A 57,671-nucleotide genomic window follows, 5' to 3' on the forward strand; every position below is an offset into this window, starting at 1 on the left:
CTTCGTCCGGCCCTGAGGCGCCCGCGAGGTCATCGGCCGCGCTCCGCCCGGTGAGGCCGCCTCACCGGGCGGAGCGCGGCGCGGACGCCGTCAGCACAGCCAGCTCAGGTCGGCCTGGAGATCGGCGGGCAGCTCGCGGATGCGGGTGGCGGGCTCCCAGGGCTCGGCCGACTCCGGCACGTCGTCGGGCAGCAGCCCGCACACCAGCCCGGTCGAGGTGCGCACGGCGGTGAACGCGCCGATCCGGGCGATCCCGCCGCCGGCCAGGTGGGCCAGCTCGGCCAGCAGTGCGGCCAGCGCCGACGGGTCGTGCGGGTCGCGCAGGTCGCGGACGTAGGTGAACAGCTCCTCCGCCAGCGCGTCCGCGCGCCGCCCCGACAGGTGGTACGACGTGCCCCAGAACGCGCCGCCCGGCGTCTGCACCGAGCGCTGGTCGCGGATGCGGACGCGCAGGCCGTACTCGCCGGAGCAGCGCTCGTACGCGTCGGCGAGCAGCGCCTCGGCCTCGCCCTCCTCGCTGAGCAGCAGCCCGGAGACCACGCCCTCCTCGCGGCCGAGGCGTTCCAGCATCTCCCGCCGCAGCTCCCCGACGACCTGCTCGGCCGCGTCCAGCGAGCGGGCCAGCGCGTGCCGGGCGGCGCGGTCGAGCTCGGCCCCGGCCAGCTCGGCCGAGACGGCGCCGAGCCGCTCCTCCAGCCGGTCGACCCGGCCGGCCAGCTCGGCGACCTCCGCCGGGGGCCGGTCGGCCGCGTACAGCGACCCGGGCGGCGGCTCCGCCGGCGGAGCCGGGGGCTCCTCGGCGCGCGCCGCCGGCTGCGGGATCGTGATCGCCGGGGTGTCGCGCAGCTCGGCCAGCTCGGCCTGCAGCGCGTCGTGGCGCTTGCCGAGCTCGTGGATCCGCGACCGGAGCTCGCGCAGTTCCGCCTGCGCGCGGGGGAGACGCTTGTCGGAGGCGAGGTAGAGCTCGCGCCCGGCGATCGCCAGGCACAGCAGGACCAGGACGACGGTGGTCATGAAGCTCCTCGGGGGGCGGCTGCCCTCCGACCCTAACCGGCTGGCCGCGTCCCGGCCGAGAGCGCGGCCGATCTCCGTCCAAATCCCCCGAAAATTCGGGGCTGTCAGCCGAAGAGGCCGCCCAGGAGGCCGCCGAGGATCTCGCCGACGGCGCCGGCCGCCTCCTCCGCCACCGCGCCGCCGGCCTCGCTCGCGACGGCGTTGGCGGCCTCGTTCACCGCGTACCCCGCGACGTGCCCGGCCGCGTCGGCGGCGACGTTCCCGGCGTAGCCCGCGACCGCGTCGCCGAACTGGCCCATCGGGACGCCGGCCGCGTAGCCCGCGACGTTGGCCGCGCCGCCGACGACGTTGCCGAACGCGTCGACGGCCGCGCCCGCGGCCATCCCGCCCGCGACACCGGCGGCGGCCACGCCGCCGACCGCGGCGGCCGCGCCCCAGCCGGCCCCGTGGTGGGGACGCCCGTGGTGGGAAGGCCCGTGGTAGCCGGGGGGCGGCGGGTACTGCGGCGCGCCGTGGCCGGGGGGCGGCGGGTACGACGGGGAGTGGGCCGGAGGCGGCGGGTACGGCTGCCCCGCGCCCGGCGGGGGAGCCTGCCCCGGGTACGGAGCCGGCGCGGGCCCGGGTGGGCCGGCGGGCGCCGGCGGCATCGGCGTCATGGGGCCGTGCGCGGGCCCGTGCGCGGGTCCCTGGCCCGGTCCGGGCGCGGGCGGCGGGAACTGCCCGTACTGGGCGGGACCGCCGTACGAGGCGGCCGCGGGCGCCGGAGCGCCGTGCGGGCCGGGCGGGGGCGGCGGGAACGTGGCCGGGCCGCCGGGTGGCGGCAGCGGCGCCCCGCCGGGCGGCGTGTGGTGGTGGCCCGCGCCCGGACCGGGAGCGGGCGGCGGTGCGCCGGGAGAGTGGAAGGAGCCCTGCGCGCGCGGCCGGGACGCGGCCTCACCGAGCCAGCGCTCGATCTTCGCGCCCCAGTCGGTCTCGGCGGCCTCGGGATGCTCGACCTGGAAGCGGCCGAACGACTCGTCGCCGCCGCCCCCGTCGCGCCGGTCGGCCTCCAGCACGAACGCCATGTGCCGGGGCGAGGCCACGAAGGTCAGCCCGATCTCGCCGAACCGCCCCTGGTACCGCGGCGGCGGCGCGAGCCGGATCTCCTGGAAGAACGGCAGCTGCTGCGGCACGCCGGCCAGCTTGGACTGCTCGAACGCCACGTTCTGGATCTTGAAGCCGAGCCGGGCGATGGCGGCAAGCACCCACTGCTGCGACTTCAGCGGCTCCACCGAGATCGGGTCGACGTCGCCGGGGTCGGCCGCGCCCTTGACGTCCACCTCGGTGCACAGCCCGATCGTGAAGCCGGGCAGCTCGCGGCCGAGCACCGTGGTGAACGGCAGCTCGTACGGCAGCGGGATCGAGAACGCCAGGTCGCGCCGCTGCCCCGGGTCGAGCCGGAACGAGCGGGTGAGCGCGCCCCGGTAGACCTCCGGGCCGGCGCTCTCGCCGCCGTAGCCGTTCTGCATGCGCGGCATCAGCGCGAGCGTCACATGCCGGATCTCCGCGGGCTGCGGGCCGGCGACGACGTGCACCTTCCCGGCCACGACGCCGCCGGGACGGCAGTTCGGCTCGGACAGGACCGTGTCGACCGTGACGCCGGGCGCCCCGCCCCCGTACCCGCCCGCCATCTGCCCGTAGGACACTGGCCGTTCCCCTCTCGCGACACCGGGGCCCGATCCCGTCGACGCGGGCCCGCTTGGTCAGACGGAATCCACCATGCCATCGGTTCACTCCGGCAGGCGACGCTTCGTCCCCAAAACATCACCGGAGCGCCTTATTTCGGATTCCCGGACGGGCTAGCCGTCCTCGGCCGGGGCCTCCGTCGCCGAGACGGTCACCGGCGCGTACCCGAGGTTCCGCAGCGGCTCCACGATCTGCCCCGCGTCCCCGACCGCGATGACGGTCAGCTTCTCCGGGTCGACGTGCTCGGCGTACGCCCGCGCCACCTCGTCCGGCGTCGCGGCGCGCACCGCCTCCAGGTAGCGGCGCGGGTAGTCCGCGCCCAGGTGGTTGGCGGCGGCGTCGGCGAGCTCGGCGGCGACCGAGCGGGCCGTCTCGTACTCGGCGGGCGCCCGGTCGGCCAGCGCCCGCACCGACGCGCCGCACTCCTCGTCGCCGATGCCGCGCGACACCACGCCGCGCAGCTCGGCGAGCGCGTCCGCGACGGCGTCGGCGGTGACCTCGGTGTGCACCGCGCCCTGCGTGATGAACAGGCCGCAGTGCCGCAGCCGCAGCAGCCCGGCGCGCACGCCGTAGGTGTAGCCCTTCTCCTCCCGCAGCACGCTGTTGAGCCGCGAGGTGAGGCCGCCGCCCAGCACGTGCGACACGACCGTCAGCAGCGGCCAGTCGGCATGCGCGCGGTTGGGAACGCCGTGCCCGATGCTCAGATACGTCTGCACGGAGCCGGGCCGGTCCACCACGACGATCCGCGGCCCGGACGTGGGCGGCACCGCGTCGGGCGTGCGGAGGACGTCGGCGGACACCGTCCAGCCCTCCAGCGCCGCGTTCAGCGCCGCCGTCGCGTCCACGCCGGACAGGTCTCCCGCGACGACCGCGGTCGCCTCGGCCGGGACCGCCGAGCCGTAGAAGTCGCGCACCGCGGCGCCGCCGAGCGCCTCGACGGACGCGGGCGTGCCGCCGGTCGGGCGGGCCGCCCGCGCCTCGGCGGGGAACATCACCGCGCGCAGCTCGCGCATCGCCCGCGAGCCCGGGTCGGCGTCCTCCTGCGCGATCTCCTCCAGCCGCTCGCGGACGAGCCGGCGCACGTCGGAGTCGGCCAGCGCCGGCTCGCGCACCACCGAGGAGAACAGCTCCAGCGCCGCGCCGAGCCGGGTCACCGGCACGTCCAGCGCGATCCGCAGCGCGGTCAGGTCGGCGGACGCGTACAGGCTGGCGCCCAGCCGCTCGAACGCGGCCGTCAGCGCGGTGCCGCCGCCGGGCTCGGTGCCCTCCAGCAGCGCCCGCGCGGCCAGCGTCGCGACGCCGTCCAGGCCCTCGGGCTCGCGGCCGGCGCCCGCGTTCAGCACCAGCCGCACGGCCGCCAGCCGGCGGCCCGGCAGGTCGCAGCGCAGCGTGGCGGGGCCGCCGCCGGGGACCGCGCCCTCCGTACCGGCCGGGAACGCCCACGCGGGAACGGGCCCGGGGGTCGGGCGCGGTGCCAGCGCCAGGCCGGACGAATCGGTGCTCACGACGCCGTACCTCCGTAGGTCAGGACGGAGCGGGCGCCGGGCTTGAGCCACTCGCCCGCCATCTCCTTGATCTGGCCCGCGGTGACCGCCGCCGCGCGGCCCGGCGCGGTGAACACCCGGGCCGGGTCGCCGAACTGCGTCGCGTTCTGCGACAGCGCGTTCGCCAGGCCGGTCACCGTCTCGGTCTGCTCCAGGAAGCCGCGCTCGGCCTGCGCGGTCGCGCGCGCGGTCTCGTCGGCGTCCGGGCCCTGCTCGGCGAAGCGCGCCAGCTCCTCGTCCAGCACCGCGGCGATCTTCTCCGGGTCGGGGCCGATCGCGTCCACGATGGCCAGCGAGGGGCCGCCGGCGAGCCGGGTCACGCCCGCCCACACCTCGGTCGCGATCTCGTCGCGGCGCACCATCCGGTCGTACAGGCGGGAGCCGGAGCCGCCGCCGAGGATCTCCACGGCCAGCTCGGCCGCCTCGACGTCGTCGCCGCCGTCCGACGGCAGCGGGAACATCGCGAAGTACGCGGGCGACGGCACCTCCTCGTCGACCGCCTCGCCGTTGATCCGGCCCAGCGGGCCGAGGTCGCCGGGCCGCGACGGCGGCGCCTGCGGGCCCGCCGGGATGCCGGCGAAGTAGCGCTCCACGGCGGCCAGCGTCTCGTCCGGGTCGACGTCGCCGACGATCGACAGCACCGCGTTGCCCGGCGCGTACCAGGTGCCGAAGAAGTCGGTGCAGTCCTCCAGCGTGGTCGCGTCGAGGTCCTCCATCGAGCCGATGGGGGTGTGGTGGTACGGGTGGCCCGCCGGGAACGTCAGCGCGCACAGCCGCTCGAACGCGGTGCCGTACGGCTGGTTGTCGTAGCGCTGGCGGCGCTCGTTCTTCACCACGTCGCGCTGGTTGTCGAGGTTGGCCTGGGTGAGCGCGGCGGGCAGCGTGCCCATCCGGTCGGCCTCCAGCCACAGCGCCAGCTCCAGATGGCTGACGGGCACCGTCTCGTAGTAGTTGGTGCGCTCGAACGACGTGCTGGCGTTGAACGTGGCGCCGGCGCTTTCCAGCAGCGCGGCGTGCTCGCCCTCGGCGACGTTGGCCGAGCCCTGGAACATGAGGTGCTCGAAGAGGTGGGCCAGCCCGGTACGGCCGGCCCGCTCGTGCCGCGAGCCCACCCCGTACCAGATGTTGACGGCGGCCAGCGGTACGACATGGTCCTCGCAGACCACCACGCGCAGGCCATTGCCGAGCGTGTGCTCGTGCAGCGGCTGTTCTGCCACGGAGCGCTCCCGTCCGATCGAGGTCGGTTCAGTGAAAGCACCGCACGCGCTTGGACAGGACGGCGCCACCCTGGCGGCGGGGCTTGATCTCTGTCTCACGGTACCGGTTCGCGGGCCCGCCGGGTGTCGTCCGGGGGCGGGGAGCACGCGGAAGCCGGGCGCGGAGGGGCGAGGCGGGGCGAGGCGGGGACGGGTGGGAGGGGAGGGATGGGAGGAAGGCCCGGGGAAGGGCTGGGAAGGGCCAAGGTGGGCCCGGGAGGGGTGAAGGATCAGCTCGCGGTGCGGGAGTTGCCGGTCGCTTCGCCGCTTTGCGCGGCCTCGTGGGCGGCGATCGCGTCCTCCAGGGAGTGGTGCAGCACGAATATCTTGGTGAGCTGGGTGACGTGGAAGACCCGGCGCACCCGGTCGTTCACTCCCATGAACGACATGGACCCGTCGCGGGCGCGTAGCCGGTGGTAGATGCCGACGAGCACGCCGAGCCCGGTGGAGTCCAGGAAGGTCACCTCACCGAGGTCCACCACCAGGTGCGCGGCGCCGGTGTCGATGATCTCCAGCAGCAGCTCGCGCAGGCGGGGGCTGGTGAAGACGTCGATCTCACCGCTGATCTTTACTACGGTGAGCCCTTGCTCTTCCCGGTGCGCGACGGCGAATTCCACCGAAACTCCCTCTCCGCTCGATTTGTGGATGGGCGTATACCCGCGTGGAGCTGCCGTTACCCTCTCCGGTGGTTGCGACCTCGGCCACAGGTGTGGCTAGGGTGCGCGGAACAGCGCCCAGACCACCTTCCCCTGCGGCAGCCCGCACCAGCCCCAGCGGATGCTGAACGACTCCACCAGGTGCAGCCCGCGGCCGGTCTCGGCGATGTAGTCGGGCTCCTTGCGGCGCGGCGCCTCGGGGCTGGCGTCCATGATCCCGCACAGCAGCCAGGGCGCCTCGTACAGCAGCCGCAGCCGGATGGCCGCGGGCGCCGAGCCCAGCGGATCGGCGGGGCCGTGGTTCGTGCAGCCGGAGCGGTCGGCGCGGTCGCCGAGGACGGCCTGGGGCCGGGCGAAGGCGGGGGCGCCGCTGTGCCGCAGCGCGTTGGTGACGAGTTCGGAGACCACGAGCCCGACGTCGTCGGCCAGCGCGGAGCCGCCCCAGCCGTCCAGCCGGGTGAGCGCGAAGTGCCGCGCCTCGGTGACCGATTCCGGTTCGGGGAGCACGGTGAACGAGACGGTCGGTCCGGTCAGCGCGACCAGGGCGCGCAGGGCGAGATCGAGGCGGTGCGGCAGGTCACGCGATTCGGGCACGGGGACCGAATGACCGGCACAGTCCTGTGTGCCCGCCGGCTCCGCGCTGGAGGCAGCCCCCCAGCGCGTGTCGTCGTGCGCGTGGCGTGACGTCATTCCCCAGGACCCCGCAGAGTGATCTCGTTGTGCAGCCGTGGCTCGGAAGTCTCGTGCGTTATCCTGCGCATCGTAGCGTGCGAATGCAAGGCCCAATGCACGTGCATCCGAACCCGTCAGTAAAGATCGGTAGGGTGCCCGCGCGGGTGATCGGAGGTATCCGCAGGACAGGGACCGCAGTGGCACACTTAGCTCTCCGGCTCCGCCGGGGAAGATCGCTGTCCGCCAACGAGCCGGGAGGTTGGGCGTGACTCCAGAGACGCCGGGAACTGGGTCGACGGTACGTCGGATCCTGCTCGGCTCGCAGCTCCGTCGCCTGCGTGAGGCGAAGGGCGTGAGCCGCCAGGACGCCGGCTACGTCATCCGCGCGTCGGAGTCCAAGATCAGCCGCCTGGAGCTGGGGCGGGTCAGCTTCAAAGAGCGAGACGTCGACGATCTGCTCACGCTGTACGGCGTCGTCGAGGCGACCGAACGCGAGGCGCTGCTCCAGCTGGCCCGGGAGGCCAACACCCCGGGCTGGTGGCACCGCTACAACGACGTCCTCCCCGGCTGGTTCCAGACCTACGTGGGCCTGGAGGAGTCGGCGGCGCTGATCCGGACCTACGAACTCCAGTTCGTCCCGGGCCTGCTCCAGTCGGAGGGCTACGCGCGTGCGGTCATCCGCCTGGGCAACGCGGGCGCGGCCGAGCAGGAGATCGACCAGCGCGTCGGGCTGCGGATGCAGCGGCAGGAACGGCTGACGGGCCCGGAGGCCCCGAGGCTGTGGGCGGTGCTGGACGAGGGGGCGCTGCGCCGCCCGATCGGCGGGCCGGAGGTGATGCGGGGCCAGTTCGAGCATCTCATCGAGATGTCGAAGCTGCCCAACGTCACCATCCAGGTCATGCCGTTCCGGTTCGGCGGCCACGCCGCCGAGGGCGGTGCGTTCTCCATCCTGCGCTTCCCCGAACAGGACCTGCCGGACGTGGTGTACGTCGAGAACCTCACCGGCGCGATGTACCTGGACAAGCGCGACGACGTCGACACCTACTTGCAGGCGATGGAACGCCTGTGCGTCGACAGTGCGACACCGGAGCGCACCGTCGAGCTTCTCGGTGATTACCTCAGAGAGACATGATGCTCGGAATCGACAAGGGACAGAACACCCCCCACCCCCCGCGGCGGAACAACGCCTACGACAACGGCATGCCGGCCACCGGACTCCAGGGAGCCCGCTGGCTGAAGTCGCGGCGCAGCAACTCCCAGGGGAACTGCGTGGAGATCGCGGAACTGCCCGGCGGGCGGATCGCGATGCGCAACTCCCGCCACCCGGAGGGCCCCGCCCTCATCTACACCCGGCCCGAGATCGAGGCGCTCATCCTGGGCGCCAAGGACGGCGACTTCGACCACCTGATCACGGCGCCGTCCAACTGACCGGACCGTCCGGCCCGGATCCACCTGGCCCGGACCTATTTCGATTTCCGGTCCGACCTGATTGATCCGGACCGCAGACCGACCTGACCGATCCGATCCGATCCGACCTTCGACCGCCGGGCGCCCCGCTCCCCGAAGCCGCGCCCGGCCTCCCATCCGGCCCCGCGACCCGCGGGACCCGGGCGGCCCGCACGCCGGGCCGCCGAGGCGCCTTCGGGTCGCCCGCTCAGCCGCAGTTGCCGTACGGCGCGGCGGTCGAGCCGGCGCCGAACCGGACGCACTTGCCGGGCGCGCTGACGAACACCGGCCCCGCGTACCAGGCGTACGACCCGCCATCGCCGATCCTGTTCCCGCCCCGCGCCTGGATCCACACCGACACCGCCGACGCCTTGCCGACGTTCCTGGTCTTCATGGTCACGGCGCAGTTGTTGCGCGACGAGTTGCTGTAGAGCAGGTACGCCCGGCCGCCCGCCACCGCGATGGAGCGCTGCACGTAGTAGCCGCTGCCCTTGCCGCCGGTGTTGCAGGCGCTCTGGGGCGTGTACTTGTTCGGCGGCTCCTTGGCGGGCGTACCGCCCCCGCCGGCCGGGGGAGCGGTCGTCCCGGGCCCGCCGCCGGGCCTGCCGGGGGTCTTCGACCCGCCCGGCTTCGCGCCGGGGCTCTTGGAGTTCTGCGGCTCGGCCCCGTGGCCCTTCGGGTCCTGGGCGCTCGCGCCGGGCCGGTTCTCCTGCGCCGCGGGCCCCTGGCCGCCCGGCCGGCCGGCGACCGTGCCGCCGCCCGATCCCGGGTCGTCGCCGCCGCGGGTGGCGGCCCACACCGCCCCGCCGCCCAGCACCGCCGCCACGGCGACCGCGGCGGCGAGCGGGACGGCCAGCCGCTTGCCGCCGCCCTTCGCCCCGCCACCGCCGGGCGGCGGCGTCGGGCCGGCGGGCGCGGGGTACGCGTGCGGCTGCGGCTGAGCGTGCGGCAGGGGGTGAGGCTGCGGGTGAGGGGCGCCCTGCGGCTGCGGCGTCGCGTACGGGGACGGCTGCGGCGACGTCACCCGGTCGATCCGCGGCGGCCCGGCGGCGGGCGGCGCCACGGCGGGCGGGGCGGCCTGCGGCCCGGCGGGCGGATCGGCCGGCGCGAACGGCGCCGGGGGCGGCGGCGCGGGCATCGCGGCCAGCGGCCCCGGCGCCTCGCCCGGGGCGGCGCCGACCAGCTGCTCCTGCGCCTCCCGCGCGGTGGGCCGCTGCTCGGGCTCCTTGGCCAGGCACGCCGCGACCACCTCGCGCAGCGGCGACGGCAGGTCGCCGAGGTCCGGGTCCTCGATCAGGATGCGGTGCATGACCGCGGCCATCTCGTCGTTGCCGAACGCGGGCCGCCCGGTCGCGGCGAACACCATCGTGGTGCCCCACGCGAACATGTCCGCGGCCGGCCCGACGCCCGCCCCGCTGAAGTGCTCGGGGGCCATGTACGCGGGCGTGCCGACGTTCTGCGTCTCGCCCGCCGCGCCCAGCGCCCGGGCCACCCCGAAGTCGATCACGCGCGGGCCGTCCGGGCCCATCATCACGTTGTGCGGCTTGAAGTCGCGGTGCACGATCCCGGCCTGGTGGATCGCGTACAGCGCGGTCAGCGTGCTGATCGCGAGGCGCTCCAGCGCGCCGCCCGTGCGCGGTCCCTCGGCCTGGACCAGGGCGTGCAGGGACTGGCCCGGCACGTACTCGCTGACGATGTACGGCTGGTCGCCCGCCAGGTCGGCGTCGATCACCTGCGCCGTGCAGAAGCGGGCGACGCGCTTGGCCACGTCCAGCTCCCGCACGAACCGCGCCCGCGCCGAGTCGTCGCCGGTGAGCCCGGAGTGCAGCAGCTTGATCGCGACATGGTCGGCCGGCCGGTTCGGGTCGCCGCCGGCCGGGCGGCCGAGGTAGACGGCGCCCTGGCCGCCCTCGCCCAGCCGGCCCAGGACCTGGTACGCCCCCAGCGTGGTCGGATCGCCCGACCGCAGCGGATGGGCGTCCGGCATCGTCGTGTCGGTCACACCACTCTCACTTCGTCGCACACGGCTCCTGGATCGCCCCAGACTATTGCGCCGCCGGGGTCGCCGTGTCCGGGTCGCACCGTTTCGAGATCGTCGCCGGAACGCGGAAGACCCCCGGCGCGCGGGCGCGGGGGTCTTCTGCGGTGCTGGTCAGGCCGGGTCGGGGGTGCCCCGGGTGGGGCGGTCGGCCGCCCGGCCGGGGTCGTGGCCCGGCGGGCCCTCCGGGGCGTGCTCGCGTTCCAGCCGGGCGGCGACCGCGAGGGCGCGGAGCGAGTGGGTCCGGACGTGCTTGTGCCCGCCGGTGCGGGCCTTGGGGATGCTGCTGCGCATGGCGTACCTCCGTGTCGAGGGGGGTGCGGGGGACCGCGGGGAACTCGGATACCCGATCCCTCGCGCGTCTCACATGGTGCAACCGCAAGATCGAATTCCCTATTCCGAGTATCCGCTCGTGTTTTTCGGGCTAGTCGTCGGCGCCCGCTAGTTTGCATTCCTACCTAGCTTGCTCTAGTTTCTAAATCGTTCCGCCGACCACCGAAGGGACGCCATGACCCCCGACCGCCGGGCCAGCTGGCTCAAGGGCGTGCTCGACCTGCTGGTCCTCGCCGACCTCACCGCCGGTGAGAGCTACGGCTACGAGATCGCGAAGCGGCTCGCCGCCTCCGGGATGGGCCAGATCAAGGGCGGCACGCTCTACCCCGTCCTCAACCGCCTGGAAGAGGCCGGGCTGGTCGCGGCCGAGTTCCGGGCCACCGAGCGCGGCCCCGGCCGCCGCTACTACAGCCTCACCGCCGCCGGCCGCGACGTCCTCGCCGAGCAGACCCGGCTCTGGCTGGACTTCGCCGAATCCGTCCGTACCAACCTCGCCAAGGGAGCCCCCCGATGACCGACTACTTCGACACGCTCGCCGAGCGGCTCCGCGCCCAGGGGATGCCGGACGAGCGGATCGCGGGCACCGTCGACGACCTCGCCGCCTACGCCGCCGACTCCGGCGCCGACCCCCGCGAGGAGTTCGGTGCCCCCGAGGAGTTCGCCGCCGTCCTCGCCGGCTCCGCCGCCGCCGAGCCCGTGCCCCCGGCCGTCGAGACCTGGCGGTGGACGGCCGACGCGTTCCACGAGGTGGACCGCCTCAACGAGTTCGGCGACCAGGGCTGGGAGGTCGAGCGCGTCGACGGCCGCGCCCACTTCGTCAGCCGCCGCGACCTGGCCGACCCGCAGCGCTGGGAGTACCGGCGCGAGACCGTGCGCCCGAGCACCGCGTCCCGGGCCGCGCTGGCCGAGCGCCTCGCGCCCGATGGCTGGGAGCCCTGCGGCACCTGGATCTGCTTCGAGTACTTCAAGCGCCCCAAGGCCGCCGACCTCGGCCCGGCCGCCGCGCTCGGCGCGGTCCCCGCGACCCCGTCCCGCGGCGTGTACTGGAGCAGGAGCTTCGGCGCCTTCTACCTGATCTGGGCCCTCTTCATGGCCGCCTACGTCGGCTGGCGGCTCGCCGACGGCGACAGTGTCTCCACGATCGCGGGGGTGGCGGCCGGCGGGATCGCGGTCGGTGCCGCCATGGTCGTCATCGGCTGGGTCCTGGGACGGCGCTCCTCCCCGTCCCGTCGGCGAAACCCATGACCCGCCGCCCGGACCGGTCGTACAGTCGTCCCGCAGAGCCCCCTACGGCGGGAGACGGCGGTGCGCGGACTCGGAGCGCTCATCTGCGGCGCCGTACTGGCGCTGCCGCAGATCCCCGCCCACGCCGCCGGGGCCACGGCCCCGGCCCCGCCCTGCCGGGTCGCCCGCGGCGTCCCGGGCCCGGTCGCCGCGTCGTGGGCTGAGGGCAGGCTGGACCTCCCGCGGGCCCGGACGCTGACCGCGGGCCGGGGCGCCACCGTCGCCGTGATCGACAGCGGCGCCGACGCGTCCCACCCGATGCTGGCCGGCCGGGTCGCGAAGGCCACCGACCTCACCGGCACCGGCACCCGCGACTGCGCCGGCCACGGCACCGGCGTCGCCGCCCTGATCGCCGGCCGCGACCTCGGCGGCGGAACCGGCGGCGTCGCCCCCGCCGCCCGCCTCCTGGTGATCAAGCAGCAGGACACCGACCGCGACGAGACCGGCGGCGCCCGCCTGCCGCGCGCCGTCCGCGCCGCCGCCGACGCCGGCGCCCGGGTCGTCAACGTCTCCATCAAGACCGGTCCCGGCCCCGAGCTCGCCGAGGCCGTCCGGTACGCCCAGAGCAGGGACGTCCTGATCGTCGCCGCCGCCGGCAACGTCGAGAAGGAGGGCGGCGACGCGGGCCCCGCCTACCCGGCGAGCTATCCGGGCGTCCTCTCCGTGGCCTCCCTGGGACCGGACGGCGCGCGCGCCGAGAGCTCTAGCGTCCGGTCAAGGGTCGATCTGGCGGCCCCGGGCAAGGGCGTCCCCACGGCATGGCCTGGAGGCGGCTACAACCCGCAAGCGGAAGGCACCAGCTATGCGGCCGCGTACGTGTCGGGAGCGGCCGCCCTCGTACGCTCGCGCCACCCGCACCTGAACCAGCGGCAGGTCGCGAACCGCATCGTGTCGACCGCCGACGGGAACGCCGGCGCGGGAACCGGCCGCGGCATGGTCAACCCCGTCCAGGCCGTCACGGCGGTCATCCCGGGCGAGACCGCCCCGCTCCCGCGGACCTCGCCCGCCCCCGCCGCGCTGACCGCTCCGGAACCGGCCGATCCCCGCACCCGCACCCTCAGCGCGGCCGTGACCGGCACCGCGCTCGCCGCCGCGGCCCTCGCCGCCCTCGCGGGCGTGATCCTCCCCATGGGCCGCCGCCGGCGCTGGCGCCCCGGCCGCGCCGCCCCACCCGCCCCCACCGTCCAGGACGCCCCGGAGATCGTGACCGGCGCCGTCCAAGGCACGATCGGCGCCCACCCCCGCCGCCCACCGCCTTGACTCGTGGCGTGTTCCCGCGCCCCGCGCCCGCCGGAAGGCCGACACGCCACGAGTCGACGTCGCGGACGGGCCGGCGGGCGCGCTACTCGTCCCGGAGGGCCGTCTGGACCAGGCGGGCGCCGGCGCGGCGGTCGGTGAGGGTGCCGCGGCCGCGCGGCAGGGGACCCGGGACGACCTCGCCGAACAGCGGGCCCTCCTCCTTGCTCCCGGACATGATCAGCGCCGGTGTCGCCATGTCCTTGAGCCGCTGGACGACCGGATCGTACAGCGCGCGGGCGGCGCCGCCCATCGCCCGCGACAGCACCAGGTGCAGCCCGATGTCGCGGGCCTGCGGGAGCAGCTCCAGCAGCGGGAGCAGCGGGTTGCCGGCGGTGGCGACCAGGTCGTAGTCGTCGGCGAAGAGGAAGATGTCCGCGCCCTGCCACCACGAGCGCCGCCGCAGCTGCTCGGGCGTGAGGTCCGCGGGCGGCAGCCGGTCGTTCAGCGCGTCCACCAGGTCGTCCACCAGCTGCGCGGCGGCCGCCGCCGACGCGGCGTACCCGACGCGGTGCGCGGTGTCGGCGGTGTCGAGCAGCGACCGCCGGTAATCGACGAACAGCAGCCGCGCCTCCTCGGGCGGGTGCCGCGCCACCACGCCCTCGGCGAGCAGCCGGAGCAGGTTGGTCTTGCCGCACTCGGTGTCGCCGACCACCACGAAGTGCGGGTCGGCGGCGAAGTCCAGCCGCACGGGGGACAGCGTGTCCTCGTCGATCCCGATCGGCACCCGCCACCGCTCGGGCGGCGTCCCGGCCAGCCGTGCGGCCGGCAGCACGTCCGGCAGCAGCCGCACCGGCGGCGCCGCCGGCCCCTGCCACGCCCCGGCGACCGCCTCGACCAGCTTGCCGGCGCCGTCGGCCAGGTCGCCGGCCGTGCCGCGGCCGTCCAGCCGCGGCAGCGCGGCCAGGAAGTGCATGCCGTCGGGGGTGAGGCCGCGGCCGGGACGGCCCGCCGGGACGTTCTCGGCCAGCCGCCGGTCGATCTCCGACTCGTACGCGTCGCCGAGCTTGAGCTCCAGCCGGGTGCCGAACACGTCCCGGATCCCCATCCGGAACTCCGACCACTTGCCCGCCGTGGCCACCACGTGGACGCCGAAGCCCAGCCCGCGCGCCGCCAGGTCGGTGACGACCTCCTCCAGGTGCTCGTACTCCTGGCGCAGCGTCATCCAGCCGTCCACCACCAGGAAGACGTCGCCGAACCCGTCGCCGGGCGCCGCGCCCGCCGCCCGCAGCCGCCGGTACGTGGCGATGGAGTCGACGCCGCGCTCGCCGAACTCGCGCTCGCGCCGTTCCAGCAGGGTGGACACCTCCGCGACGGTACGGCGCACGCGGTCGGCGTCCAGCCGGCTGGTCACGCCGCCGACGTGCGGGAGGCCGGCGAACGGGCCCAGCGTCCCGCCGCCGAAGTCCAGGCAGTAGAACTGCACCTCCTCGGGCGTGTGCAGCAGCGACAGCGACGCGATCAGCGCGCGCAGCATGGTCGACTTGCCGGTCTGCGGCGCCCCGACGATCCCGACATGGCCGGCCGCGGCCGACAGGTCCACCCAGAGCGGGTCGCGGCGCTGCTCGAACGGCCGGTCGACGATCCCCGCCACGGCGGCGAGCCGGCCCCGGCCCTCCCAGCCGGCGGCCGTCAGCCCGTGCCGCGCGGTCGCCGACAGGGGCGGCAGCAGCGCGTTCACCGGGGGCGGCGCGTCCAGCGGCGGCAGCCAGATGCGGTGCGCCTCCGGGCCCTGGCCGGCGAGCCGGCCGACGACCGTGCCGAACAGCGTCTCCGCCGGTTCGGGCGCGGCGGGCGGCCCGGACTCCCCTCGCTCGGGCGCGGCTTCGAAGCGCGGCCGCACGTACCCGGGCCCGTACGGGACGATCAGCCGCTGCCGGCGCGGGCCGCCGGCCGTCCCGTCCCCGGCGCCGCGCCGCTCGTCGCCGCCCGCGCCCGAGACGTACGCCGCCTTGAACCGGACCATGCCGGTGACGTCCACCTTGAGGTACCCGTTGCCCGGCTGGGACGGCAGCTCGTACGCGTCCGGGACGCCCAGCACCACGCGCGACTCCATCGCCGAGAACGTCCGCAGACCGATCCGGTACGACAGGTGCGAGTCGAGCCCGCGCAGCCTGCCCTCCTCAAGCCGCTGCGACGCCAGCAGCAGGTGCACGCCCAGCGAGCGCCCGAGCCGCCCGATCATCACGAACAGCTCGGCGAACTCGGGCTTGGCCGACAGCAGCTCGGAGAACTCGTCCAGGACGACGAAGAGGGTGGGGAGGGGCGCGAGCGGCGCGCCCTGCTCGCGGGCCTTCTCGTAGTCGCGTACCGAGGCGTGGTTGCCGGAGGCGCGCAGCAGCTCCTGCCTGCGGATCATCTCGCCGTGCAGCGCGTCGTACATGCGGTCGACGAGCGGCAGCTCCTCCTCCAGGTTGGTGATGATCGCCGATACGTGCCGGAGCCGGTCCAGGCCCAGGAACGTGGCGCCGCCCTTGAAGTCGACGAGGACGAAGTTCAGCGACTCCGACGAGTGCGTGACCGCGAGCGCGAGCACCAGCGTGCGCAGCAGCTCGGACTTGCCCGAACCGGTCGCGCCGATGAGCAGCCCATGCGGGCCCATGCCGCCCTGCGCCGACTCCTTGATGTCCAGCTCGACCGGGCGGCCGTCGGCGTCCACCCCGATCGGGACGCGCAGCCGGTTGCGCGGCGGCCGGGGCTGCCAGGTCGCGCGCACGTCGATGGCCGCGGCGTCGTCCAGGCCCAGGAGGGAGGTGAGGGTGAGGTCGCCCGCCAGGGCGTTCTGCTCCGGTTCGTCCGGTGCGCCCGCGCGCAGCGGGGCCAGCCGCAACGCCAGCCCCTCGGCCTGGACGGGCGTGAACGCGTCCGGCCGGCCCAGCGGGCTGGCGACGTCCTTGCCGGTGTGGTCGCGTTCGAGCATCTCCAGCCCGCCGGCGGTCACGTCGAGGCGCAGCATCGTCGAGTCCGGCGCGGCGCCGGCCGGCGTGCCGAGATCGACGACGCAGACGCCCTTGATGCCGTCCGAGCCGAGATGGGCGTCGGCGGTGACCGTCCCGCCGTCCACGATCACCACGTGGAACGGCAGGTCCTGCGTCCCGGCGCCGGGGCTGAACCGCGGCCGGTCCTTCAGGTCCTCCTCCAGCAGCCGCTCCAGCTCCGCGAGCGAATGCGTCATCAGCCGTACCGGCCCGGCCGCGTCGTGCTCGCTGGGGTGCAGGCAGTGGGGGAGCCACTTGGCCCACTGCCAGTCGGGCATGCGCTCGGGCGAGACGCAGATCCCGATCCGGACGTCGTCGGGCGCATGGAACGTGACGAGCTGCGCCACCAGCGCGCGCAGCATCGCCCGTACCGCCGCGGGGTCGCCGGTCGGCACGATGCGGGAGAACGCGGGCAGCGACACCGCGACCGGCAGGTCCGGGACGCTCGCGTGCGCCCGCAGGAAGCGCCGCAGCGCGCCCGCGCACATCGGCTCCAGATCCTCGATCGGCCGGGTCTCGGGATGGATCAGCTCGACCGCGAGCCGCTGCCGTCCCGTGCCGATCCGCACCTGCCCGAAGTCCGCGTCGGCGGGCCGCCGCTCCCAGAGCCGGTGGCTCAGCACCAGCGACCAGAGCGTCCGCGGGGCCGGGCCCGACCATTCCAGGGCCTCGCGCTGCTGCCGGGCCGCGTTCCTGACCCGTACGCGGACCTGGTCCAGGTAGCGGTAGTAGTCCCTGCGGGCGCTGTTGAGCTGCTGCTTGCGTTCGCCCGCGCCCTGGCCCATATGGCCGAACCCCATGCCGACCATCGACAGCACGAACAGCCCGCTCGCGATCCACATGATCGGGTTGCCGCCGCCGGCGCCGCCCGCCCCGCCCATGAACATCAGCCCCATGGCCCCGCCGCCGGCGGCCATCGGCAGGTACATCAGGGCGTTCGCGAACCCCTGGCCGGCCTTCTCGGGGACCTCGGGCGGCGGTTCGAGCACGATCTCGCCCTCGGGCACCCGCGGCGGCGTCCGCCGCTCCGGCCGCCGCACGACCTCGATTCCCACAACCGCCTCCCGGCCGTGATCGCCAAGAAACCGGACTTATTTCCGCAGTAAAGATCATTGGTCAGCCCGCGCCAGGTCGGGGCGCTGGACTGGACAACACGGAGAAATATTGGCATTTTGCCTAACTTCTCCCCGGGGGAATCTCGTCGCGCTATTCTCCCGGAACACGGGCCAAAGTATCACCTTGGGTTCGGTGTCCGGGTGGCTTGCCGAAGATCCGGTAATTGCATCGAACTCGCTGGTCAGCGCCCTGATCCAGAACGCGCTAATGATCCTTTTCGACTGCCCGGGCCATGCCGCCGATGACGGCCGATCGATCTTTCCGGATGGAGGTTGCGGGGCCGGTGAATACGTCGACCGGAGAAGAGCTGTGCCGGGTGGTCATGGTCGCGCCGAATCGGCGCCTCGACCTCTCGCTCCCCGCCGACGTGCCCCTCGCCCACATGCTCCCCACGCTCCTGCGGGCCGCCGGGCGCGCGCGTCCCGGCGCGGGCGAATGGCACGCCGGCTGGATCCTGCAGCGCCTGGACGAGCCGCCGCTGGACGAGTCCCGCACCCTCGGCGAGCTCGGCGTCCGCGACGGCGAACTCCTCTACTTCCGCCCCGAACTCGCCCAGCTGCCCGAAGTCGTCTTCGACGACGTCGCCGACGTGGTCGCCACCGGCATCAACGAGCGTCCCGACCGCTGGCGCCCCGGGACGACGCGCACGTTCGGCCTGCTCGCCGCCGCCACCGCCCTCCTCACCGGCGCCGCCGCCCTGGCCGCCGCCGGACCGCCGTGGCCGCTCCCCGCCGCCGGCGCCGGATGCGTCACCGCGATACTCCTCCTGGCCGGCGTCGTCCTCTCCCGCGCGGTCGGCGACGCGGGCGCCGGAGCGGTCCTGGGCTACAGCGCGCTGCCGTACGCGTTCCTCACCGGCCTGCTGATCCCCGCACGCCCCGTCCCGCTGGCCGACCTCGGAACCCCGCACCACCTCGCGGGCCTGAGCACCCTCACGCTGGCGGCGGTCGTCGCGGCCTTCGCCATCACCGAGGCCTGCCGGTCTTCCTGGGCATGGCCATCGCGTCCCTTCTGGGCGTCGTCGCGGCCGCCATCGTCGAAGCCTCCGGAACGTCTCCCGCAGGCGCCGCTGCATTCACCGCCGCCCTCTGTCTCGCCCTCACGGCGCTCATCCCGTCCCTCGCGTTCAGGCTCGCCCGCCTGCCCCTGCCGCCCGTACCGGAGAACGCGGAGGAACTGCGCAGCGCCCAGACGTTCGACGGCCCGACCCTGCTGCGCCGCACGCGCGAGGCGGACCGCTTCGCCACCGGACTGGTCGCCGCCGTCGCGGCCGTCTGCCTGGCGGCCCAGCTGTTCCTGGTGACAGCACGAGGCTGGCTCCCCCTAACGATGAGCCTCTGCGTGTCCCTCGTACTCCTCCTGCGCGCACGCGTCTTTCACGGCAGACCGCAACGCCTCTGGCTCCTGTGCGGCGGCCTGGCCGGGCTGGCCCTCCTCAGCCTGCGCACCGCCACGACCGCCGCGCCCGAAACGACACTGCTCGCCGTCGTCGTACCGCTCCTTCTGGCCACAACGGTGACGCTCTCGATGGCTCTGCGCCTACCGGCGCACAAGCCGTCCCCCTTCTGGGGCAGGGCAGGAGACATCGCCGACCTGATGCTAATCATTAGCCTCTTCCCCCTCGCCATGGGCCTCCTGAACTTCTACTCCTGGCTGCGCGGGCTGGCCGGCTGATGCAGACGCGCAAGGACCTCTACCAGGCGCACCGCCTGATGACCCAGCGCGTCGCCCTGGCACTCCTGCAAGGGCAGCCCAGCGCCGCCGAATCGCCCATGAGACGCACCGGCGTAGGCGCCATCTGCGGCGTCATGGTGGCCGTCCTGGTCGCCGCCGGCTTCGGCATCGCGGGCTTCCTGTTCAAGGGCGGCGCCCGCAACCTCGAACGTCCCGGCGTCCTGATCATCGAGAAGGAGACCGGCGCGACGTACGCCTACAGCGCCGAGAGCCGCACGATGATCCCGTTCCTCAACTACACCTCGGCCCGCCTGGCGATGCCGACCAGCACCGTCCAGTCCAGATCGGTGTCCGCCAAATCCCTCGCCAAGTACGCCAGAGGCCCCCTGACGGGCATCCCGGGAGCCCCCGAGACGCTCCCCGACCCCCGCAAACCGGCCAAACCGCCCTGGTCCCTATGCGTCCGCACCACCGGCGGCCGCTCCCTCGTGACCCTCGCCGGCGGCCGCGACGTCGGCGGCCGCCCCCTCACCGACGACCAGGCCGTCCTCGTGCAGGCGGCCGCCCAGCCCTGGCTGATCTGGCGCAGCACCCGCCTGCGGATCTCCCCCAGAGCCGCGCGCGTCCTCACCGCGGCGCCACCCGTACCGGTGGACGAACGCTGGCTGAACGGCCTGCCGCAGGGCGCCGACTTCGCCCCACCGCGCATCCCCGGACTGGGACTCCCCGCGAACCGATCCCAAATCGGCCAGCTGTTCCGAGTCGCCGCCGTGGCCGGGACGCCCGAACGCTGGTACGTCCAGCTCGCGGACGGCCTGTCGAGCATCTCCCAGACCCAGGCCCGCCTCCTGCTCGACGCCCCCGGCACCCCAGGCCCGCCCCGCGAGATCCCTCCAGGAGCCGCCGGCGAACGCCCGTCCCGCACGAACCTGCACAGCCGGGCGCTCCCAGAGAGGCCGCCGCGCATCGTCGCCTACACACCGGCCGATCCGCTCTGCGCCATTTACCACAACACCACGCGGTTTTCCACCGAGGCCCGCTTCACGGTCGGCGGCTCGCCGCCGGGCGCGCCGCCCCGGGCGACGGGCGGTCTCGACCAAGTCACCCTCCCCGGAGGCGGCGCGTTCACCGGAACGCTCGCCGTCCCGGGGCAGCGTCCCCAGGCGTACTCGATCCTCACTGACCAGGGAGTCCGCCATCCCGTCGCCACCCCCGAGGACGTCGCCAAACTCGGCTACGGACCCACCGCCGCGGCGCCCGTTCCGGCGAACCTGCTGAACCTGTTTCGGACGGGCCCCACCCTGGCGTCGGAGGCCGCTACTTGGCCGGTTCCGGCCACCTGAACCCTGAACCGAATCCGGGGGTGCCGGTGATTCGGCTGATCAGCGAGTGGGCGGTGAGAAAACGGACGGCGCCTCATGAAATTCGTTCCTTTTCTTCGCGTGGACCCTTAAACCGTCGCCTCCCTACTCTCGTACTTTCTCATTGTCACAGTGCGTGTATCAGATCCGGCAAAAGCGCCTGACCGGACCTAAAGATCAATTAACCAAGAAGGAGCATCATGGCCCCACAGTCATCGGTCAATCGCCAGCACATGCAGCAGGCCGCGGCCAAGGTCCAGGACGCCCACGGCCAGATGGGCCAGGTCAAGGGCCAGCTCACGAGCCACCACGGCGAACTCCAGGCCGCCTGGCAGGGCGAGTCGGCCGCCGCGTTCACCCAGGTCTTCCAGCTCTTCCAGACCGAGTTCACCAAGGTCATGAAGGACCTCGACCTGATCCACCAGAAGCTCGTCGACACCCGCGTCAAGTACGAGGCCGCCGAACAGGAGAAGACCGGCCGCATCAACCAACTCAAGGGCGTCGTGAACGGCTGATCCGCAAATCCGGCAAAGGAGAATAGATCATGTCCCATGACCGCACATACGTGAACTTCGGCGGAATGTCGCAGGGGCAGGCGAACTTCATGAACGTCCTCAAGCGCTACCAGCAGATCACCGAGACCCTCGACGCGCAGGTCCGCACCCACCTGGCCGAGTGGGACGGCGACGCCCGCACCGCGTACGAGATGAAGTCCCGCGAGTGGAAGGCCGCCTCCCAGCGCATGGCCACCGCCGTCGCCGGCATGAGCCGTTCCATCGGCGACGCCCACGACATCCATCTGGGCGCCGAGAAGACCAACACCGCCCTCTGGGCCTGACCGCCGACCACACGGGGAGGAGCAACGGTGGCACCGCAGGACCAGCAACCCGACCTGAACAAGCTCTTCCCAGGCATGTTCCAGGGCCCGCAGATCAACCCGCACGACCCCACCACCTGGCCGGGCACGACGACCACACCCAAGGGCCGCCCCGGCACGGTCGAGCACCAACGCGACCGCATGCGCCAGGTAGCCGCCGCAATGCGCCAAGACCTCTCAAAGCTCCAGTACATGCTCACGGCCCTGAACGGCGACTGCGGCACGATCGGCACCTGGGACGTGGCTCAGAGCATGGGCACCAAGGTGGCCACCGCCCACCGCAACATGCTCGCCACCGTCCAGGCGTACATCCAGTCCTACGAGGTCGTCATCCGCCGCGTAGAACAAAGCGCCGCCAACTACGGCAAGGCAGAACTAGCCGCCGACGACGCCGCCAGACGCCCCGGCCAGCAACTAGGCCAGCCCCCGACCACCGGCCCACCCTCAACCCTCCCCTGGCGCACCAGGTAGGGCCCGTACACGAAACAGGAGGAGAGGACATGGGCGGCGGTCCGCAGCAACAGAACATCCGAGCCGGAGCCTTGGGCAAGGGCAACCCGGAGCAGTACAACTACGACGCGGTCGCCGCACACCTCAGGGGCGCCCAGTCCACGCCTTTGGCGGCGGTGGCACGGGCCTACGCGCAAGCAGGAACCGCTCTCAAACAGGCCGAAAGCGACCTGGCCAAGCACGTGGGCCGCCTCCGCGAGGTGTGGCAAGGCGAAGCGCAGGAACTCGGCATGGGGGACTTCAAACGCCTGATCGAAAGCGCCGGCATCCTCGCGGAGGCCAGCGCCGCCTTCCAGTCCGCGATGACCCAAGCAAGCGGAGTCGTCCAGGCCGCGCCGAACACGCTCCCTCCCAAGACCACCCCAGACCTCCCCTGGCAGCAGCCCAAACCAGGCCGCCCCGACGGCTCCCTGGCCAACTTCGCAGACGACAAGGCCGCCCAAGCCCACCTCGCCAAGGTCAACACCGACCTCAACACCGCCTACGCCCAAATCCCAGAATCCCTCCCCCTCTACCTCCCGGGGGAGGACAAACTTGAACCCCCAGAGACAGGCGGCGGTGGCATCTCGGGCGGCACGGCCACCGCTAGCGGAAGTGGCGGGACGACAGGCGGTACAGGAGGGGTGGCAGGCGGCTCTGGCGCCGAAGCGCCCCGGCTGGAACGCCAACCGAACCTTGTCGACCCTCACGGCCTCGAACAAGGACCCCGTGTTGCCGGGAGCGGCCCGTCCGAGCTCGCGGCTGTCGATTCCCCGGTACTCGGAGGACTCCCAGGATCTGGTTCCGGAGGGGCCTTCCCCACTCCAGGTGGAAGTTCTCAACTCCCGGGCGTCGCGACAGGACTGGGCGTACCAGGCGTGCCGCCACCGGTCGCACCTCGCGGGTTGAACGGAATCTTCAACGGTACGGGTGCCGCCGTGCCCGGACGTTCGGGGCCGGCCGTGGGCTCGCCGCTACCAGGAGTTGGCCGTACGGGCCTCCCGGGAGTACCGCCGATGATGCCCGCCGGCGGCGTGCTGGGTGCACCGGGTGCCGGCGGCAAGAGCACGGGCCCCGCCCCAGGCTCCGGCCGATCCGTCAGCGGGAGTGCGCTAACGCGAAATGGTGTGATCGGCGCGATGGCACCCACCACGCCCGGAGCAACAGGGGGTGGAACGGTCGCTCGCCCGAACACAGGTCGGGGATCACCGGCCCCGCCGATCGGGCCGATGCCGGGCGGCAGTCCCGGTAGCAGGGAGTCCGAGCGGCAGACATGGCTGGTCGAGGACGACAGTGTCTGGGCAGAGGACCGCGACATCGCACCTCGCGTGATCGGGAAGCCGGAAGACCCGACATGAAAGGAAGAAGAGGCCACCTCAGGGCTAGGTGGGGAACGCCGACAGCGCTCAAAAGGCTGGCTGCCACCTGCGCCACGACAACCCTGATCCTGGGGTACGGACACCCCGTATCCGCGGCTCCCTCACCACGGCCAGACCAGTGGTGGTTCCCCGCCTGGGAGATAGAGGAAAAGGTCTGGCCCTTGAGCAAGGGCCGAGGAGTCACCGTCGCCGTGCTCGACAGCGGAGCAGAGGCGCGGCTACCCGAACTCAGAGGCGTCGTGTTGAAGGGAAAGCAACTCGCCGGCGCCCGGGGAGACGGCCGTCAAGACATCGACACAGAGAAAGGGGGGCACGGCACGGCGATGGCTGTCGCCATCGCCGGACAGGGGGGCGGCACCGGCCTTGTCGGTATCGCACCTGAGACCCGGATCCTCCCGGTCGTCGGTGGGACCTTCTTCTACGAGAAGCAGATTCACTACGCGGTCGACCGCGGTGCAAAGGTCATCAACCTCGCTCTAAGCACTCCGGGAACCGAATGTCCCCCAAGAACGCAGGATGCCATCAACTACGCGATCGAGCACGACGTGGTCATAGTTACCGGGGCCGGGAACCTGGCGATAGCGAAAAGCTCTGAATACTATCCTCCCAACTGCGCCGGGGTACTGACGGTAGGTGCCCTAGACGCGGATATGAACGCGTGGAAAAAGACCACACCGGGCAGCACCGTCATGGCGGCGGCCCCCGGAGTGTCCGTAGGAGTCGCGAGCAAATACGGCACATACAGAAAGACGAACGGAACAAGTTTTGCAACAGCGCTGACCTCCGGCCTTGTCGCATTGATCCGCTCACGCTATCCGGAGATGTCCGGACGCGAGGTCGTCCAACGACTTCTCTACACCGCCCGCGACGTCGACACCAAGGGCTGGGACGAACGCACAGGCTACGGCGCCCTAATCCCCTACACCGCCCTAACCGCCAAGATCCCGCCCAATGCCCCCAATCCTGTATATGAACGCTTCGACCGCCTGGCCAAGGCAGGTCCGAGGACTACGCTCAGCGCCCGAGCAGTGAATCCAAAGCCGAGAATTGAGCAAGGCTCAAACGGGACTATCTGGCCTCCCGTGCTAGCAGTGATCGGCACTCTTTTTGTTGCGGCTGCATCTGGCATTCTGTACCTACGCAGGGCTAGGCCAGGCTCATGTTGAGAGGTCTGCGATGACGGCGGGGAGGTGGGGGGTGCCGCCCATGTCGTCGGCGCCAGCGCGGACCGTCCACCTCGTCGTGCCGAAGAGTGCATTAAGCAAGGCCAGCAGAATTGCTCCGGGTATGGAGGACGCTATCTGTCGCGGTGTACGGCCAGTGGATCCTTGCCGTGCGTATTCGGCTGGTCGCAATAGCCGTACTGGGATAGTGTGGTAGCAGTGTCAATTATCTTCATCGAAATATAGGAGGCGAGATGGGGGAACATGAGCTTTGGGTTCGTGATATCGACAGGCTAGACGAGCTTGGTCGTAACCAAATGACGAATGTCGCTAACGATCTTCTGGGATCAAGACGGCGCATCGATGTGCTGAGACTCGATCCAGCCGCCTTCGGTGAAAATCCCTTGCGTTTCAGCATGGAGAAGGTGTATGAGCAAGTGCGACAAGAGTTCGGACAGCAGTTGAACGCTGCCTATGTGGGCATGCGGGATGCTGGTGCTGCGGTGTCGAAGATTGCCAAGAACTATCGCGCCATTGAGAAGAAGCTGTCCGGTTAGGCCCCTGTTCGCCGCCTTGGAAAAAGGAAATTTCGATGAGTATCGAGAGCCTGCTTAAGCTCAGTGGAATCGAGTTGCTGGATGCAGCGGCCAGCATGGTTGGCAAGCAGCCGCCCTCTCAGCTCGCCAGGCCGCTGACCACGCCCGAGCCCAAACTGATCAAACCTACTCAAGATGAGTGGTGGCGGGCTTCGGATCAGATGACCATTCACATGGAAGAAGTGCGTACGCACTTGGCTGCAGTGATCGCTAACTGGGATGTTCCAGACGGCTTCACCCAGTACATGCATAAGATGCTCCGACACCTGGAAACTCAGCAAGCTGCCATGCGAGGCGTATCCTGGCAACTAAATGCTGCCGCTGAAATCCTAGAGAATGGAAAAAGAGATACCAAGGAGAAGATCAGTGAGGCGGCAGGCGCGCTGGTGGCAGCAATAGTGGCTGCACTGGCAACTGCCTTGATTACAGGAAGTACAGGGGCGGCCGTTGGTGTAGGGATAGTCGTAGCGATAATCGCAGCGCTGATCCAGTGGTTGATTAATCGGCAGAACTTGCAAGAGCGCCAATTGGACGACCAGAACAAGGTTGTTCAATCACTGCAAAACCTAATCAAGGGGCAGCAACTTAAGAATATCACGCCTCCGCCGGCGCCTGATCTGAAGGGAATCAAGGGATTCTCCTCTATCCACGACCCGAAGTACTTATGAGGTGTGATGCAACCTGGGGGCGCGCTCTATTTACCCCCTGTACCGAGTCAATAGGTTAGTTTTAGAAGGAGCGTCAGATGGGCCTGACCGACTCTGGTGAGTTTCACCAGGCACAGAGAATGAGGGAGCTTCTATCCGAGGTGGCCAGTCGGCGTTTTATGGCGACCTCGCATGATGGGCTCGTCACGGTAAGTGCAGTTGCTACCGGCCAGGTGGTGGGGTTGCAGATCGACCCGCGAGTCTACCGTAATCCAAATAGCAGAGCTTTGGCTGAGTCGATTCTGGAGACGATCGACCGGGCGATTGCAGGAGCAACCGAGACTCACCTTGATAGCCTCGTGCGCGTATCTGGAGTGGAGGCCAGCACTTTCAGTGAACTGCTGGAGAGTGCGACGAACATGGTAAGTGAACTAATGGAAGAAGTGGACGACTTGCAAAGGCGAGAATGATGAACACTTATCTTAATGATCGAGGTAATTGCTTTGACTGAGCGCATAGACCTATCTACGGGCACTGGGCTGCGTGGATGGGCGTGGCTTGCATTCGATCTCATGGCTGCGGTGATATTCGTGCTGCTCGGCGCCTATATGACTCCAATTCTTCTAGAGTCGGGTAATATCCTTCTGGCGGTTTCACTGGTTCTCGCTTGTGTATTGTTCCTTGTATTTGTGGTGGCTCTGGTGATTGCGTCCTATAGGCGCACTTTTTGGCTGGAAGGGACTTTTCTTTGGCGGCGTGGAGTGTTTCGTAACAGCTGCTTTGACCTCCGTGCTGCCTCGGCTTCGTTGAGGTCTGTTCGGGTAGGCCTAGCGGGACCAATACTTCCGCAGTTGGTCCTTCTGTCTGGAGAAGGGCGAACAACCAAGATCTGGCTGCGCAACCGCGATGCAGGGTTGGTGCTATTGCCGGCCGACCAGCTGTATGCTCTCGCAAATGCTCTCTGCGCCAGTGAAGAAGACGTAGACGGCGGAGCGGTGGCGAACCGATTGCGACGCTTGGCTGATGAGGCTTTCTAGACTCAACGGATTGATTGCGCGTCTCTGTGAGGGTAGTGCGTTTCCAGTCGGACGGCATGGCTGCACACCTTTTGTCGCCATCAGCGAGGTCTCTGCGCTTATTTTGGCGATCCTCCCCTGGTGGCGCAGTGTCGCCAATAGGGCTTTCGTGCTTTTGGCTGGCGGCGTCCCTGCTGCTGGAAAGTGCTTTCCTTTGTTTCTATGCTGTGTGATCTATTCGCTAGCTGCGCAGAGCTTGGATCAAGGTCGCTCGGCTCAGGTGCGGGATCCGAGACCCGCGGGTGGTTCAACTTGAGAGCAGGGCGATGTATCCAGCGTGTGCGGTAGCGCGGTCAAGGTGGGGTAGCGGCGGTCCATATGAGACCTTGGTGGCGGGCTACTAGTTGGGCTGCGTAGGCGCGGGCTAGGGGTTCGGCTGCGGGTGGGCTGCTGGCGGCTCTGATTTCTACCCACCAGATGGGTGGGGTGATGGTCGTGTTGTTCAGGAGGCGTTCTACCTCGCCTGGGACCGTTACCTGTACGGGGGCTGCTACGTGGACCAGTAGGCGGCCCGTGGTGTCGTAGAGCTGGGTCGTGCCGTTTTCGGTGGTGGTCGGCAGGCCGGTGGTGATGCTCTCCAAGTGCGGCCGCTCTTTCAGGAGGGCTACGAAGTCCCTGCTCATGGCGTTCCCTCGGGGCGGGTGTGGGTGAATGCCTGCAGGGTGAGTTTCGTTATGGCGGTGTGGGTCGACTCGGCCAGGCGGTCCGGGGCGATGGTGGTGCCGGCGGCGAGGTGGCGGTCGTACGGGACGAGGGTCACCGGGAGGCCGTGGGGTTGCAGGACGCCTCGGGCGGCGGCTAGGTCGGTGCCCGGGGTACGGGCCACCAGGGCGATGGTCGTTCGGGTCAGGAGGGCTTCGTGGCCGTTGGTGCGGAGCCAGTCGAGGGTGGCTCGGGCCGTTGCGGCGCCGTCGGTGGTCGCCGGTACGACGAAGACCTGGGCGTGGGTGGAGTCGAGGATGCCGCGGTTGAGCGGGGAGCCGAGGCCCGGGCCGCAGTCGATGATCGAGGCGGCGAAGTAGCGGCCCAGGGTGCCGACGGCGGTGTGGAGGGTCGGGAGGTTCAGTTCCCGGCCGGTTCCTTCGGCCGTGGTGGCGGACAGGACCCAGACGCCCGTGTCGGTGCGCGAGAGGTGCCGGGCCGCTTCGTCCCAGGTGCGTGGGCGGGTGGCGGCCACGTCGTGGAGTGAGCGGGTCGGGGTGACGCCCAGGCGTAAGGAGAGGGAGCCGAGGCCGGGGTCGGCGTCGATGGCCAGGACCCGGTCTTCGCGGTGCTGCTGGATGGTACGGGCGATCAGGGTCGCGAGGGTGCTCTTGCCCGCGCCGCCGCGGATGCTGGTCACCGCGATGCGGCGGCAGGAGCGGACGGGGGCGCCGAGGCGGTCCGCCAGTTCCGCCCGGTCGCGGAGGTCGGTGCCGGCGGACGCCCCGAGCGCCTTGCGCATGCCGCGGCCCAGCCTTTTGAGGGCCGGATCGCCGTGCGGGTTGCGGCTGGCGAGTTGTACGGGCGGCGGTGCCCAGGAGTCGATGTCCGGTGGACGGGCGGGCGGTGCGGCGGCTGGGGGCGGCTGGAATTCCAGGTGGGGGGTTACGGGGGGTTTGTCTGCGGGTGGGGTCGGGGGGACCAGGCCAGTGTCCAGGGCGCTCAGTTCGGAGAGCACCTCTTGCTGCCAGTCCCTGTCTGACACCGGGCTCCTCCCAGGCGAACGGGCCAGTCGAGTCTAGTTAGGACGGGGGTGGCCGTTCAGGGCGTTCCCGGGAGGGAAGGGCGGCTGTCGGGAGGCGGTGGCCGGAGGTTATGTTGGGGAACGCTCGACGTTGAGCCCGGGAGGCCGTCGTGCGTGCGGGCGGCCTCGCACACCAACCGTCTCCTGGGAGTTACGCCGTGATCCAGAAGGTGCTCGTCGCCAACCGGGGTGAGATCGCCGTACGGGCCTTCAGGGCCGCGTACGAGCTGGGGATCTCGAGTGTGGCCGTCTACGCGCATGAGGACCGGTTCTCGCTGCACCGGCAGAAGGCGGACGAGGCGTACGAGATCGGGGAGCACGGGCATCCCGTGCGGGCGTACCTGGACGTCCAAGGGATCGTGGAGACCGCGCTGCGGGTGGGCGCGGACGCGGTGTACCCCGGGTACGGGTTCCTGTCGGAGAGTCCGGAGCTGGCGGAGGCGTGCGCGCGGAACGGGCTGACGTTCGTCGGGCCGCCGGCGCGGGTGCTGGAGCTGGCCGGGAACAAGATCGAGGCGGTGGCGGCGGCGCGGCGGGCGGGGCTGCCGGTGCTGCGGAGCGTGACGCCGGAGCCGGGGCGGGAGCTGGAGGCGGCCGACGAGGTCGGGTTCCCGCTGTTCGTGAAGGCGGCGGCCGGGGGCGGCGGGCGCGGGCTGCGGAAGGTGGACCGGCGGGAGGACCTGCCGGCGGCGGTGGAGACGGCGCGGCGGGAGGCGGAGAGCGCGTTCGGGGACGCGACCGTGTTCCTGGAGCAGGCCGTCGAGCGGCCGCGGCACATCGAGGTGCAGGTGCTCGCCGACGCGGGCGGGCACATCGTGCATCTGCGGGAGCGCGACTGTTCCGTTCAGCGGCGGCACCAGAAGGTGGTGGAGATCGCGCCGGCGCCGCGGCTGGATCCGGCGGTGGCGGAGCGGCTGTGCGCGGACGCGGTGCGGTTCGCGCGCGAGATCGGGTACGTGAACGCGGGCACCGTGGAGTTCCTGGTGGACTCGGCCGGCGAGTACGTGTTCATCGAGATGAACCCGCGGATCCAGGTCGAGCACACCGTGACCGAGGAGGTCACGGGGGTGGATCTGGTGCAGAGCCAGCTGCGGATCGCGGGCGGCGAGACGCTGGAGCAGCTGGCGATCGCGCAGGAGGAGATCAGGGTCTCCGGGTTCGCGGTGCAGTGCCGGATCACGACGGAGGACCCGGCGAACGGGTTCCGGCCCGACACCGGGAAGATCTCCGCGTACCGGTCGCCGGGCGGTGCGGGCGTGCGGCTCGACACCGGCACGACGCATGCGGGGGCGGAGGTCACGCCGCATTTCGACTCGATGCTGGTGAAGCTGACGTGCCGCGGCCGGACGTTCGAGGAGGCGGTACGGCGGGCCCGGCGGGCGGTGGCGGAGTTCCGGATCCGGGGCGTCGCGACCAATATCCCGTTCCTGCAGGCGCTTCTGGACGAGGACGATTTCCGGAGCGGCGGCGTCACGACCGCCTATATCGCCGAGCATCCGGAGTTGCTGACGGCGCGGTCGAGCGGGGACCGCGCGACCAGGCTGGTGCGGTACCTGGCCAATGTGACGGTGAATCGGCCGCACGGGGACGCGCCGACGGATCTGGATCCGGCGACCAAGCTGCCGGAGATTCCGGCGGGCGAGCTTCCCAAGGGTTCGCGGGATCTACTGCTGGAGCTGGGCGCGAAGGGTTTCGCGGAACGGCTGAGGGCGCAGACGGCTCTCGCGGTGACCGATACGACGTTCCGGGACGCGCACCAGTCCCTGCTGGCCACGCGGGTGCGGACGTTCGATCTGGTCGCGGCGGCGCCCGTTCTGGCGCGGACGACGCCGCGGCTGCTGTCGCTGGAGGCGTGGGGCGGCGCGACTTATGACGTGGCGCTGCGATTCCTCGGGGAGTCGCCGTGGGACCGGCTGGCCGCCATTCGCGAGGCGGCGCCGAACATGTGCCTGCAGATGCTGCTGCGGGGCCGTAACACGGTGGGGTACACGCCTTATCCGGATTCGGTCGCGCGGGCTTTCGTGAACGAGGCGGCGAAGACGGGCGTCGACATCTTCCGGGTGTTCGACGCGCTGAACGACGTGGAACGGATGCGGCCCGCGATCGACGCCGTTCTGCAGACGCACGCCGTCGTCGAGGGCACGCTGTGTTACACCGGCGATCTGTCGTCGCCGGGGGAGCGGCTTTACACGCTCGACTACTACCTGCGGCTGGCGGAGGAGCTGGCCGAGGCGGGCGTGCACGTGCTGTGCATCAAGGACATGGCGGGGCTGCTGCGGGCGCCGGCGGCGAAGAGGCTGGTCACGGCGCTGCGGGAGCGCTTCGATCTGCCCGTTCACCTGCACACGCACGACACGGCGGGCGGGCAGCTCGCGACGTACCTGGCGGCCATCGAGGCCGGGGTGGACGCGGTGGACGGCGCGGCGGCGCCGCTGTCGGGGACGACCAGCCAGCCGCCGCTCCAGGCGATCGTGGCGCAGACCGACTTCACCGAGCGGGCGACGGGGATCGACCTGGACGCGCTGACGGTCATGGAGCCGTACTGGGAGGCGGTCCGCAAGCTGTACGCGCCGTTCGAGATGGGGCTGCCGGCGCCGACCGGGCGGGTGTACCTGCACGAGATCCCGGGCGGGCAGCTGTCGAACCTGCGGCAGCAGGCGGTGGCGCTGGGGCTCGGCGACCGGTTCGAGGAGATCGAGCGGCTGTACGCGGCGGCGGACCGGATCCTGGGGCGGCTGGTGAAGGTGACGCCGTCCAGCAAGGTGGTGGGCGATCTGGCGCTGCATCTCGTGGCGGCGGGGGCCGACCCGGACGATTTCGCCGCGCATCCGGAGCGGTACGACGTCCCGGACAGCGTGGTCGGGTTCCTGAACGGGGAGCTGGGCGATCCGCCCGGCGGCTGGCCGGAGCCGTTCCGGGGCCGGGCGCTGGCGGGGCGGCAGTACGCGCCCGCGCGGGCGGAGCTGACCGGTGACGAGGAGAAGGCGCTCGCGGGGCCGGACGTGCGCGACACGCTCGACCGGTTGCTGTTCCCTGGGCCGGCCAAGGAGTACCACGAGGCGCGGGCTGCATACGGCGACCTGTCGGTGCTGCCTACGGGCGCCTTCCTGTACGGGCTCCGCAGGGGCGCGGAGGTCGCGTTCGACTTGGAGCCCGGTGTGCGGGTGCTGGCGGCGCTGGAGGCGGTCGGGGAGATCGACGAGGCGGGGTTCCGGCAGGTCATCTGCACGGTGAACGGCCAGCTGCGCACCCTGTCGGTACGGGACAGGGCGGTGGCCGCGGACGTGCCGCCGGTCGAGCGGGCGGATCCGGGCGAGCCGGGGCAGGTGCCGGCGCCGTTCGACGGGTCGGTGACGCTGCGGGTGGGCAAGGGCGACGCGGTGGCGGCCGGGGACGTGGTCGCGACGATCGAGGCGATGAAGATGGAGGCCGCGATCACCGCGCCGGTGGCGGGGACCGTGACCCGGCTGGCGGTGCCGGGGACGACGCCCGTGCAGGCCGGGGACCTGCTCCTGGTGATCTCCTGACCGGGTGGTCGCATTCATGTGACATTTGGCAGGATGTCGATCAAGAACCGCGGTGGGGTGCCACCATGGTCTTGTCCGGAAAGTCGGCTGAGGGCATAGAGAGATAACGGGATGGCGACGCGGCGGTTCGTACGGTTCAGGCGTCTCGCGAGGGCACTGCCGGTGGCGGTGGCCATGGCGCTCGCCCTCCCGGCCGTTCCCGGGCACGCCGCCGATCCGCAGGTCGTCTCGTTCGACGACGCCAAGCTCCGCATCACCCTGGAGGCGACCCACCAGGCGGGCATGCACGGGCTCTACTCGTCCGTGCGCCGCGACGACGACTCCTGGAAGGGGGCCGCCGGTGTCGCCGACGTCCGTACGAAGCGTCCCGTACGGTCCGGCATGGAGCACCGCATCGGCAGCGTCACCAAGTCGTTCACCGCGACGGCCGTACTGCAACTGGTGGAGCAGGGGCGCGTCCAATTGGACGCTCCCATCGCCCAGTACCTGCCGGGCACCGTTCCCGGAGAGCGCGGCCAGCAGATCACGACACGGATGCTGCTCAACCACACCAGCGGCATCGCCGACTACGTCGTCTCGGCGTTCCCGTCCTGGGCGCAGCTGTCGCCCGACAGCCTGGACGAGCACCGCTTCCGCAAGCTGCGCCCAGAGCAGCTCATCGAGTGGGGCGTTGAGGGGCAGCCGACCAACGCCCCCGGGGCGGCGTGGTCGTACTCCAACACCAACTACGTCATCCTCGGCGAGCTGCTGGAGAAGGTGACCGGCGTCAAGGCCGAGACCTACATCTCCCGCAACGTCATCCGCAAGGCCGGGCTGAAGCACACGTACTTCCCCGCCTCGTCCCGCGTGACGGGCCCGCACTCGCGCATGTACGAGGCGCTGTACGGCCGCGTCGACCCGCCCCGCGACTACAGCGTCTACGACATGTCGTGGGCCGGTACGGCGGGCGCGCTCGTCTCCACCATGGACGACGTCAACGCGTTCTACAGGGCGCTGCTGGGAGGCAGGCTCCTGGGCGAGGGCGGCCTGACCGAGATGCGGCGGACCGTTCCGGTGCGGAACGCCAACGGCGACACCCTCATGGAGTACGGTCTAGGCCTCTACGCGGTGGACCTGCCGTGCGGGCGGTTCTGGGGCCACGACGGCGCGGTGTTCGGCGCCGGGACGCAGGCGCTGTCGAGCCCGGACGGCCGCCGGCAGATCGCGTACGGCATCAACCTGATGAAGTACCAGCAGCTCGACGGGCAGGGCGTGCCGCTGCCGCACGCGATCGACAACGCGCTCGGCGCGCACCTGGTGCAGGCGCTGTGCGGCGGCCAGGGGCCGCTGACCAGCGCCACCCCGGGCGCCCCGGCCACCCCGCCGCTGCCGCTCCAGTTCGTGAACCCGCGCACCGGCGCCTGACGCCGGGCGACCCCTCCGCCGGCGACCCTCAGGTCACCAGGTCGCCCGGGTCGGTGTTGGCGCCGCACAGGAGGACGGCGACGCGCTCGCCCGCCCGGGGCCGGTACGAGCCGGTGCGGAGGGCGGCCACGGCGGCGGCGGTGCCGTGCTCGACCACCAGCCGGTACTCGTCCCACAGGCGGCGGCGGGCCTCGGTGATCGCGTCGTCGGTCACCAGCACGGACCGCACGCCGGTGCGGGCCGCCACCGCGTACGCGATCTCGCCGAGCCGGCCGGCGCCGAGCGAGTCCGCGGCGACGCCGGAGACGTCCACGTCGACCGGCTTGCCGGCGCGCAGGGCGGCGTTCAGGGTGGGCGCGTTCGCCGGTTCGACGCCGACGGCGGTCGCCCGGCCCTCCAGCGCGGCGGCGACGCCCGCCATGAGGCCGCCGCCGCCGACGGCCAGCAGGACGGTGTCGACCTCGCCGCCGGTCTGCTCCAGCAGCTCCAGCGCGAGCGTGCCCGCGCCCGCGCACATGGCGGGCTGGTCGTACGGGTGGCAGAAGAGGGCGCCCGTGTCCTCCACGCGCTTCATGGCGGCCTCGTACGCGTCGGCGTACTTCACCCCCACCTGGACGACCGCCGCGCCGAGGGCGCGCAGCTTGGCCACCTTGACGGGCGGCGCGGTCTCCGGCACGTACACCTCGGCCCTCGTCCCCGCCCGAGCCGCCGCGTACGCGACCGCCAGGCCCGCGTTCCCGCCCGACGCGGCGACGACCCCGGCCCCGGGTACGGTCCCCTCCGCCGCGGCCGCCAGGATGCGGTTGAACGCTCCGCGCGCCTTGAACGAGCCCGTGTGCTGGGTCTGCTCCAGCTTGAACCACATCCGCGCGGGCAGGGCCGACCCGCGCGGTACGAAGCCGGCCGGGTCGATCTCCATCACGGGCGTCCTGCGCACCCGTCCTTCGATGCGGGCGGCGGCGTCCAGAACGTCCGGCAGAGCGATCATCAGCGGTCCTCTCCAAGTCGGCGGGGGCACCGTCATGCCTACCAGCCCGCCGCCGCACACCGTGACGCCACTCCGTACGGCCTCCAAGGGCTCTGGGGCCCTCTTACGCCTCGTCCTCCGTCCAGGTCAGGATCTCGCCGCCCTGCCCCATCAGCACGGTTCCGGGGAAGACGCGCAGCCGCCAGGGCGTGAGCCGCAGTGCCGCGAAGGACGGCTGCGTCGGCCCTTCCCAGGTGGGGACGATGGCGGGGTCGTACCCGACGGGTTCGGGCCCGTTCACGAACAGGTCCCACACCCTGGTGCGGGTCTCGTCGTCGAACGCCCATTCCGCCCTGCATTCCGCCAGCGCCGTGTCGTGCGACGGCGACCAGTAGTTGCACGAGACGTACGGGCTGTGCTCCAGGTGGGCGCGCTTGGCGGGGGTGGGCGTGGTGCCGACCCATCCCACGAGCTCGCCCTCCTCCCACTCCCAGATGGGGTGCAGGATCCGAGAGCGGGGCCGCCCCCGCCCGTACACGGTCGAGACCGTGCACCAGACGATCTCGTGGGCCATCGAGACGAACGCCGGAGCGACCTCGGCCAGTCGTGTCATCACGCCATCTTTCCGGTGAAGCCGTCGCACGGCAAAGGGAACGGCGTCCGCGCCCGGTGCGTACCGCGCGTTGTGAGCCGGTTGCTAAAACGCGGCCGCTCCATGTGAGACGGCTTCATTCCAGTGATCGGTGGCAGTGAGCGACAGTCATCAGCATTCGCTTTCACCCCCACCCCCTGGAGTGGCGATGAGACTACGGACGCTTTTGACGACGGTGGCGGCGGGCGCCGCGCTGCTCGCGCCGGCGCTGGTGGCCGTCCCGGCCGCGGCGGGGGCGCCGGCCGGCTGCACCGCCTCCGACGCCGAGATCTACGCGGCGCCGGGCGCGGTCACCGGCGCGCCCGGCGAGCTGCTGGCGTGCCGGCCGACGACCCTGCCGGGCGTGCCGCACAACATCAAGATGAAGGCGTGGAAGGTCCGCTACGCGTCGACCGACCACAAGGGCGCGAAGAACGTGATCTCCGGCTTCGTGGCCGTGCCGGAGGCGCCGTGGACGAAGGGCGGGTCGCGGCCGGTGGTCGCGTTCAACCCGGGCACGTCCGGGTCGGGCCTCCAGTGCGCGCTGTCGAAGCAGATGTCGGGCCAGTACGTGGACCACTACGAGGGGCCGAACATCGCCGAGTTCCTCAAGGCCGGGTTCGCGGTCGCCGCCACCGACGGGGTCGGGTACCTTGACGGGCAGGTGCACACGTACATGGTCGGCGCGAACGCCGGGCACGCGCTGCTGGACGTCGTCCGCACCGCGCGCCAGATCCCCGGCGGGGACCTGAAGGCGGACGGCAAGGTCGGCATCGCCGGGTACTCCGAGGGCGGCGCCGCCTCCCTGTGGGGCGCCCAGCTGGCCGCGTCGTACGCGCCGGAGCTGAACGTGGCGGGCGCGGCGGCCGGCGGCGTGCCGGGTGACCTGAAGATCACCGCGAAGCAGCTGAACGGCAGCCTGTTCGCCGGGTTCCTGGCCGACGCCCTGGTCGGGCTGAACGCCGCGTACCCGGAGATGCCGTTCACCGAGCTGATGAACGCGAACGGCGAGAAGGCCATCAAGGACGTCAAGAGCCACTGCCTGTTCGGCACCCTGGCGGTGTTCCTGGGCGCGAAGGTCGAGAACTTCTCCAAGGACGGGCTGACGCTGGAGCAGATCTATGCGCTGCGCGGCCCCGGCGGCGTCACCTGGGGCGAGATCATCGACCGGCAGAAGCTCGGGGTCGGCATCGGCACCCCGTCGTCCGGCGCCCGGTACAAGATCGGTTTCCCGGTCTTCCAGTACCGCGGCTTCTTCGAGGAGATCATCCCGCACGAGACCGAGGACGCCACGCGGGCGGCGTACTGCAAGGCGGGGATCACCACGCAGTGGAACATGTCCTACCCGGCGGAGCACCTGACCACGGACTGGCTGGCCGCGGGTGACGTGACCAGGTTCCTGGGCGACCGCTTCGAGGGCAAGCCCACCGAGGGGAACTGCTGACGGCACGCCCCACCAACGCGCGGCCCGGGCGACGCGAGCGGAAGGCTCGTCGCCCGGGCCGCGTCACGCCTGCTTGGCGGCCGCTGCCGCGGCTCTCTCCTGCAGAACGTTCCGTTCGGGCCCGTTCCGGGTGAGTGACGCCGCCCGCTCGAACTCCTCCTTGGCCTCCGCGAAGCGTCCCAGCTTGTAGAGGAGGTCGCCGCGCACACTGGGCAGCAGGTGGTAGCTCCTCAGGGACGCCTCGCCGCGCAGCGCGTCCACGACCTCCAGGCCCTTCTCCGGGCCGTACGCCATGCCGACCGCGACCGCGCGGTTCAGCTCGACCACGGGGGACGGGGCGCGCTGGGCGAGGACGCCGTAGAGCGTGGCGATCCGTTCCCAGTCGGTCTCCTCGGCGGTACGGGCCTGCGCGTGGCAGACGGCGATCGCCGCCTGCAGCACGTACGGGCCGGGCGTGCCGGCACCGCCGGCGGCCTTCTCGGCGCGCAGGAGCGCCGCGTACCCGCGCCTGATGAGCAGCTGGTCCCAGAGGCCGCGGTTCTGGTCGAGGATCTGGACGGGTTCGCCCTTGGGCCCGGTACGCGCGCGCGTGCGCGACGCCTGGATCTCCATCAGCGCGACCAGCCCGTGCACTTCGGCCTCGCCGGGAGCGAGCCCTGCCAGCAGCCGGCCCAGGCGCAGCGCCTCCTGGCACAGGTCCGCACGGACCCAGTCGTCGCCGGCGGTCGCCGCGTACCCCTCGTTGAAGATCAGGTAGATGACCTCCAGCACGGAGGAGAGCCGCCCGGCCCGCTCCTCGCCCGCCGGGACCTCGAACGGCACGCCGGCCTCGGCGAGGGTGCGCTTGGCCCGCACGATCCGCTGCGCGACCGTGCTCTCGGGGACGAGGAAGGCCCGCGCGATCTCGTCGGTGGCCAGCCCGCCCAGCATCCGCAGCGTGAGCGCGACGCGGGCCGGAGTGGGCAGCACCGGGTGGCAGGCGGTGAACACCAGCCGGAGGATGTCGTCCTCGATCGGCTCGTCCTCCAGGACGGCCGCGAAGTCCTCGGTGGACCCGTCCGCGGCGTCCAGCCGGTGGCCGATCTCCTCCAGCTTGCGTTCGAGCGTCTGGTCGCGGCGGATGCGGTCGATGGCGCGGCGCTTGCCGACGGCCATGAGCCAGGCACCCGGGTTATCCGGTACGCCCGACTCCGGCCACTGCTCCAGCGCGGTGACCAGCGCGTCCTGCGCCAGCTCCTCGGCGAGCCCGACATCGCGGACCAGCCGGGCCAGCCCGGCGATGATCCGCGCGGACTCCAGCCGCCAGACCGCGTCGACCGCCCGGTGCGTCCCGGCGGCGTCGCCCGGCTCCGGCCCCGGCCCCGGCTCCGTTCCGGTCTCCGTCGTCACGAGGACGATCAGAGCACCGGCCCGGCCGCGCGCGCAAGCGCGGGGCCGGGCGTTCCGGGCTCATCCGCCGGTCATCCGCCGGTCACTCGCCGGGGAACGGGTCCCCCGGGCCGAAGACCTGCTTGATCACGCCCTGGCCGTCGCCGACGATCGAGTAGAACCGCTTGGACAGCTCGATGGCCTCCTCGCGGGTCCGGGTCTCGACCAGCGCGAAGCCGACCACGGCCTCCTTGGCCTCGGTGAACGGCCCGTCCATCACGGTGACCTTGCCGCCCTCGGACTTGACGCGGACGCCGCCCGGCTCCAGCCCGCCGGTCGCCAGCAGCGAGCCCGCCCGGGTCAGCTCCTCGATGAAGGCGCCCATCTCCGCCATCATCTTCTCGTCCGGGGCGCCGCCGGCCGAGCCGTCGTCGGTCGTCATCATCAGGAACCGCATCGCTGTCTCCCTCTCAGGCGGATGGGCGGGACGGCGTGTCCGTCCCGCCCGTCACCAACGCGTCGTACAGACGACGGCCGGATCGACATCCCGGACGACATTCTTCCGGGAATTTCCCGCGCCGGGTCGTCCGCCCTGGTCAGGCGTCCTTCTCGGCGGCGATCGGGCGGTAGGTCGCCACGATCACGCCGGAGCCGAACGTGGTCGTGCCGGCCAGCTCGAACTTGGACGAGAACCCCTCGGCGGTGAGCAGGTCGGCGGCGTTGCCGGTGCCGACCATCACCGGGTGGATCCACAGCCGCACCTCGTCCATGAGGCCGTTCTCGACGAGCGTCCGCGACAGCTGCCCGAAGCCGTACTGGACGATGTCCTGGCCCTCCTGCTCCTTGATCTTGCGGACCTCGTCGGCCACGTTCTCCTTGATGATCACGGTGTTGTTCCACGCGCCCTTCTCCAGGGTGGTGGAGACGGCGTAGTGGGTGATCGAGTTCATCCGGACGCCGTACTCGCCGGTCTGCTCCTCCATGCTCGGCCATGCCTGCGCGAAGCCCTCGTAGGTCTCGCGGCCGGCGATCAGGGCGTCGCAGGAGAAGAGCAGCTCGCGGGCGTACGCCTGGGCCTCCTCGTCGAAGTAGTCGAAGGTCCACAGGTGCGGGTTCTCGATGACGCCGTCGAGCGAGATGTAGGTGGAGTTGATGATCTTGCGCATGGCCGCCTCCTTGGCGATCTCGTGGTGGTTCAGGTGGTGTACGGGGTCTTGTCGCGCGCGTCCCGGAGGGCGCGGGCCCACCAGCAGAGCTGGTCGAGGGTGGTCCTGACGGCGGTGTTGCACTCGGCGGTCGGCTTGGGCCACGAACCGTCCGGCGCGAAGTCCTCCCAGTAGCGGGGGAGGACGACGCCGTCCCGGATCGTCACCGCGTGCAGCTCGGCGAAGACCTGCCGGAGCTGCGCCGCGGCGTTCAGCCCGCCCGACTCGCGACCGTACGAGACGAGGGCGACCGGCTTGGCCTGCCACTCCTCGTAGTACCAGTCGATGGCGGTCTTGAGCGGCGCCGGGAAGCTCTGGTTGTACTCCGGCGTCACCACGGCGAACGCGTCCGCCTCGGCCAGCCGTGGCGCCAGCTCCTTGACCGGCGCCGGGACCGGCGCGTCGTGGTCGGTGAGCGTGGCCGGCAGCCCGGCCTCGGCCAGGTCGATCAGGTCGACCGTGAGGTCCGGGCGGCGGCGCGCGTGGCCGGCGAACCAGCCCGCCACCGTCGGCCCGAACCGGCCGTCGCGGGTGCTGCCGATGATGACCGCCATCCTGAGCATCTCCGCCCCCTCTCTGTGGACGAGTACCACGATGCCCGAGGGGTCTTACGGGATCTTTACGGCGGGTTGCCGACCGTTTCGCGCCGCTTTACGGCGACTCGCCGGACCAGTCGCGGCCCGGCGCTATCGTGCGCTCATGCGTTTCGGGGTGCTGGGGCCGCTGGCCGTCTGGACGGACGGCGGCGCGCCCGTCGCGGTTCCCGGGCTGAAGGTGCGGGCCCTGCTCGCCGACCTGCTGCTGAACGAGGGCCGTCCCGTACCGGCCGACCGGCTGATCGACGACCTGTGGGGCGAGGACCTGCCGGGCAACCCGCCCGCCGCGCTGTCGGCGAAGGTCTCGCAGCTGCGCCGCATCTTCGAGGACGCCGAGCCGGGCGCCCGCGCGCTCGTCGCGACCCGGCCCGCCGGCTACCTTCTGGACGTTCCTCCCGAACGGGTCGACGCGCACCGCTTCCAGACCGCCGCCGCCCGCGCCCGCGACACGCGCGCCCCCGCGGGCAAGGCGGCGCTGTTCGCCGAGGCGCTGGGCCTGTGGCGCGGGGACGCGCTCGCCGACTTCGCGGACGAGCCGTTCGCGCGGGCCGCGACCGCCCGGCTGGCCGAGCTGCGGCTGACCGTCCTGGAAGAGCACGCCGAGGTACGGCTCGAACTGGGCGAGCACGGCGTCCTGGCCGGCGAGCTGGGCGAGCTGCTGGCCGCGCACCCGTTCCGCGAGCGTCTCCGCGCCGCCCACATGCGGGCGCTCTACCGGTCCGGACGGCAGGGCGAGGCCCTGGCGAGCTACGAGTCGCTGCGCACCGCGCTGGCCGACGAGCTGGGACTCGACCCGGGTCCCGAACTGGTCGCGCTGCACCGGTCGATCCTCGCGCAGGACGCCGGGCCGGCACCCGCGCGGGAGCCCGCCGCGGCCCCCGGCCGCCCCACCACCAACCTGCGGATCCCGCCCACCGAGCTGGTCGGCCGCGAGGAGGACGCCGGGCGCGTCCGCGCCCTGCTGGACGAGGCGCGGCTGGTGACGCTGACCGGGCCGGGGGGCGTCGGCAAGACCCGGCTGGCGATCGAGGCCGCGGCCGGAACGGCACTGCCGGGCGGCGTCTGGATGGTGGAGCTGGCCGCGTTCGAACGGTCCGCGACCACCGCCGACCTCACCGACGGGATCATGCGCGTGCTCGACGTCCACGACCCGGCGGCGCACGGCACGCCCGCCGGGCGGCTGGCCGAGGCGCTGGACGGGCCGCCGGTGCTGCTCGTGCTCGACAACTGCGAGCACGTGATCGACCAGGTCGCGGAGCTGGCCCGCGGCCTGCTCGCGGCCGTGACCGGGCTGCGCGTCCTGGCGACCAGCCGCGAGCCGCTGGACGTCCCCGGCGAGACCGTCTGGAACGTCGCGCCGCTGGACGTGCCGGAGAGCAGCGAGACCGACCTGGCCGTTCTGGAACGGTCGAGCGCCGTCCGGCTGTTCGTCGCGCGGGCGTCCGCCGCGGCGCGCGACTTCCGCCTCGACGCGGGCACCGCCGCCGCCGTCGCGACCCTCTGCCGCCGCCTGGACGGCATCCCGCTCGCGCTGGAACTTGCCGCGACGCGCGTCCGCGCCCTCGGCGTGCACGGCCTGGTGGCCCGGCTGGACGACCGCTTCCGCCTGCTGGCCACCGGCCACCGCGGCGCCCCACACCGGCAGCGCACCCTCACCGCCATGATCGAGTGGAGCTGGGAGCTGCTGTCCGAGCCGGAACGGGCCGTGCTCCGGCGCCTCGCCGTCCACGCCGGCGGGTGCTCCCTGGAGGCGGCCGAGGCCGTCTGCGCGGGAGACGGCGAGGACGTCCTCGACCTGCTGGCCCGGCTCGTCGACCGTTCCCTGGTCGTCGCGGCCGACCACGCCGACGGGCCCCGCTACCGGCTGCTGGAATCGGTCGCCGCGTACTGCACGGACCGGCTGCAGGAGGCAGGCGAGTACCAGGACGTCCTGCAGCGGCACCACGTCTACTACACCGAACTGGCCGAACGGGCCGAGCCGTACCTCTACGGCCATGACCAGGACCGCTGGCTGCGCCTCCTGGACACCGAGGCCGCCAACTTCCGCGTCGCCCTGGACGGCGAGCACGCGCTGCGCCTGGCGAACGCCCTCACCTGGTACTGGTTCCTGCGCGGCCGGTTCGCCGAGGCGCTCCGTTCGCTGGACGCGGCCCTGCTGAAGGGAGGCGACGTCGCCGCCCGCGCCCGGGCCGCCGCCGCGCGCGAGGGCATCGCGCTCCTCCAGGGCGACGGCGACGGCTGGCCCGCCCGCCGCCGGGAGGCCGTCGCGGGGCTCGCCCGGACCTCCCCCCACCACCGTGCGCGCGCTCTCTGGTTCCTGGCGTACTGCGGGAGCCGGTACGACGAGGCCGCCGCCGGCGAAGAGCTGCTCGACCTGGCGATGGAGGCGTTCACCGAGCAGGGCGACACGTGGGGCGAGGCCGCCACGCTGTCCATGCGGGCGATGCACGCGCACATGCGCGGCGACCCCGGCGCGGTCGAGAGCCTGAGCGAGCGCGCCGACCGGATGTTCGCGCGGCTGGGCGACCGCTGGGGCCGCCTCCAGGCGATCGGCTGGCTGGCCGCCCACGCCGAGCTGGTCGGCGCGTTCGAGCGCGCCGCGCGGCTCCAGCGGGAGGGCATCGCCATGGCCGAGGACCTCCACCTGTGGCCGGAGGTCGCCACCGGGTACGCCTTCCTCGGCTGGGTCTTCCTCCAGCTCGGCGAGTTCGCGGAGGCGCGCGCGTGCGCCGAGCGCGTGCTGGGCTCGACCGACCGGCAGTCCCAGGTCTTCGCCGAGATCATTCTCGGCTTCGCCGCCGGCCGGGAAGGCGACGCGGACGAGGCCGAGTCCCGCCTGACCGCCATCCTCAAGGACCTCCCGGCCGGAGACGGCGACCAGCCGCCCATCTTCCTCCCCCTCGTCAACGAGGGCCTGGCCCGCGCGGCCGAGCTGCGCGGCGACCTCCCCGAGGCCGTGCGCCTCTACCGGGAGAACCTCGGCCTCGCCGTACGCGCGGACGGCCCGCGCGTCATGGCCGTCTCCCTGGAGGGGCTGGCCGGAGTCCTCAGCCTCCAGGGCCGCTCCACCGACGCGGCCCGCTTCCTAGGGGCCGCCGCGGAGATCCGCCGCATACGGAACCTGGCTCCGGGCGTAACCGAACGCGCCGACGCGTCCCGCATCGAAGCACGCCTGAGCGCCGACTTGGGCGACGCCCTGCAAACGGAACTGGCCGAAGGCGCCACCCTCACCCCCACCGCTTGCCTGTCCCGCGCGGACTCCCTCGCCTGAACGGGCTTAAGGTCCCTCTTATGCGTTTTGGAGTTCTGGGACCGGTCACGACCTGGACCGATGCCGGCGAGGCCGTCACGATCCCCGGGCTGAAGGTGCGCCTGCTGCTGGCCGATCTGCTCGCGCACGAGGGCCGGGTGGTCCCGGCCGGTCGGCTCATCGAGGACCTGTGGGGGGACCGGCCACCCGCCGACGCCATGGCCGCCCTCCAGGTACGGGTGTCGCAGCTGCGGCGCGCGCTCGCGGACGCCGAGCCGGGCGGCAGGGACCTCGTCGTCTCCCGCGCCCCCGGGTACGCGCTGGCCGCCGCGCCGGACGCGGTCGACGCCGCCCGCTTCGAGCGGCTCGCCGGGGCCGGCCGGTACGCCGAGGCGCTCGCCCTGTGGCGCGGCGACGCGTACGCCGACTTCGCCGACGCCGAGTTCCTCCGGCCGGTGATCGCGCGCTTGGAGGAGGCGCGGCTGGCGGCCGTCGAGACCCACGCCGCCGAACGCCTCGACGCCGGCGAACCCGTCGACGTCGCCGACCTGGTCGCCGAGCATCCCCTGCGGGAACGGCTCCGCGCCGTCCACATGACGTCCCTCTACCAGCGCGGCCTGCAGAGCGAGGCCCTCGCCGCGTACGGCGACCTGCGCGAGCGGCTCGCCGACGAGCTCGGCCTCGACCCGTCCCCGGAACTGGCCGCCCTCTACGAGCGGATCCTGCGGCAGGCCCCCGAGCTGAAGGGCGCGCGCGAACGGCCCCGGACCAACCTTCCCGCCTCCGTCGGCGACCTCATCGGCCGCGACACCGCGATCACCGAGCTGCGCGACCTGCTGGCCCGCGAGCGGCTCGTCACCCTCACCGGGCCCGGCGGCGTCGGTAAGACGAGCCTGGCCCTGGAGGTGGGCAGGCGGCTCCTGGACGGCCGTCCGGACGGCGTCTGGATCGTCGAGCTCGCGCCGTACGAGCCCGACACGGCCTCGCTGGCGGAGGCCGCGCTCGCCGCGCTCGACGTCCGCGCCGGAGCCGCCGACGCCCTCGACCACCTCGCCGGGGCGCTGCGCGACCGGCGCCTCCTGCTCGTCCTCGACAACTGCGAGCACGTGATCGAGCAGGCCGCCGCGCTGGCCGGCCGGCTGCTGCGCGACGCCCCCGGGCTGCGGATCCTCGCCACGAGCCGGGAGCCGCTGAACGTGGCGGGCGAGACGCTGTACGGCGTCCCGGCGCTCGCCGTCCCCGCCGGATCGGACCTGCCGGCCGTGGCCGCGACCGACGCCGTACGGCTGTTCGAGGCGCGGGCGGCCGCCGCCGCGCCCGGCTTCGCGCTCGACGAGGCCAACGCGGGCGCGGTCGCGCAGCTGTGCCGCCGGCTGGACGGCATCCCGCTGGCGCTGGAACTGGCCGCCACCCGCGTCCGCGCCCTCGGCGTCCAGGAGATCGTCGCGCGGCTCGACGACCGGTTCCGGCTGCTGAGGGGCTTCCAGCGCGGCGCGCCCGCCCGGCAGCAGACCCTCGCCGCCGTCATCGACTGGAGCTGGACGCTGCTCGGCGACGAGGAACGGCTCGTACTGCGGCGCCTCGCGGTTCACGCCGACGGCTGTGACCTGGATGCGGCCGAGACCGTCTGCGGTGAACCGGACGTCGACGTGGTCGACGTCCTGCAGCGGCTCATCGACCGTTCCCTGGTCGTCGCTGTAGACGGCGCACACGGGATGCGCTACCGGCTTCTCGAATCGGTCACCGCGTACTGCCTGCGCCGGTTGGAGGACGCGGGCGAGACGGAAAGGGTTCGTTCGGCCCACGCCGCGTACTACACCGAACTCGCCGTGCGGGCGGACCGGCACCTGCGCGGGGCCGGCCAGAGGGAATGGATGCGGCGGCTGGACGCCGAGTCCGCGAACCTGCGCGCCGCCCTCGACGCCGCCTCCCAGCCCGGCGCCCTGCGGCTCGTCAACGCGCTCGCCTGGTACTGGTTCCTGCGCGGACGCCTCACCGAAGCGCGCCGCTCGTTCACCCACGCCCTGTCCACGGCCGCTCCCGGCCCCGACCAGGCCCGCGCCGCCGCATGGCTCGCCGGGTTCACCCTCCTGACCGGCGGCGACACCGACTGGAAGGGCGCCCTGGACGGCCTCACCGACCCCGGCGACCGCGCGCGGGCCCGCTGGTTCGTCTCGCTCAGCCTCCCCGACCTGCCCTCGTCCCGGGAGCTGAACGACGCCGCCCTCGCCGCGTTCCGCGAGATCGGCGACCGCTGGGGCACCGCCGCCGCGCTGAGCCGGCACGCCCGCGACGCGTTCTCCCTGCGCGACCTGGAGGCCGGCGAGCGCGCCGGCGCCGAGAGCGAGCGGATCTTCCGCGACCTCGGCGACCGCTGGGGCCGCCTCCAGGCCACCGAATGGCTGGCCGCCCTCGCCGAAGGCGCCGGCGACGCCGACCGCGCCGTCCGCCTCTTCACCGACGGCCTGCGGCTGGCCGAGGAGATGGGCCTGTGGCCGGACGCCGTGCGCCGCATGTCCTGGCTCGGCTGGACGGCCCTGAACGCCGGCGACCACGAGACCGCGATGGAGCGCTGCGACCGCGCCCTCCGGCTGGCGAACGAGCAGGGCTACCAGGAAGGCCGCATGATGGCCTGGATGGGGTACGCCAACGCCGCCCGCCGCGCCGGCCGCCTCGACGAGGCGCAGAGGCACCTGGACGCGATGCTCGACGGCGTCCCCCGCGACGGCGAACCGCCCCTCTTCCTCCCCTCCACCCTCGCCGAACTCGCCTTCCTCCACGAGCAGCGCGGCGACACCGCCCGCGCCCGCGACCTCTCCGTCGAGGCGTTCACCACCGCCCTCAAGGTCGGCGACCCCTGGACGACCGCGTTCGCCGTCGAGGCCCTGGCCGCCGCCTCACCCCCCGAAGAGGGCGCCCGCCTGCTCGGCCTCGCCGCCGCCGCCCGCGCCGCGCACGGCGGCACGTACAACCCGTCCGAGACCCGCGACATCGAACGCGTCACCGCGAAGCACACCGCCGCCCTGGGCGAGGCCGCCTTCGCCGCCGCGTACGCTCACGGCCGCGGCCTGTCCTTCGACGACGTCCTCTGAACGGCCAGGTGCTCGTCCAGCCGCTCGAAGAACTCGACCCACCCCGCCCTGGCCTGCTCCGCCCCGTCCCCGGCCTGCCGGAACCGCATCGTCGTGACCCCGCCCCGCTCCTCCAGCAGAACGGTCACCACGGACACCGGCCCGCCGCCCTCACCCAACGTCAGCACGAGCCGTCCCGGCGCCTCGACCTCGCGGTACACGCCGCCGAACGTGACCTCGTACCCCTCGTCCCCGACCATGGTCGCCTCCCACGCCCCGCCCGGCCGCACGTCCAGCGACACCCGCTCCACGGGCGTGGCGAAGATCCGCGGCCCGAACCACCGCGCGAACCTCCCCGCCCGCGTCCACGCCGCGTACACCTCCTCCCGCGCCGCCGCGAACTCCCGAACGACCGCCGCCTCCATCGCACCCTCCTCGTCCCACCCGAACGAGGACCACGATCCCCGACCCCCCTTACAACCCCCTTCAAACCCACTTACGCCCCCGCCGCCGCGGCCGGCGGTGTCAGGCGGGGCCGAGGAGGTCCCAGCGGTTGCCGGAGATGTCGAGGAAGACGGCGACCTTGCCGTAGTCCTCCGTGCGCGGCGGGCGGACGAATTCGACACCGGCCGCCGTCATGCGCTCGTGGGCGGCGTCGAAGTCGTCCACGCGGAGGAAGAACCCGACCCGGCCCGCGACCTGTTCTCCGATGGCGGCGGTCTGGCGCTCGCCGTCCGCGCGGGCCAGGAGGACGCCGGTCTCGGCGCCGGGCGGACGTACGGTGACCCACCGCTTCGGACGTCCGTCGTCGGTGAACGACGGCGAGTCCTCGACCAGCTCGAAGCCCAGGGGGCCGGTGAAGAACTCGATGGCGCGGTCGTAGTCGTCCACGACGATGGTGATCAGGTCGATGCGCATCCTGGTGAGCGTACGGATCACCGCGCCGGGGCGCGCTCGTCCGGCAGCGGGCGCTTGAACGTGAACGTGATCCAGTCGCGGTCGTGCGCGTGGCTGACCAGCTCCCAGCCTTCGGCGGAGTAGGCGTCCAGCAGATGGGCGGGAGAACGCCAGGACTCAGGAGAGTGAGGGTTGTAGACATCGTAGGCGTGCTGCCACCGTGGCGCGTTCATGGCGGGCTCCTTCTGGCCGGGCGCCTCAACGCCCGCAGCGTCTCACAAGCGCCCGCAGCGGGTGGTGAGGTAGAGCGGCCCGGGGAAGCGGCTGGAAAGGGAGGGTGCACGATCATGTCTTTCCGTGCTCCTCCACGAACTGGAGTACCACGAGGCGGTCGCCCGCCTCACCAGGGCCGCCAATCCGCCCGGCCTCGCGGAAGAGTTCCTCGCCTGGGTCCGGGAGCAGTAGGGCGATGGGGAGGTTCAGCGGACGAGGAGGCCGCGTTCCAGGGCGACCACCACCGCGTGGGTGCGGTCGCTGACGTCGAGTTTCGCGAAGATGCGGAGAAGGTGGGTCTTCACGGTGGCCTCGGCGATGACCAGGCGGCGGCCGATCTCGGCGTTGGAGAGGCCGTCGGCGACCGCGTTCAGGACGTCGGTCTCGCGGGAGGTCAGCGGGACCTGGGCGGGGCGGCGCATGCGGGCGACGAGGCGTTCGGCGACGCGGGGCGCGAGGACGGTCTCGCCGCGGGCGGCGGCGCGGATCGCGTCGGCGAGCTGCTCGCGGGTGGTGTCCTTCAGCAGGTAGCCGATGGCGCCGGCCTCGACGGCGCGCTCGATGTCGGTGTCGGTGTCGTACGTGGTGAGGATCAGCACGCGGGTGCCCGTCGGGACGATCTCGGCGGTCGCCGCGACGCCGTCCAGGACGGGCATCCGCAGGTCGACGAGGGCGACGTCCGGGGCGAGGCGCCGGACGAGGTCGACCGCCTCCCGGCCGTCGCCGGCCTCGCCGACGATGGTGATGGCGGGGTCGGCGGCCAGCAGGGCGACGACGCCGGCGCGCATGACGGTGTGGTCGTCCACGACGATGACGCGGAGGGGCTGCTCGGTCATGCGGTACCTGCCGGGATCAGTGCGTGGACGCGGGTGCCGTCGCCGACGGAGGAGGTGACGGTGAGCTCGCCGCCGAGTTCGGCCAGCCGGCGGCGCATGCCCTCCAGGCCGTAGCCGCGGGCGGCGCCGGGCTCGAAGCCGCGGCCGTCGTCGGTGATCTCCAGCTCGATGCCGTGGGGGTGGAGGGCGAGGACGATGCCGACGGTGGTGGCGGCGGCGTGCTTGCGGACGTTCGCGAGGGACTCCTGGGTGCAGCGCAGGAGCGCGACGCGGGTCGGCTGGTCGCAGTCGATCTCGGCCAGTTCGGCGGTGGTGGCGAGGCCGGTGTCCTCGGCGAAGCGGTCCAGGGTACGGCGCAGCGCCGCGGCGATCGAGGTGCTCGACTGGGACGGGGCGGAGCCGACGAGCGCGCGGGCCTCGGCGAGGTTGTCCCGGGCGGTGCGCTCGATGGACAGCAGGCGCTGGTCGCTGTGCGCGGGGTCGGCCCGGGCCGCCTCCGCCAGGACGACGATGGAGGCGAAGCCCTGGGCCAGCGTGTCGTGGATCTCGCGGGCGAGCCGTTCGCGCTCCTCGGCGGCGCCCTGCCGCTGGTACGCCTCGGCGAGCCGCCGGCGGGCGCTGTCCAGTTCGGTGGCGAGGCGGTGGGCGCGCTCGTCGCGCTGCCGCAGGACGCGGTGCGTCCAGAGGCCGACGAGGGCGCCCGCCGCGTAGCCGAGGAGGGTGAAGACGGCGTTGCCGGTGAGGGTGTCCCCGTCCCAGCGGATCGTGCCGGCGAACGTGAGCGCGGCGGCGGCGCTGACGAAGGCGATCGCGTGCCCCGCGTTGCCGGAGTGGATCCAGAAGAGGGGGAGGGCCACGATGAACATCGCCGCGCCGCCCCCGAGCAGGAACGACATTCCTCCCACGCCGGCCGCGAGCACGCACAGGAAGGCGTACGGGCCGATCACCCGGAGGAGCGCGTGGGAGAGCGCGAGTACGGCGAGCAGCGCCAGCACCGGGTACGCCGTCGCGGCGGGCCGGTCCAGGACGGCGATGGCCGGCGGGCACAGGCCGAACAGGATCCACACGACGGTGTACCAGCGGCCCGGCGTCAGGGCGGGGACCCGGACGCCGAGCCGTGGCCGAAGATCCATGCGGGTCAGCCTACTTCCAGCGGGCGCGCTTCCGGAGCGGCCGGGGCGGTGGCGGCCGCGCGGCGCGACGGCCACCAGCTGCGCTCGCCGAGCAGCAGCATCAGCGCGGGCAGGATCATGATCCGGATGACGACGGCGTCCAGCAGGACGGCCACCGCCAGCGCGAAGCCCATCTGCTTCATCTCCATGATGTGCAGCGGGACGAAGCTCGCGAACACCGTCACCATCACGAACGCGGCGCTGGTCACGACCCCCGCCGAGCCGCCGATGCCCTCCAGCACCGCCTGCCGGGTCGGCAGGCCGTCCAGGACCTTCTCGCGGATCCGGCTGATGACGAAGACCTGGTAGTCCATCGACAGCCCGAACAGGATCACGAACAGGAACAGCGGTACGCGCGAGCCGATCGAGCCGGTGGAGGTGAAGTCGAGGAGTCCCTCGGCCCAGGTGTTCTGGAAGACCAGCACGAGCAGGCCGAGCGCGGCGGCGGCCGACAGCAGGTTCAGCATGACCCCGACCAGGCCGAGGACGACCGAGCGGAACGCCCAGACCGTCATCGCGAACGTCACCAGCAGCAGCGCGCCGATGATGAACGGCAGCTTGCCCTTCTGGTGCTCGGGGTAGTCGGCGTACCGGGCGACGTCGCCGGTCACCGCGGTCTCGGCGCCGCCGAGCGCGCCGATGGTGGCGGGGACGTGGCGCTCGCGGAGCGCTTCGAGGGAGGTGCGGGCCCGGTCCGTGCTCACATGGTGCGGTACGGGCAGTTCGAGGAGGCTGATCCGGCGGTCGGGCGAGGTGCGCAGTTCGGCGGTGCCGGCCAGGTTCGGGTCGTTCTTCGCGCGCCCGGCGAGGCCGTCGAGGGCGGCCGCGACCTCGGCGGAACGGGCGGGGTCGGCGCGCACGACGACTTGGTGCATGGCCTTCAGCTCCGGGTACGCCGCGTTCAGCCGGTCGTACGACCGCATCGCCGGAATGTCGCGGGGGTGGGTCTCCCGGCCCATGTCGGTGAGGTCGAGCGACAGCAGCGGCGCGGCGAGGCCGAGCATGATCAGGACGGTGACGGCGAGCGTGGCGGCGGGGTGCCGGGCGGTCGGGCGCAGCATGGCGACGGTGATCCGGCCGCCGCCGGCGCGTTCCCGGCGTTCCCGGCGCGGCCGGCCGGCGCGCGCGGCCCGGCGGCGTTCGGCGCGCTCGCCGAGCTTGGCCAGCAGCGCGGGCAGGACGGTCAGCGAGCTGACCACCGCGACGAGCGAGACGACGATCGCGCCGGTGGCGATCGAGGAGAAGATGACGTCGTCGGCCAGGTACAGCGTGGCGCTGGAGGCGGCGACCGCGAGGCCGGACAGCACGACCGCGCGGCCGGAGGTGGCGGCGGCCAGTTCCACGACGGCCCGGGACGAGAGCCGGCCGCCGGAACGGGCCCGTTCCTCGCGCTCCCGCTTGAGGTAGAAGAGCGTGTAGTCGACGCCGACGGCCAGCCCGATCAGCAGGATCACGTTGGTGCCGACGCCGGAGTCGGGGAACGCGTGCGAGGCGAGCATCGACAGCCCGACGGCCGCGACGATCGAGGTGAGCGCCAGCAGCAGCGGCACGACGGCCAGCGCGATCGAGCCGAAGACCAGCAGCAGCGTGATCAGGGTGACCGGCAGGGCGATCATCTCGGTGCGGGCGAGGTCGTCGCCCCGCAGCTTCTCGACGCCCTTGCTGATGGACGGGCTCCCGGTCTCCTCGATCCGGAGCCCCGGATGCGCGGCCTGGACCTGGGCGGTCTGCGCGCGCAGCGGCTCGACGTGCTTCTTGCCGTCGAGTTCCGGGCCCTTCATGGTGACGTCGACGCGTACCGCCGAGCCGTCGGCGGACCGGATGGGGGCGCCTACCGCCGCGACCTCGGGGAGCGCCTTCATCCGTGCGGTGGCGTCGCGCGCGGCGGCGTCCGCCGCGGCGGGGTCGAGGGCGCCGGCACGCGCGGTGATCAGCACCCGTTCCACGGGCCGCTGGCCCAGCCCGCCCTCGGCGGCCATGGCCTCCGCGCGCCCGGCTTCGCCGATGCGGAAGTCCTCGGTGGTGGCGGCGTTCCCGCCGACGGTCATGCCGAGCCCGAAGCACAGCGCCACGAACAGGAACCAGCCGGTGATCGCGCGCCACGGATGTCCGGCGCTCCACCGGGCCGTCCGCACTGTTAGGTCTCTCATGCCGTCAATGCTGGTCGGACGGCCCTTTCCGCCGACAGCCTCGACCGGTCGAACCTCGTGTCCACCGATCGGTGGACACGCGGGCCCGGACCGGCGGAACGCGGAAGGGGCCGGGCAAGCCGCATGCCCGGCCCCTCGCGCGGGGTCCTACTTGAACGCGGGCATCAGCTCGTCGTGGATCAGGCGGAGCTGGGTGTCCACGTCGGCGACGTTCTCGACGTCGCGGCCGGTGAACTGCTTCACCAGGGTGGCGTCGGTGATCGCGAGGATCATGTGGTTGACGCCGGTGCCGGCGATCTCGCGCTCGATCTTCGCGCGGACCTCGTCGGGGGTGCCGGCCAGGGAGAGCTTCTCGGTGATGTCGGGGGTGGTCAGCTCGATGGCCCTGGCGAGGTCGCCGGCGCCGATGGCGGCGACGATCGGCTCCATGTCCTTCGGGTCGACGCCGTTGCGCTCCAACTGCTCGGACGGCATCGCGGACGCGTAGAGGCCGACCATGCTGCGGGCCGCCTCCTTGGCCGCCTGCGAGTCGGGGCCGGTCGCGAACACGACCCAGGCGCCGATGTCCATCGACTCCCAGTCCTTGCCCGCCCGCTCGGCGCCGATCCTGAAGTTCTCGACGGCGTACTCGTACGCGCCGCGCGAGTAGCTCAGCGCGTGGTGGACGCCGTCGGACAGCTCGCCGGCCGCCTGGAACGACTTCGGCCCGCGCATCGCGCCGATCTTGACGGGGAGGTGCTCCTGGACGGGCCGGGCGAAGGTGAACAGGCCGTCGTAGGAGTAGAACTCGCCGTCGCGGGTGATGGCGCCCTCGTCCAGGAGGGTGCGGACGGCCGCGACGGCCTCCTTGACGCGGGTGAGCGGCTTGGTCTTGGTCCAGTCCATCTTGTACTGGGCCAGCACGCCGAAGTTGCCGCTGCCGAGGACGACGTCGGCGCGGCCGCCGGTCAGCTCGTCGAGGGTGGCGGCGGCCTGGGCGATCAGGCTCGGCTCGCGCAGGGTGACCGCCGAGACGCTCGGACCCATGCGGATCTGGGAGGTCTGCGCGGCGGCGGCGGCGAACAGCAGCCACAGGTCCTTGTGCCACGGCTCGTCGGCCGCGTACACGGCGTGGAACCCGAGCTCGTCGGCGAGCTTGATGGAGGCCAGCGACTCCGCGACGGGGTAGTCGGGAAGCATGGCGTAGCTGAACTTCACGGGAATGCTCTCCTTGTCGTGCGCCATCGCACGTTCGGGGGATGAAGGGGAGATGCTGAGGTTCTGCTGGGTCGGGTTTCCTCCTAGCCCTTGATCTCTGTCCAGGCCTGGGACCAGCGGGCGTACTCCACGCACGCGTCGCCCCGGTCGTCGCCGCAGTTGCTCACGGGCGTCTTCCAGAACGCGATGCGCTTGTAGAAGTCGGCGTCGCCGACCTTGAACGTCGCGCAGAATCCCCTGGCCGTGTAGCGGCACGCCTTGGGGTTGGCGGCCGCCTGTCCGAACCACTGGGCGACCTGGGCCTGCACCTTCGGTGTCGTGATCCAGTTCATCCAGCGGTACATGCAGTTGGGGTGCTTGGCGCGGGAGGAGATCATCCAGGTGTCGGACCAGCCGGTGGCGCCCTCGACCGGCAGCACCGTGTCGACCGGGGCCTTCTGCTCCTTGGCCAGGTTGGCGGTCACCTGCCAGGCGGTGCCGGCGTGGTTGTCGCCGACGATGAACGACTGGAGCTCGTCGGCGTAGTTGTGCCAGTACTGGCCGACGTTCGGGCGCTGCTGCCGGAGCAGGTCCAGTGCGGCCTCGAACTGCTTCTCGTCCAGCGCGTACGGGTCCTTGATCTTCAGGTCGGGACGGTGCGCCTTGAGGTAGAGGGCGGCGTCGGCGATGTAGATCGGGGAGTCGTAGGCGGTGATGTTGCCGGCGGCGGGCGAGTTCCTGTCCCACACGACGTTCCAGGACGTCGGCGGCTGCGGCAGCTTGTCGGTGCGATACATCAGGTAGTTGGCGCCGTAACCATGGGGAACGCCGTACATCTGCCCACCGACCGAATTGTACGGCTGTTCCTTGAGGTAGTCCGCGATGTCGGGATAGTTCGTCAGCAGGGACGTGTTCACCGGGGCCACGTCGCCGCCGTACACCAGCCGGAGGCTGGCGTCGCCGGACGCCGACACGCCGTCGTACTTGCCGGTCTTCATCAGCGCGACCATCGAGTCCGACGTGTCGGCGATCTTGGTGCGCACCCGGCAGCCGGTCGCCTTCGTGAACGGGGTCACCCAGTCGACCTTCGGATCGGTCGAGCCGTCCTCGGCGTACCCGGTCCACGCGACGAGGTTCAGCTGCCCCTCGGTCGCGCCGATGACCTGCTGGGCCGGGATCTGGGGGAGCGACGTGCGGGTCGCGTTCGACGAGTCGCTGCACCCGGCCAGTGCGGCGGTGACGGCCACGGCGACCGCCAGCCGTCCGCCCGCACGGGGGCGCCGCAGGCCGGGAGGGCCGGGCGGCCTTCGCTTGAGCTGGCTCTTAAAGATCACGGTCGCGGATTGTATGCCCGCGACTACCCGTCATGTGGGCCGAACCGCAATGATTCAGATCTCTCCCCACAAGTTCCGCAAACGATCACGCGGCCATGTACCCTCTCGTGCGATCAGTAACCGTCGGCTAACAGAGAGCCTTCTTCGTGCGATCAAGGGACCGCGGCATGGGGTCACGCAGCAATCATCGACGGCCAAGGACCGGAACGAGCCGGTTCCGTACGGTCCGATTCAAGGTCACGGCGCTGGTCCTGGTCTCGCTCGTCTCGCTGAGCATCCTCTGGGCGTTCGCGGCGAGCGTCACCCTCGGGGAAGGGCTCAACCTGCGCAACGTCGAGACCGTTCAGGACCACTTCGAGTACCCGTCCGGCGCGCTCGGCAGCACCCTCCAGGCCGAACGCCGGGCCACCATGGTCTATCTCGGCGGCAAGCAGCCCACGGACTTCGCCGTGATGGAGGCCGCCCGGCTCGTCACCGACCGGCAGGCGAGCCTGTTCCGCCGGCTGGCCGGTGACAAGGACGCGCTGGACGCGGCGCCCGCGACGACCCGGCGGCTGGCGGACGAGATCGTCCGCGGGCTGGACGGGCTGGCCGGCAAGCGCAACGCCATCGACACCGGCGGCACCCAGCGCGCCCAGGCGTTCGCCGACTACACCGGCCTGATCGGCGGCATCGGGACCCTGCAGGGCACGCTGTCCACGCTGAACAACTCCGAGGTCGCCAAGGACGCCCGCAACCAGGTCGCCCTGGCCCGCGCGCGGGAGGCGCTCTCGCAGGAGGACGCGCTGCTCGCGGGCGTGCTGGCGGCCGGCCGGATCAGCCGCGCCGAGCACGCCGCGTTCGTCAAGGCGGTGGGCACCCAGCGGGCGCTGTACGACATCGCCTCGCCCGAGCTGCGCACCGAGGACCGGACGTACTTCCGCCGGGTCACCAGCACCCCGCAGTACGGCCGGCTGCGCGCGCTGGAGGACCGCTACGTCAACAGCACCCGGCTGCCGCGCGCCGGCGCCGACGCCCCGGTGCTGTGGAAGACCACCGTCGACTCCAACCTCACCCGGCTGCGCGGCCTGGAGCTGTCGCTGATCGCCGCCGCCGAGCAGCGGGCCGAGCCGATCTCCAACGCGATCATCCTGCGGGTGGCGCTGGCCGGCGTGCTGGGCCTCCTCGCGGTCGTGCTGTCGGTCATCCTGGCGATCTGGGCCGCCCGCTCGGTCGTCCGCGACCTGAACGGCCTCAAGCGCGAGGCGCTCGACCTGGCCGGCAGCAAGCTGCCCGGCGTCATCCGCCGGCTGCGCCGCGGCGAGGAGGTCGACGTCGTCGCCGAGGCGCCGCCGCTGTCGTTCAGCACCGAGGAGATCGACCAGGTCGGCCAGGCGTTCAACGAGGCCCGCCGGACCGCGATCCAGGGCGCGGTCGAGGAGGCCGGGCTGCGCCGCGGCATCAGCGAGGTCTTCGTCAACCTGGCCCGCCGCAGCCAGACGCTGCTGCACCGCCAGCTCAACCTGCTCGACTCCATGGAGCGCCGGATCAGCGAGCCGGACGACCTGGAGGACCTGTTCCGCATCGACCACCTCGCCACCCGCATGCGCCGGCACGCGGAGGGCCTCATCATCCTGTCCGGGCAGGCGCCGGGCCGCGGCTGGCGCAACCCGGTCGCGGTCATCGACGTCGCCCGCGCGGCCGCGTCGGAGGTCGAGGACTACACCCGGGTGTCGGTGGCCCCGATGACGCAGGCCGCGATCTCCGGCGTGGCCGTCGCGGACGTCATCCACCTGCTGGCCGAGCTCATCGAGAACGCCTGCTCGTTCTCGCCGCCGCACACGAGCGTGCAGGTCACCGGGCAGGTCGTGGCGCGCGGCTTCTCGATGGAGATCGAGGACCGCGGGCTCAGCATGGACGAGAAGAGCCTGGCCGAGGCCAACGCGCGGCTCGCCGAGCCGCCCGAGTTCGACCTGTCCGACAGTGCCCAGCTGGGCCTGTTCGTGGTCGGCCGGCTGGCCAAGCGGCACAACATCCGGGTGACGCTGCGGACCTCGCCGTTCGGCGGGATGAGCGCGGTCGTGCTGATCCCCGAGGACATCGTGGTGCACGGCGACGGCGACGGCTTCCAGGAGGCCGCCCCGCTCGCGCTCACCCGGCGCAGCGAGGACGCGCTCGTCCCCGCCGGGGTGCTGCGCGGCGGCCACGAGCGGGCCGCGCTGCCCGCCGGGTCCGGCGGCGCGGTGCTGCGCCTGCACTCGAACCAGCCGGGCGGCCAGCCGGGCCACCAGCCCGGCCACGAACCGCCCATCCCCGAAGCGGCACCGCCGTACGGACCGAACGGCCCCACCGCCCCGATCCCGCAGCAGCCGGGCATGCCGGCCGGCATCCAGGACGCGCCGCAGTTCGGGGCGCGGCACCGCCGGCCGGGCGGGGAGCCGCCCCGTTCCGTACCCGATCCGGCGCCCGCGCCCGAGACGCCGCCGCAGCCGGAGCGGTCCCCGCGGCCCGTCCAGGAGCTGCGGCCCGAGCGGCGCACCACCGGCGGTCCCGGCTCGCTGCGCCGGCCGCCCGGCGGGGCGTCCCGGGGCGCCGGGTCGCGCGGCGGCCGGCCCGACCTGCCCAAGCGGGTCCGGCAGGCCAGCCTCGCGCCGCAGCTGCGCGACGAGGCGGGCGGCGGCGAGCCCGCGCCGGCGCCCGCGGAGTCGCGGGCCGAACGCTCGCCCGAGGAGCTGCGTTCGATGATGTCGTCGATCCAGCGCGGGACCCGGCGCGGCCGGGACGAGACGGTCGCCGAGCCGAGCATCGAGAACATCGAGTTCGACGAGGGGTCGTGAACGGTCGATGAGCGGCCCCGGAAACGAATGGCTGGACGAGGACGCGGGTCCCCTCGTCCGCTCCTACGCGCTCACCCGCGGCCGCGCCCGGCCGCGCACCCGCGGCGAGGGCTTCGAGATGATCGCGATCATCGCGACCGTCGCGACCCCGGCGGCGTCCTCGCCCGAGATCGGTCCCGAGCACCTGGCGATCGTCGACCTGTGCGTGCGGCCCCATTCGGTGGCGGAGGTCTCCGCCCGGCTGGGGCTGCCGCTGGTCGTGGTCCGGGTGCTGCTCGGCGACCTGCTCGCCCACCGGCTCATCGCGGTACGGCGCCCGCAACAGCAAAGCCCGACCGTGACCGAACATCTGCTCAGGGAAGTGCTCCATGGACTCGAGGCGCTCTGACGCGTCCCCCCGGAACGACGCGGCGGCGATGCCGCTCGCCGTGAAGATCCTCGTGGCGGGGGGTTTCGGGGTCGGCAAGACCACGTTCGTCGGCGCGGTCAGCGAGATCAAGCCGTTGCAGACCGAGGAGGTCCTCACCGAGCAGAGCGTCGGCGTCGACGACATCTCGGGCGTGGACCGCAAGACGACCACCACCGTCGCCATGGACTTCGGCCGCATCACGATCCGGGACGGGCTGATCCTGTACCTGTTCGGGACGCCGGGCCAGGACCGGTTCTGGTTCATGTGGGACGAGCTGTCGCACGGCGCGCTCGGCGCGGTGGTGCTGGCCGACACCCGGCGGCTGGCGGACTGCTTCCCGGCCGTCGACTACTTCGAGAGCCGCGGGCTGCCGTTCGTCGTCGGCGTCAACTGCTTCGACGACGGCTACGACTACGAGCCGGACGAGATCCGCGAGGCGCTCGACCTGAACGACCGGACGCCGGTCATCATGTGCGACGCGCGCAACCGGAGCTCGACCAAGAGCGTGCTCACGTCGCTGGTCAAGCACCTGATCACCGTCAACGGCGAGGACCGGTCGGCGCAGCCGGCGGCGGGCCGGTTCGGCTGACGCCGGCTTCCCGCGTCAGCCGTCGAGGAGCCAGTCGTCGGACTCGTCGTCCTCGTCCCCGGCAGGGGCGGGCGCGGGAACCGTAACGGGCACAGGTGCCGTAACGGGCACAGGTGCCGGGACGGGCACAGGTGCCGGGACGGGCAGCAGGCTGTCGATGGCGCGCAGCAGCGCGCAGTCCGGAGGCGTCTCGCGGGTCAGGACGGCGCG

The 57,671-nt window shown here is 72.3% G+C and carries 48 protein-coding genes and 1 pseudogene (2 of these 49 cut by a window edge); 24 read left to right on the forward strand and 25 right to left on the reverse strand.

From position 1 onward, the window contains the following. Positions 1-16, forward strand: partial view of a hypothetical protein gene (locus ACA361_RS33530; RefSeq protein ID WP_375018768.1) — the 3' portion only. Its footprint begins 1,271 nt before the window's first position; only the last 16 of its 1,287 coding nucleotides appear in the window; its start codon lies off the left edge, out of view; the stop codon is at positions 14-16. Positions 17-90: 74 nt separating this feature from the next. Here ACA361_RS33530 and ACA361_RS33535 read toward each other — a convergent pair whose 3' ends face one another. The 6 genes from ACA361_RS33535 to ACA361_RS33560 form a co-directional block, all read right to left on the reverse strand. Further along, positions 91-1,014, reverse strand: coding sequence for a hypothetical protein (locus tag ACA361_RS33535; protein ID WP_375018770.1), 924 nt, complete (start codon positions 1,012-1,014; stop codon positions 91-93). A gap of 104 nt (positions 1,015-1,118) precedes the next feature. After that, positions 1,119-2,699 (reverse strand): sporulation protein, encoded by a 1,581-nt coding sequence (locus ACA361_RS33540; RefSeq protein ID WP_375018772.1) that lies wholly within the window; start codon positions 2,697-2,699, stop codon positions 1,119-1,121. Positions 2,700-2,852: 153 nt separating this feature from the next. Further along, entirely contained in the window at positions 2,853-4,244 is a 1,392-nt protein-coding gene (locus tag ACA361_RS33545; protein ID WP_375018774.1) for a M16 family metallopeptidase, read from the reverse strand. Beyond that, on the reverse strand, positions 4,241-5,500 hold the full coding sequence (locus ACA361_RS33550) for a M16 family metallopeptidase (protein WP_375018776.1): 1,260 nt from the start codon (positions 5,498-5,500) through the stop codon (positions 4,241-4,243). Before ACA361_RS33550 ends, ACA361_RS33545 begins: the two co-directional genes overlap by 4 nt. A 269-nt stretch (positions 5,501-5,769) precedes the next feature. Then, positions 5,770-6,156, reverse strand: a complete 387-nt coding sequence (locus ACA361_RS33555; protein ID WP_375018778.1) for an STAS domain-containing protein — start codon at positions 6,154-6,156, stop codon at positions 5,770-5,772. A 96-nt stretch (positions 6,157-6,252) separates the two neighbouring features. After that, positions 6,253-6,789 (reverse strand): ATP-binding protein, encoded by a 537-nt coding sequence (locus ACA361_RS33560; RefSeq protein WP_375018780.1) that lies wholly within the window; start codon positions 6,787-6,789, stop codon positions 6,253-6,255. A gap of 388 nt (positions 6,790-7,177) precedes the next feature. Here ACA361_RS33560 and ACA361_RS33565 point away from each other — a divergent pair, with 388 nt between their 5' ends. Next, on the forward strand, positions 7,178-7,999 hold the full coding sequence (locus ACA361_RS33565) for a helix-turn-helix domain-containing protein (RefSeq protein ID WP_375018858.1): 822 nt from the start codon (positions 7,178-7,180) through the stop codon (positions 7,997-7,999). Positions 8,000-8,067: 68 nt separating this feature from the next. Beyond that, complete coding sequence (locus ACA361_RS33570) at positions 8,068-8,295, forward strand: DUF397 domain-containing protein (protein ID WP_375018860.1); 228 nt, start codon at positions 8,068-8,070, stop codon at positions 8,293-8,295. A gap of 226 nt (positions 8,296-8,521) precedes the next feature. Here ACA361_RS33570 and ACA361_RS33575 read toward each other — a convergent pair whose 3' ends face one another. Together ACA361_RS33575 and ACA361_RS33580 are read right to left on the reverse strand one after the other, a co-directional pair. Next, complete coding sequence (locus ACA361_RS33575) at positions 8,522-10,315, reverse strand: serine/threonine-protein kinase (RefSeq protein WP_375018781.1); 1,794 nt, start codon at positions 10,313-10,315, stop codon at positions 8,522-8,524. 150 nt (positions 10,316-10,465) lie between these two features. Continuing rightward, positions 10,466-10,645, reverse strand: coding sequence for a hypothetical protein (locus ACA361_RS33580; RefSeq protein ID WP_375018783.1), 180 nt, complete (start codon positions 10,643-10,645; stop codon positions 10,466-10,468). 214 nt (positions 10,646-10,859) lie between these two features. Between ACA361_RS33580 and ACA361_RS33585 the strand changes: the two genes are divergently transcribed. The 3 genes from ACA361_RS33585 to ACA361_RS33595 are packed head-to-tail and all read left to right on the forward strand — an operon-like array spanning position 10,860 to position 13,228. Continuing rightward, the gene (locus ACA361_RS33585) at positions 10,860-11,198 is read left to right on the forward strand and encodes a PadR family transcriptional regulator (RefSeq protein WP_375018785.1); all 339 of its coding nucleotides are present in this window, start codon (positions 10,860-10,862) and stop codon (positions 11,196-11,198) included. Further along, entirely contained in the window at positions 11,195-11,929 is a 735-nt protein-coding gene (locus ACA361_RS33590) for a hypothetical protein (protein WP_375018786.1), read from the forward strand. Before ACA361_RS33585 ends, ACA361_RS33590 begins: the two co-directional genes overlap by 4 nt. 60 nt (positions 11,930-11,989) lie before the next feature. After that, complete coding sequence (locus ACA361_RS33595; protein ID WP_375018788.1) at positions 11,990-13,228, forward strand: S8 family serine peptidase; 1,239 nt, start codon at positions 11,990-11,992, stop codon at positions 13,226-13,228. Positions 13,229-13,310: 82 nt separating this feature from the next. On the opposite strand, the gene eccCa is transcribed toward ACA361_RS33595, so the two are convergent. Then, a complete protein-coding gene (gene eccCa / locus ACA361_RS33600; RefSeq protein WP_375018790.1) occupies positions 13,311-17,297 on the reverse strand; it encodes a type VII secretion protein EccCa in 3,987 nt (1,328 codons plus the stop codon). Positions 17,298-17,623: 326 nt separating this feature from the next. Between eccCa and eccD (ACA361_RS33605) the strand changes: the two are divergent. The 10 genes and pseudogenes from eccD (ACA361_RS33605) to ACA361_RS33650 all read left to right on the forward strand — a co-directional run. Further along, a pseudogene (gene eccD, locus ACA361_RS33605) lies at positions 17,624-18,307 on the forward strand (type VII secretion integral membrane protein EccD); the annotation flags it as partial. 44 nt (positions 18,308-18,351) lie between these two features. Then, on the forward strand, positions 18,352-19,032 hold the full coding sequence (gene eccD / locus ACA361_RS33610; protein WP_375018792.1) for a type VII secretion integral membrane protein EccD: 681 nt from the start codon (positions 18,352-18,354) through the stop codon (positions 19,030-19,032). Continuing rightward, complete coding sequence (gene eccB, locus ACA361_RS33615) at positions 19,032-20,375, forward strand: type VII secretion protein EccB (RefSeq protein ID WP_375018794.1); 1,344 nt, start codon at positions 19,032-19,034, stop codon at positions 20,373-20,375. The genes eccD (ACA361_RS33610) and eccB overlap by 1 nt, the downstream gene beginning before the upstream one ends. Before the next feature lie 218 nt (positions 20,376-20,593). Next, positions 20,594-20,908, forward strand: coding sequence for a WXG100 family type VII secretion target (locus ACA361_RS33620; protein WP_375018796.1), 315 nt, complete (start codon positions 20,594-20,596; stop codon positions 20,906-20,908). 29 nt (positions 20,909-20,937) lie between these two features. Further along, the gene (locus tag ACA361_RS33625; protein WP_375018797.1) at positions 20,938-21,231 is read left to right on the forward strand and encodes a WXG100 family type VII secretion target; all 294 of its coding nucleotides are present in this window, start codon (positions 20,938-20,940) and stop codon (positions 21,229-21,231) included. A 27-nt stretch (positions 21,232-21,258) separates the two neighbouring features. Beyond that, positions 21,259-21,741, forward strand: a complete 483-nt coding sequence (locus ACA361_RS33630) for a hypothetical protein (RefSeq protein WP_375018798.1) — start codon at positions 21,259-21,261, stop codon at positions 21,739-21,741. Between the two features lie 1,372 nt (positions 21,742-23,113). Next, positions 23,114-24,304: a S8 family serine peptidase gene (locus tag ACA361_RS33635; RefSeq protein ID WP_375018800.1), complete on the forward strand. Its 1,191-nt coding sequence runs from the start codon at positions 23,114-23,116 to the stop codon at positions 24,302-24,304. 251 nt (positions 24,305-24,555) lie between these two features. Continuing rightward, on the forward strand, positions 24,556-24,858 hold the full coding sequence (locus ACA361_RS33640) for a hypothetical protein (protein ID WP_375018802.1): 303 nt from the start codon (positions 24,556-24,558) through the stop codon (positions 24,856-24,858). A gap of 35 nt (positions 24,859-24,893) precedes the next feature. Further along, a complete protein-coding gene (locus ACA361_RS33645) occupies positions 24,894-25,565 on the forward strand; it encodes a hypothetical protein (RefSeq protein ID WP_375018804.1) in 672 nt (223 codons plus the stop codon). 77 nt (positions 25,566-25,642) lie between these two features. Further along, on the forward strand, positions 25,643-26,014 hold the full coding sequence (locus tag ACA361_RS33650; protein WP_375018806.1) for a YbaB/EbfC family nucleoid-associated protein: 372 nt from the start codon (positions 25,643-25,645) through the stop codon (positions 26,012-26,014). 1,225 nt (positions 26,015-27,239) lie between these two features. On the opposite strand, the gene ACA361_RS33655 is transcribed toward ACA361_RS33650, so the two are convergent. Beyond that, positions 27,240-28,064, reverse strand: a complete 825-nt coding sequence (locus ACA361_RS33655) for a MinD/ParA family protein (RefSeq protein WP_375018808.1) — start codon at positions 28,062-28,064, stop codon at positions 27,240-27,242. A gap of 440 nt (positions 28,065-28,504) precedes the next feature. Between ACA361_RS33655 and ACA361_RS33660 the strand changes: the two genes are divergently transcribed. Together ACA361_RS33660 and ACA361_RS33665 are read left to right on the forward strand one after the other, a co-directional pair. Then, positions 28,505-31,873 carry a pyruvate carboxylase gene (locus ACA361_RS33660; protein ID WP_375018810.1) on the forward strand — a complete coding sequence of 1,123 codons (3,369 nt, stop codon included), beginning with the start codon at positions 28,505-28,507 and terminating at the stop codon, positions 31,871-31,873. 162 nt (positions 31,874-32,035) lie between these two features. Next, a complete protein-coding gene (locus tag ACA361_RS33665; RefSeq protein ID WP_375018811.1) occupies positions 32,036-33,277 on the forward strand; it encodes a serine hydrolase domain-containing protein in 1,242 nt (413 codons plus the stop codon). A 28-nt stretch (positions 33,278-33,305) separates the two neighbouring features. On the opposite strand, the gene ACA361_RS33670 is transcribed toward ACA361_RS33665, so the two are convergent. Together ACA361_RS33670 and ACA361_RS33675 are read right to left on the reverse strand one after the other, a co-directional pair. Next, complete coding sequence (locus ACA361_RS33670; RefSeq protein ID WP_375018813.1) at positions 33,306-34,265, reverse strand: threonine/serine dehydratase; 960 nt, start codon at positions 34,263-34,265, stop codon at positions 33,306-33,308. Positions 34,266-34,368: 103 nt separating this feature from the next. Beyond that, positions 34,369-34,857: a pyridoxamine 5'-phosphate oxidase family protein gene (locus ACA361_RS33675; protein WP_375018814.1), complete on the reverse strand. Its 489-nt coding sequence runs from the start codon at positions 34,855-34,857 to the stop codon at positions 34,369-34,371. A 187-nt stretch (positions 34,858-35,044) separates the two neighbouring features. On the opposite strand from ACA361_RS33675, the gene ACA361_RS33680 reads away from it, so the two are divergent. Then, positions 35,045-36,319 (forward strand): lipase family protein, encoded by a 1,275-nt coding sequence (locus ACA361_RS33680; RefSeq protein ID WP_375018816.1) that lies wholly within the window; start codon positions 35,045-35,047, stop codon positions 36,317-36,319. Positions 36,320-36,382: 63 nt separating this feature from the next. On the opposite strand, the gene ACA361_RS33685 is transcribed toward ACA361_RS33680, so the two are convergent. From ACA361_RS33685 to ACA361_RS33700, 4 genes are all read right to left on the reverse strand, one after another. Next, positions 36,383-37,708: an RNA polymerase sigma factor gene (locus tag ACA361_RS33685; protein WP_375018818.1), complete on the reverse strand. Its 1,326-nt coding sequence runs from the start codon at positions 37,706-37,708 to the stop codon at positions 36,383-36,385. Positions 37,709-37,790: 82 nt separating this feature from the next. Beyond that, positions 37,791-38,144, reverse strand: a complete 354-nt coding sequence (locus ACA361_RS33690) for a YciI family protein (protein ID WP_375018820.1) — start codon at positions 38,142-38,144, stop codon at positions 37,791-37,793. Positions 38,145-38,283: 139 nt separating this feature from the next. Continuing rightward, on the reverse strand, positions 38,284-38,853 hold the full coding sequence (locus ACA361_RS33695) for a dihydrofolate reductase family protein (protein WP_375018822.1): 570 nt from the start codon (positions 38,851-38,853) through the stop codon (positions 38,284-38,286). Positions 38,854-38,882: 29 nt separating this feature from the next. Continuing rightward, positions 38,883-39,455, reverse strand: coding sequence for an NADPH-dependent FMN reductase (locus ACA361_RS33700; protein WP_375018823.1), 573 nt, complete (start codon positions 39,453-39,455; stop codon positions 38,883-38,885). Positions 39,456-39,591: 136 nt separating this feature from the next. Here ACA361_RS33700 and ACA361_RS33705 point away from each other — a divergent pair, with 136 nt between their 5' ends. Together ACA361_RS33705 and ACA361_RS33710 are read left to right on the forward strand one after the other, a co-directional pair. Continuing rightward, entirely contained in the window at positions 39,592-42,759 is a 3,168-nt protein-coding gene (locus ACA361_RS33705; RefSeq protein WP_375018825.1) for a BTAD domain-containing putative transcriptional regulator, read from the forward strand. A gap of 20 nt (positions 42,760-42,779) precedes the next feature. After that, a complete protein-coding gene (locus tag ACA361_RS33710) occupies positions 42,780-45,830 on the forward strand; it encodes a BTAD domain-containing putative transcriptional regulator (protein WP_375018827.1) in 3,051 nt (1,016 codons plus the stop codon). On the opposite strand, the gene ACA361_RS33715 is transcribed toward ACA361_RS33710, so the two are convergent. The 8 genes from ACA361_RS33715 to ACA361_RS33750 all read right to left on the reverse strand — a co-directional run bounded on the left by ACA361_RS33715 (position 45,794) and on the right by ACA361_RS33750 (position 53,647). Further along, a complete protein-coding gene (locus ACA361_RS33715) occupies positions 45,794-46,234 on the reverse strand; it encodes an SRPBCC domain-containing protein (protein ID WP_375018829.1) in 441 nt (146 codons plus the stop codon). The two genes, ACA361_RS33710 and ACA361_RS33715, sit on opposite strands and share 37 nt — an antisense overlap. Before the next feature lie 100 nt (positions 46,235-46,334). After that, positions 46,335-46,727 (reverse strand): VOC family protein, encoded by a 393-nt coding sequence (locus ACA361_RS33720; RefSeq protein WP_375018831.1) that lies wholly within the window; start codon positions 46,725-46,727, stop codon positions 46,335-46,337. Positions 46,728-46,744: 17 nt separating this feature from the next. Next, positions 46,745-46,939 carry a hypothetical protein gene (locus ACA361_RS33725; protein WP_375018833.1) on the reverse strand — a complete coding sequence of 65 codons (195 nt, stop codon included), beginning with the start codon at positions 46,937-46,939 and terminating at the stop codon, positions 46,745-46,747. 246 nt (positions 46,940-47,185) lie between these two features. Continuing rightward, positions 47,186-47,815 carry a response regulator gene (locus tag ACA361_RS33730; protein ID WP_375018835.1) on the reverse strand — a complete coding sequence of 210 codons (630 nt, stop codon included), beginning with the start codon at positions 47,813-47,815 and terminating at the stop codon, positions 47,186-47,188. Further along, on the reverse strand, positions 47,812-48,948 hold the full coding sequence (locus ACA361_RS33735; protein WP_375018837.1) for a sensor histidine kinase: 1,137 nt from the start codon (positions 48,946-48,948) through the stop codon (positions 47,812-47,814). The genes ACA361_RS33730 and ACA361_RS33735 overlap by 4 nt, the downstream gene beginning before the upstream one ends. Positions 48,949-48,953: 5 nt before the next feature. Further along, a complete protein-coding gene (locus ACA361_RS33740) occupies positions 48,954-51,137 on the reverse strand; it encodes an MMPL family transporter (RefSeq protein WP_375018839.1) in 2,184 nt (727 codons plus the stop codon). A gap of 147 nt (positions 51,138-51,284) precedes the next feature. Next, complete coding sequence (locus ACA361_RS33745) at positions 51,285-52,334, reverse strand: LLM class flavin-dependent oxidoreductase (RefSeq protein ID WP_375018841.1); 1,050 nt, start codon at positions 52,332-52,334, stop codon at positions 51,285-51,287. Between the two features lie 83 nt (positions 52,335-52,417). Then, the gene (locus ACA361_RS33750) at positions 52,418-53,647 is read right to left on the reverse strand and encodes an ABC transporter substrate-binding protein (RefSeq protein WP_375018843.1); all 1,230 of its coding nucleotides are present in this window, start codon (positions 53,645-53,647) and stop codon (positions 52,418-52,420) included. 167 nt (positions 53,648-53,814) lie between these two features. Between ACA361_RS33750 and ACA361_RS33755 the strand changes: the two genes are divergently transcribed. From ACA361_RS33755 to ACA361_RS33765, 3 genes are read left to right on the forward strand one after another with little or no spacing between them, the layout of a single operon-like run. Further along, on the forward strand, positions 53,815-56,463 hold the full coding sequence (locus ACA361_RS33755) for a nitrate- and nitrite sensing domain-containing protein (RefSeq protein ID WP_375018845.1): 2,649 nt from the start codon (positions 53,815-53,817) through the stop codon (positions 56,461-56,463). Positions 56,464-56,470: 7 nt separating this feature from the next. Continuing rightward, the gene (locus tag ACA361_RS33760) at positions 56,471-56,851 is read left to right on the forward strand and encodes a DUF742 domain-containing protein (protein WP_366622906.1); all 381 of its coding nucleotides are present in this window, start codon (positions 56,471-56,473) and stop codon (positions 56,849-56,851) included. Then, the gene (locus ACA361_RS33765) at positions 56,832-57,461 is read left to right on the forward strand and encodes an ATP/GTP-binding protein (RefSeq protein WP_375018847.1); all 630 of its coding nucleotides are present in this window, start codon (positions 56,832-56,834) and stop codon (positions 57,459-57,461) included. The genes ACA361_RS33760 and ACA361_RS33765 overlap by 20 nt, the downstream gene beginning before the upstream one ends. A 15-nt stretch (positions 57,462-57,476) precedes the next feature. Here the strand turns inward: ACA361_RS33765 and ACA361_RS33770 are convergent, their stop codons facing one another. Beyond that, a protein-coding gene (locus ACA361_RS33770; protein WP_375018849.1) for a hypothetical protein crosses the window boundary here: on the reverse strand, positions 57,477-57,671 show its 3' portion. 75 nt of this gene lie beyond the right edge of the window; the window shows 195 of its 270 coding nt (coding positions 76-270); the start codon falls outside the window, past its right edge; it ends in the stop codon at positions 57,477-57,479.

The organism is Actinomadura sp. 21ATH (assembly GCF_041951345.1).
Lineage (GTDB): Bacteria > Actinomycetota > Actinomycetes > Streptosporangiales > Streptosporangiaceae > Spirillospora.

What these genes read in the sequence shown, in the direction of transcription:
- ACA361_RS33535 (WP_375018770.1), bottom strand. Translation starts at nt 1,014, where the DNA reads ATGACCACCGTCGTCCTGGTCCTGCTGTGCCTGGCGATCGCCGGGCGC.
- ACA361_RS33570 (WP_375018860.1), top strand. Translation starts at nt 8,068, where the DNA reads ATGCCGGCCACCGGACTCCAGGGAGCCCGCTGGCTGAAGTCGCGGCGC.
- ACA361_RS33580 (WP_375018783.1), bottom strand. Translation starts at nt 10,645, where the DNA reads ATGCGCAGCAGCATCCCCAAGGCCCGCACCGGCGGGCACAAGCACGTC.
- ACA361_RS33585 (WP_375018785.1), top strand. Translation starts at nt 10,860, where the DNA reads ATGACCCCCGACCGCCGGGCCAGCTGGCTCAAGGGCGTGCTCGACCTG.
- ACA361_RS33590 (WP_375018786.1), top strand. Translation starts at nt 11,195, where the DNA reads ATGACCGACTACTTCGACACGCTCGCCGAGCGGCTCCGCGCCCAGGGG.
- eccD (WP_375018792.1), top strand. Translation starts at nt 18,352, where the DNA reads ATGGCCATCGCGTCCCTTCTGGGCGTCGTCGCGGCCGCCATCGTCGAA.
- eccB (WP_375018794.1), top strand. Translation starts at nt 19,032, where the DNA reads ATGCAGACGCGCAAGGACCTCTACCAGGCGCACCGCCTGATGACCCAG.
- ACA361_RS33620 (WP_375018796.1), top strand. Translation starts at nt 20,594, where the DNA reads ATGGCCCCACAGTCATCGGTCAATCGCCAGCACATGCAGCAGGCCGCG.
- ACA361_RS33625 (WP_375018797.1), top strand. Translation starts at nt 20,938, where the DNA reads ATGTCCCATGACCGCACATACGTGAACTTCGGCGGAATGTCGCAGGGG.
- ACA361_RS33635 (WP_375018800.1), top strand. Translation starts at nt 23,114, where the DNA reads ATGAAAGGAAGAAGAGGCCACCTCAGGGCTAGGTGGGGAACGCCGACA.
- ACA361_RS33640 (WP_375018802.1), top strand. Translation starts at nt 24,556, where the DNA reads ATGGGGGAACATGAGCTTTGGGTTCGTGATATCGACAGGCTAGACGAG.
- ACA361_RS33645 (WP_375018804.1), top strand. Translation starts at nt 24,894, where the DNA reads ATGAGTATCGAGAGCCTGCTTAAGCTCAGTGGAATCGAGTTGCTGGAT.
- ACA361_RS33650 (WP_375018806.1), top strand. Translation starts at nt 25,643, where the DNA reads ATGGGCCTGACCGACTCTGGTGAGTTTCACCAGGCACAGAGAATGAGG.
- ACA361_RS33655 (WP_375018808.1), bottom strand. Translation starts at nt 28,064, where the DNA reads ATGCGCAAGGCGCTCGGGGCGTCCGCCGGCACCGACCTCCGCGACCGG.
- ACA361_RS33670 (WP_375018813.1), bottom strand. Translation starts at nt 34,265, where the DNA reads ATGATCGCTCTGCCGGACGTTCTGGACGCCGCCGCCCGCATCGAAGGA.
- ACA361_RS33675 (WP_375018814.1), bottom strand. Translation starts at nt 34,857, where the DNA reads ATGACACGACTGGCCGAGGTCGCTCCGGCGTTCGTCTCGATGGCCCAC.
- ACA361_RS33680 (WP_375018816.1), top strand. Translation starts at nt 35,045, where the DNA reads ATGAGACTACGGACGCTTTTGACGACGGTGGCGGCGGGCGCCGCGCTG.
- ACA361_RS33690 (WP_375018820.1), bottom strand. Translation starts at nt 38,144, where the DNA reads ATGCGGTTCCTGATGATGACGACCGACGACGGCTCGGCCGGCGGCGCC.
- ACA361_RS33695 (WP_375018822.1), bottom strand. Translation starts at nt 38,853, where the DNA reads ATGCGCAAGATCATCAACTCCACCTACATCTCGCTCGACGGCGTCATC.
- ACA361_RS33700 (WP_375018823.1), bottom strand. Translation starts at nt 39,455, where the DNA reads ATGCTCAGGATGGCGGTCATCATCGGCAGCACCCGCGACGGCCGGTTC.
- ACA361_RS33705 (WP_375018825.1), top strand. Translation starts at nt 39,592, where the DNA reads ATGCGTTTCGGGGTGCTGGGGCCGCTGGCCGTCTGGACGGACGGCGGC.
- ACA361_RS33710 (WP_375018827.1), top strand. Translation starts at nt 42,780, where the DNA reads ATGCGTTTTGGAGTTCTGGGACCGGTCACGACCTGGACCGATGCCGGC.
- ACA361_RS33715 (WP_375018829.1), bottom strand. Translation starts at nt 46,234, where the DNA reads ATGGAGGCGGCGGTCGTTCGGGAGTTCGCGGCGGCGCGGGAGGAGGTG.
- ACA361_RS33720 (WP_375018831.1), bottom strand. Translation starts at nt 46,727, where the DNA reads ATGCGCATCGACCTGATCACCATCGTCGTGGACGACTACGACCGCGCC.
- ACA361_RS33725 (WP_375018833.1), bottom strand. Translation starts at nt 46,939, where the DNA reads ATGAACGCGCCACGGTGGCAGCACGCCTACGATGTCTACAACCCTCAC.
- ACA361_RS33730 (WP_375018835.1), bottom strand. Translation starts at nt 47,815, where the DNA reads ATGACCGAGCAGCCCCTCCGCGTCATCGTCGTGGACGACCACACCGTC.
- ACA361_RS33735 (WP_375018837.1), bottom strand. Translation starts at nt 48,948, where the DNA reads ATGGATCTTCGGCCACGGCTCGGCGTCCGGGTCCCCGCCCTGACGCCG.
- ACA361_RS33740 (WP_375018839.1), bottom strand. Translation starts at nt 51,137, where the DNA reads ATGAGAGACCTAACAGTGCGGACGGCCCGGTGGAGCGCCGGACATCCG.
- ACA361_RS33755 (WP_375018845.1), top strand. Translation starts at nt 53,815, where the DNA reads ATGGGGTCACGCAGCAATCATCGACGGCCAAGGACCGGAACGAGCCGG.
- ACA361_RS33760 (WP_366622906.1), top strand. Translation starts at nt 56,471, where the DNA reads ATGAGCGGCCCCGGAAACGAATGGCTGGACGAGGACGCGGGTCCCCTC.
- ACA361_RS33765 (WP_375018847.1), top strand. Translation starts at nt 56,832, where the DNA reads ATGGACTCGAGGCGCTCTGACGCGTCCCCCCGGAACGACGCGGCGGCG.